Here is a 50,911-nt window from a genome sequence, read left to right as displayed (position 1 = left end):
AGATGTGTATAAGAGACAGCATCCCCTCCATCTCCCCACTCCACCTCTGCCAAATCACTGATCTGCACATCCCGCAGAATTTGGGGCAAAATTTGTCGTGCTGTCTGACCGGGAAAGAGGGTGAACCAGTCTCGATCGTTGTGCTGCACTTGCCAGGTGACGTGGGGATGACAGAGGGCGAGGTGATGGATCGTGTTCTGGATAGCACGTAACTGTTGGGGGATGGGAGGTAAACCCTGCCGTCGAGCTTCCCAGGTCGCAAATAATTGATCCGCCGTGACGATTGTGCCGGGAGAAATTGCCGTGGGTTCAAGCTGTACTGCCTGTCCCAGGGCATCGTAGGTACAGTGCCAACCCATCTCCTCGGTACTCGATCGACTGGCAATTTCCAACTGAGCTAATTGAGCCAAGCTATGTAAGGCTTCGCCCCGGAATCCCAGGCTAGTAATGCGCCAGAGGTCATCACAGGTACGAATTTTACTGGTACTATGCGGGGTAGCGGCTAGCTGCAAATTTTCCAGGTTCATCCCGATACCGTTATCGACCACACGAATGCGCCAGCGATCGCTCCAGATTGCAATCACAAGCCGAGTAGCGGCGGCATCCAGGGCATTCTCGATTAATTCCCGTACCGCCGCTGCCAGGGAATCAATCACTTCCCCCGCCGCAATCAAATGAATGACTTCTGTCGGTAAGGCTTGAATGCCAGTCATAGAATGCACACCTGCCCAGGGGAGCAGAACAGTGGATAGAGCCGAACTCCTTTATTCTGGCGTGTGTCTGCCCCATCCAGACGAACGATCGTCAATGATCTCAAAAAATATTGGTGATGCTCTTTCAACTTGGCACTAAGACAGCATATACTGGAAAATCTGGCTAGAATTTTTTGAGAAATTCCGAGGAAGTTCAATGTCGCGATATAGAGGTCCGCGCCTCCGAGTTGTACGTCGTTTGGGCGATCTGCCCGGTCTGACCCGTAAAAGTGCCCGTCGGGCATACCCCCCTGGTCAACACGGTCAGGCACGCAAGAAACGCTCTGAGTACGCGGTGCGTCTGGAAGAAAAACAAAAGCTCCGGTTTAATTATGGTCTGAGTGAGCGGCAACTGCTGCGTTATGTGCGGAAAGCTCGTCGTGCCGCTGGTTCCACTGGACAGGTGTTGTTGCAACTGCTGGAAATGCGGTTAGATAACACGGTGTTCCGGATGGGGATGGCTCCAACGATTCCAGCCGCCCGTCAGTTGGTCAATCATGGTCATGTGACGGTCAATGGTCGTGTGGTTGATATCCCGAGCTACCAGTGTCGTCCCGGTGAAACGATCGCCGTTCGAGATACTGAGCGCTCCCGAAAGTTAGTAGAAACCAATTTGCAATATCCCGGTTTGGCAAACCTACCCAGCCATTTAGAGTTCGATAAATCCAAAATGGTGGGTAAGGTGAATGGAGTGGTTGAGCGTGAATGGGTCGCCCTCCAAATTAATGAACTTCTAGTGGTTGAATACTATTCTCGGCAGGCGTAATTCTCTGCAATTACGTGCCTTTACCGCGGCATTTTATCAATCTAAAAGCCCTTCTGATCCTGTCAATCAGAAGGGTCTTTATTGTCGGTATTTATTTTCCTCCCCTGGTCTTTACCCCCTCTCCCCCCTGCCCTACTGTGTACACACAAATCGAGCCTGACTTCGTTTACATTTTTTTAGCCCCCTAAATCCCCCAATTCTGGGGGACTTTGAATCGTTCGGCCCCCCAGAATTGGGGGTTGGGGTGCGGTTCGTCAGTGCTTTAGCTAGATTGGATCACTTGTGTGTACACAGTAGCCCCCCTGCCTCAATGGACGATCGGCTCCGGATTCACCGCAAACGTTAACACGGTTTCATCCACTCCCTTGAGCTTTAAGGGACTGCATTTCGTAATCTCCTCTTCTTCCAGGTAATCGGCAACTGCCGCCGACACCAGAATCTTATTGGGGTCAGCGAGTTGTTGAATCCGTGAGGCGATATTGACGCTGGGACCGATCGCGGTGTAGTCCGATCGCTCCGAGGAACCGAACATGCCTACGACTGCCGTTCCCTGGTGAATGCCACAGCGGAATTGCACTTGACCGATCCCCTGTTCTTGCCAGCGCTGGTTCAGGCGATCAAGCGATCGCCGCATTTGTCGAGCGGCTGCCACTGCCCGTCGCACCTGTTCATTCGGAGTCAGTTCTTCAGGGGCACCAAACAGTGCCAGAATGGCATCGCCCATAAACTTATCGACGGTGCCCCCATTATCAAAGACAGCGCGGGTCATTTCAGCGAGATATTCATTCAAGACTTCTGCCACCTTGCGCGATCGCAGAGTATTTGAAAGCTGGGTAAACCCGACAATATCGCTAAACAAAACAGTCATCAGTCGGGGTTCTGGACGTAAATCCAACAACAATTCCCCTTTCGCCGCCCGTTGCACCATCGAAGGCGGCAGGAATCGTTTCAGCACCGATTCGGTCAGATAGGTGTTCAATTCCGCCACCCGTTGTTCATTTGCCTTGAGGGCGAGCAAATTGCGGACTTCGGCTAATAGTTCTCGATCGTTAAACGGTTTCGATAAATAGGCATCGGCTCCCCGTTCTGCACCCTCGATCCGGGTATCTTCATCGACTTTAGCGGTTAAGAGGACGATCGGAGTGCCCGTCAGGTCTTCGTCTTCCCGAATCATCCGAATCAGATCCAGCCCAGAGACTAAAGGCATCATTAGATCGGTGACAATCAAATACGGTCGCAGATTTTGCGCCATTTGATAGCCCTCTGCGCCATTGCGAGCCGTCCAGGTGTGATAGCCCTGTTCTCGCAGAATTCCCGAAACGTAGCTGCGGAGATCGGGATTGTCATCCACAATCAGGATGCGAGGAACCGACGTATCCGTAGGTGGCAATAGGGAATTGGCGGCATAAGTATCTCCGGGTTGCAGTTTCTCCTGGTCTTCGGTGGCTTGAGATTCCATATCGACATCTGCCAGTTCGATCGCGGCTCGACTAGGTTGAATCTCTGTCTGCACATCAATTACCTGTTGGGGCGGCAGATGGGCAAATCCCGCTTGCAGCCAGATCGTGAAGGTGGATCCCTGACCATAGGCGGAATCCACTGCCACTTGTCCACCGTGGAGTTCAACTAATTCTTTCACCAAGGCTAAACCTAACCCACTGCCCTCATAGCTACGGTTGGCTGAGCCTTCGGCTTGCCGGAAGCGCTCAAATAAATGGGGAATCTGGTCAGGACGAATGCCAATCCCCGTGTCGATGACTTTCAAGACACAATGATTACCGGCGGGCTGGAGACTAACGGTAATGCTGCCCCCCGCTGGCGTAAACTTCATGGCATTTGACAGCAGGTTATACAGTACCTTGTCAAATTTTTCCAGATCTAAATACACCCCAGGACAAGGTTCCAGGTGCGTCATCAGCGTAATGCCTTTCCGTTCACAGTAGAGTCGGAAGGAATCGACGGTTTGGGTGACAAAATCGACCAGATCGCAGGGACGGAAACTCGGTTGCATCCGTCCTGCATCTAACCGTTGCAGATCCAACAGTTGATTGACTAACCGCAGCAAGCGGCGGGAACTCCGTAAGGCAATCACCGATTGTTCATAGCTCAGACCTTGATGTTGATTCACGGCTGATTCGAGGGGCCCGATCGTCAGCGTCAGTGGAGTCCGAAACTCATGGGAAATGTTTTGGAAAAATTCCGTCTTTTGCCGATCGAGTTCCAGTAATTGTTCTGCCTGTTGCCGAGTTTTTTGGTACAGTCGGGCTTGCTGAACCGCGATCGCCGCTTGAGCCGCAACGGCTTGAGCCAGTCCAATTTCGGATAACTGCCAGCGACGGGGTTGCAAATTTTGCCGTAACGAAATGCTGCCAATGATCCGACCATCCGACAGCAACGGCACGACGAGCAGCGATCGGGTCGAATACTGAAACGGATGCTCGGTAATGTTCATCTCTGGATAATGTTCCAGATCGTTCAGCACCACTGGCTGTTTCGTCAGCATTAATTGCTTCAGCACTGGATTACCCGCGATCGGCAAAATCGATTGCGGTAAGCCGCGTGACAATTCGGCGGGTGGGATCGGCTGAGCGTATTTCGCCTCAGACTTGCCAGGAATGGGGTATGGCGATTGCGTGGCATCATGCAACCCTACACACTGAACAAACTCATCTTCCTCCGTCCACAACGACAACACACAGCCATCGGCATGGAGGGCTTGCCCCAGTTGTTGGGTGATCGCCGCAAAAATTTCCTGTGGATCGAGGCTAGAGCGAATCGCGGCTGTAATCGCATTAATCAGAGACTCTCGCTTTGCCAGCGCTTGCAGTTGTTCATAGGCGCGGGCCTGCGATAGGGCTAAAGCCGCTTGACTGGCGACCATGCTCAACAGTTGCACTTCATCATCCTGCCAGGGGCGCGGTTGTCCACATTGATGCAACGCCAGTACGGCTAGAACTTCCTGTTGGTATTGCAGTGGTACCAAGATGCTGGCATGAATACCAAGCTGCTGATACGCCTGTCGGCGTTGCTGAATTTTGGTATCCTTTCCTTGCCAGCGATCGTCGGTATCAATCTCTTGCAAAACCTGAATCTCTTCCGTTGCCCAGACGGTTTGTGCCAGCATGGTTTTCAACGAAGCGAGATGTCCATTGCCAGGTTCAGATTCCACCATGGGAGGGTGACTGAGTTCAATCCCGGTGGCTGAGGCGGCGATCCCATTGCCCCATCCCTGAGGCTCTTGCCCCCCTATATAGGGATAACAATCCTCAACTCGCCCATCCTGCATGGGACAAACAATGCAATAGCTCACCTCAAAAATATGACCGACGGACTCCCCGATCGTTTCCAAGATTTGTCGATAACTTAAGGCGCGGCGAATGGAGGTTGTGACCGCATTCAAGAGCGACTCTTGCCGGAGGGATTTCCGCAATTCCTGCGTTCTAGCTTTGAGGACGTTATGGGTATCCACCGCCTGCCGCACGACGGCCTTGAGTTCCTCATCATCCCAGGGCTTGGTGACATACTTAAACACCTTGCCAGAGTTGATGGCTTCGACTAAGTCTTCGACATCGGTGTAGCCAGTCAGAATGATCCGAATAATGTCGGGGTACTGAGTTGCCGTTAAACTGAGAAACTCTGTACCACTCATCAGGGGCATCCGTTGATCCGAAATAATCACTGCCACATCCCCTTCTTTCGCCAGGATGTCTAGCGCCGTAGGACCATTTTCGGCTCTTAAAACTTTGAATTCCCGATGAAAAGTGCGGTACAGCAAGTCAAGATTATCTGGTTCATCATCCACTACCAGAAGTTTTGGCTTGCTACTTAGTTGGACTTTCATGAACCGCGCTCCTGCTACAAGGGCAGTCGGATAAACAATCTTTTAGTGGTGCGGGACAGCATCAGCCTGAATCCGTTAAATCCCTGACACCTCAAATTTTGGAGCCATAGCTGGCAGGGCGCTTTCCCCTTGCTCACCTTCCCCATACCACTATCGCACTTCGAGAGAAGTGCAGCCATGCTCAGTAGTACACCCCAATGCGATCGGTTTTGATCCCAACACCAAGTGGTTGCAACCCAACGTTCCCCTGCTTGATTGTAGGCAAACTTTCTACAGGCTAAGATCGATCGGCTCCAGAGCCAGTTTTTAGTAGCAATGATAAAAGAGAAAATAGAAGCTGGAATATTCAAACGACAAAACCACAGTCCTGACTGATCAATGTTCTTGATCAGATTGCCCAAAATAAGGCATTTGTTAACCTCATTGACAGGAACGATCGAGAGAAAAAATTAGTGAAGCAGATCGGTCATAATCGTAGATACTTAATTCTAATCACTGTGGGGATCAAAAACGCGCGATCGATGTAGTTCATCACGCTTGGAGTATTTCTAGCCATGCGCTGTCCTTTCTGCCAGCATACAGACAATCGGGTGCTTGAATCGCGTTCAGCAGAAGCGGGGCAAAGTGTCCGTCGTCGCCGGGAATGTCTCAAGTGTGGGCGGCGGTTTACTACCTATGAGCGGATTGAGTTTGTTCCCATTACAGTGATTAAGCGGGATGGCGAACGGGAATCCTTTGATCGCTATAAATTGCTCCGGGGAGTGGTGCGGGCTTGCGAGAAGACGAATGTGCCCTCGGCTCATGTGGAGACTTTAGTAGATGAGATTGAAGCCGAACTCCAACAACGGGCGGTGCGAGAAGTCGCCAGTAGTGAGATTGGTGAGTTGGTTTTGCAACGGTTACGGGAGTTGAGCGAAGTCGCGTATATTCGCTTTGCGTCTGTATATCGGCAATTTCAAGGCATCCGAGATTTTGTTGACACCCTGAATCATTTACAAAATGCCAATGCGTTAAACCAAGAGGTGGAACCGAGGCATCATGGACATGCAACGATCGCGGACGCTGGCATTGGGTCTGATCCGGTTGTATCTGCTTCCTCGCAATAACCGATTTCTGCCAATCCAGTGACTTTAACACCGTAATTGCCTGGAAGATGGGCTATCCCTGTCTTAGGGGATTGGCTTTTCAATCAGGTATTCGCTGAGATCAGGATTTTTGGTGCAAACACTTATATCTGTGTCCCAGACTTGAGGTAATATAGATCTTCCGAGCTATCGATTGCTTTAGGTCTGATCTCCTACAATAAAAATTGGAGGAGTGTGGGTGTAGCGGCACAGTATTTAGTGTGCGTGTACATCGACAGGAGGAATATTAACGGAGCTAATTACCAGGAAACGATTCGCATGGTCAATCAGGACACTTTAACGACAGACGTTGGTTTTACACACGAAGATTTTGCCGCCCTACTGGATAAGTACGACTATCACTTTAGCCCTGGTGATGTCGTCGCTGGAACCGTGTTCAGTCTGGAACCAAGGGGTGCTCTGATTGACATCGGCGCGAAAACGGCTGCTTATATCCCTATCCAGGAAATGTCAATCAACCGGATTGATGCCCCTGAGGAAGTGTTGCAGTCGAACGAAACCCGCGAGTTTTTCATCCTTGCTGATGAGAACGAAGATGGGCAATTAACTTTGTCGATCCGCCGCATTGAATATATGCGGGCATGGGAACGGGTGCGCCAACTCCAAGCAGAAGATGCCACTGTGCGTTCGATCGTGTTCGCAACGAATCGGGGTGGGGCGCTAGTCCGGATTGAAGGACTGCGTGGGTTTATTCCCGGTTCTCATATCAGCACTCGCAAACCTAAGGAAGAACTTGTTGGCGAAGAACTGCCCCTGAAGTTCCTGGAAGTGGACGAGGAGCGGAACCGTCTGGTGCTTAGCCACCGTCGCGCCTTAGTCGAACGGAAGATGAACCGTTTGGAAGTGGGCGAAGTTGTGATCGGCACAGTGCGTGGGATCAAGCCTTACGGTGCCTTTATCGACATCGGGGGTGTGAGCGGCTTGCTGCACATTTCTGAGATTTCCCATGATCACATCGATACCCCTCATAGCGTCTTTAATGTCAATGACGAAGTGAAGGTGATGATTATCGATCTGGATGCGGAACGGGGTCGGATCTCCCTTTCTACCAAGCAACTGGAACCAGAACCCGGCGACATGGTGAAAAATCCTCAAGCGGTGTACGACAAAGCAGAGGAAATGGCTGCCAAATATCGCGAACAAATGTTGGCAAAACAACGGGGTGAAACTGTAGCCGTGGGTGTTGCGCCTGAGGTGGAGGTGGTTGCGGAAGAACTAGAAGAACTGCCACCTGCGATCGAAGAGGAAGAGGTTGGCTAGCTAGCCGCAATACTTTGACTTAATTAAGAGAGAGGGTTCGCCCTCTTTTTTTATGGCTATGTGGTTGATCGAGTCACCAATTGGTAGAGGAGGAACAACTGTGGCAACAATTCAGTGTGGAACGGTCACGTTTGCCAATATTCAAGCCGTAATTTTTGATAAAGATGGGACGCTGGCAGATGTTCAGGATTACCTGAGACATTTAGGGCAAAAGCGGGCTCGGTTGATTGATGCCCAAATTCCCGGAGTGCAAGACCCATTATTAATGGCATTTGGGTTTGAGGGCGATCGCTTAAATCCCTATGGCTTACTGGCGGTTGGGACTCGGCAAGAAAATGAAATTGCGGCGGCGGCGTATGTGGCAGAAACAGGACGAGACTGGATCGCGGCATTATCCCTGGTGCGATCGGCATTTGATGAAGCGGACAAAGTTTTCAAGCGTAAAGCGGATAGCACCCCTTTATTGGAAGGTGTAGTGCCGACGTTACATCAACTGACTCAGGCAGGGGTCGCGATCGCAATTTTGTCGTCGGATACCACTACCAATGTCCAAGACTTTGTAGAGCGCTATGAACTGGGTGGGTTGATCCAGGTAGCTCAAGGAGCTATGGATGGCTGTAGTAAGCCCGACCCCGCCGTACTCCTGCACACCAGCCAACAGTTAGGAGTCGTACCCGCATCGATTCTGGTGGTTGGGGATTCTAGTGCTGATATTGCCATGGCAAAGGCGGCTAATGCGGCGGGTAGTGTTGGTATAACCTGGGGTAGGCGTGATGTAGGAACATTGGCGATCGCAGATACTTTAATTGCTCGACTAGCTGATATTCAGGTTAGAGCTTAGATCTAAGCCATTCCATCCTGGGATAGTAATATCAGGAATTTTCCGAACTGTAACATTCAAACTTCCTATGGCATCAAGCTTTTACGAGGCATCTCCCTGAGTGTCACCAGCAATGCTATGATGCTGTTCACGCAATGTGATGTTTCTTAGTCGTACTTAAGAGAGGAGCCGCCCTTGTCTCGCCGTTACCTGTTTTCCTCAGAATCTGTTACTGAAGGTCATCCTGATAAAATTTGTGATCAACTCTCAGATACCATTCTGGATGCCCTGCTGGCTCAAGATCCGATGAGCCGAGTTGCTGCCGAAGTGGTTGTGAATACGGGGCTAGTGTTGATCACTGGCGAAATTACCTCTAAGGCACAAATCAACTATATTGATGTTGCCAGACAGAAGATTGCTGAAATTGGTTACATTGGGACGGATAGCGGTTTCTCTGCCAACAGTTGCTCGGTTCTCATTGCTCTAGATGCTCAGTCGCCGGACATTGCCCAGGGGGTAAATGCGGCTAAGGAAACTCGGGAACTCGCCAGCGATGAAGAACTCGATCGCATTGGGGCAGGGGATCAGGGCATTATGTTTGGGTTTGCGTGTAATGAAACCCCAGAATACATGCCATTGCCAATTTCTCTAGCTCACCGGATCTCTCGGAGATTAGCGGTCGTGCGGAAAACGGGTCAGTTGCCTTACCTGCGACCGGATGGCAAAACCCAAGTGACGGTGCTGTACGAAGATAATCAACCGATCGGGATTGATACGATTCTGGTGTCTACTCAACATGCACCGACCATTGGTGACATCACGGATGAAGCGGCAGTCCAAGCCAAAATCAAGGAAGATCTATGGACGAATGTTGTTTTACCTGTCTTCTCTGATTTAACGATCAAACCCGATCAAAACACCCATTATCTGGTTAACCCCACGGGTAAATTTGTGATCGGTGGTCCTCAAGGGGATGCGGGCTTAACGGGACGTAAGATTATTGTGGATACCTATGGTGGGTATTCCCGTCATGGTGGTGGTGCCTTCTCGGGTAAGGATCCCACGAAGGTCGATCGCAGTGCTGCCTATGCCTGCCGCTACGTCGCGAAAAATATTGTGGCGGCTGGGTTGGCAGACAAGTGTGAAGTACAACTGAGCTACGCGATCGGGGTAGCTCGTCCAGTCAGTATCATGGTGGACACGTTTGGCACAGGTAAAATCCCCGATGAGCGGATTCTGGAATTAGTGAATCAACACTTTGAACTGCGTCCGGCGGGAATTATCCAAACCTTTAACCTGCGTCATCTGCCTGCCGATCGCGGTGGTCGCTTCTATCAAGATGTGGCGGCTTACGGTCACATGGGGCGGACGGATCTCGATTTGCCCTGGGAACAAACGGATAAAGTCCCTGTGTTACAAGAAGCGGCACAGCGATCGCTCTCTGCGTCTATCAACTAGTTCTCTGAAATGGCATGAAATAGACAGGATTCAGGCTGGCGGTTGAAGATCCGTTGGGGCGGCTCTCCGGTGGATAAAAGAGGTCTTCCCGTCCAGTCTGCCCCTTGAGACTAAAGCAAGATGTTGATCGCTGAGGTGTTTACCTGACGATCGGCATTCTGGTTTTACTTATTGCCCACATCCGATTCGGCTTCTAATTCCAGTTGCTCTGCTGCATCTAAACAACTGACCACCCGGTTGCGTCCCGAGGATTTAGCTCGGAGCAGATTTTTATCGGCTCGCTTGAGCAGGCTATTCCCTTTCATGTCATCATTGCGTTCCAGGGAAGCGGTGCCAGCGCTAATGGTGATGTTTAGATCTAACGTTTCATCGATCGAGAAGGGCTGATCACTAATTAATCGACATAATCGGCGAGCGACTAGCAGGGCTTCCTGTTGGTCAGTGCTACTAAGAATAATCACAAATTCTTCGCCACCGTAGCGAAAGAGCGTGTCACGAAATCTCAGGTTGTGGCGTAAGCGACTGGAAATTAACTGTAAGGTGCGATCGCCGACGGGATGACCGTAGGTATCATTAATACTTTTAAAGAAATCCACATCCAACATGATCAGGCTGAGGGCTTCGTTACGAGTCCGGGCATTTTGCACTTGTCGAGGCAGTTCCCAGTCTAAGGCTCGGCGGTTATTCAGTTCCGTTAAGGGATCGGATAGGGCGATCGCGGACAGAATATCATTGGTGCGCATAAGTTCACGATGATTCCGCACCATGCGGAGTCCGGCGACAATCTGCGATCGTAATAAGCGATTTTGATGCGCGAGTACGGTACTACTTAAGGGTTTACCCTCAGGATCGTTTTGGGGTAGCCATAGATAAGCATCGGCTCCACTTTCTAGGGCTTCCACTCTAGATTCCATTTCCCAATTGCGATCCAACCAGGCTGCTTCCAACATTTGGGCGGGAATATCTAGCAAAAGGCAGTAAATCCACGCTAACTTAGTTTGCTCTTTAATCTGATGGCATAGCTCTAAGCTCCCTGGCTGACTGCCCTGAAGAATAATTAAATCTGGCTGTTGTGCTTGCACTAGCGGTACAGCCTCACTCGGCTCGGAAGCGACCTCTACAGTGCAACTCACCACATTACGAAGCCGAGCCAGAAGTGTGGATAGAAAGTCGTCACCTCCAACTAGGAGAATCGAAGCATCCATTGACGTTTCAGTGGCTCCGTCTGAGCATTTCAGTCGTAACTTCAATAGGGTATAAGGTTTCTACCGATAGCAACAGATTGACTGGCACGGTGTTCCTCCTCAGGATCTGAGTAACTTCAGGGTGAGATGAGAGTAAGTGTAACTAAACATACCCAAAACCTCAGTATCTACGCGCAAATCTCATCTTTATTTGCCTCAAAATATTCCTAGATCAGTGAAATTAGTTAAATAACTGAATTAATTAGAAACATAATCGGAACCTTTCATCCTAGAAATGGATAGTTTAGATTGACTAATATTATTTGCTTTATTAGCAGAGAAATCGTGTGACAGAATTTCAAGTGGCTCATTCAAATCGGGTGATAAACCTGAGTAATTTCTACTGTAAGATACGACATCGCTCTAACTGAGAACGTTCTTCTCTCAGACCCTACTGATTCCTGCGTCAGGATGAGTGGGGGGATGAGGGTGAACTATTCTCTAGTGTAAAAATTGCTGGTATGAATGAAATCACTCAATTGTGTAATTATGCTGAAGCTGACTTGATAGAATGCCTGTTTTAACGAGGTGATAGAAAAAAATCGGTTATTTTCGCTACCGGCTATTCCGTATTGGTGAACGGTGGCTGCTCGGAATGAATCGATGTTCCTGGCTATAATTGGCAGATTGTTAATGATTGCATAGATCAAATGTGTTGAGTGATTTTTGAGGTAATCGTGCAAAAGTGAGGAGATTAGGGCACTCTATAAGTGGAAGATCGAGAACCCTCGCTTCCGAAATTGACCTGAGGCGAACTAGCGACTTGGGTTGAGCGAATGGTTCATTTGAGCAAGTCAACTTAATTTGAACGATCGCTAGGCTAGTTCACATAACGTCTCAATTGATACAGGTGCATCGCTTGGCTACTTATGGCTTGCGCTCTACTCTACTACTGATACACTCGTGACCTGAACTCTGTTTGCCGGTGATGATCCTCATGGAAAACGAGATCCTGACATCCGATCTAAGGGGCCACCGAACACTCGCTACCGTTGTCTTTACGGATTGCGTAGGGTTCAGTGCCAGAATGTCAGTGGATGAAGACCATACACTTGACCTGATCCGTCGTGACCTAAAGTTAATGAAGCGGATCTGTGAACAGCTTGAGGGGCGTGTCCTCAAGTTCACAGGTGATGGGCTATTAATGTGCTTTTCTAGTGCTGTAAAAGCGGTCGAATGTGCGATCGAAATTCAGAAAGAGATTGCCGAACATGCGGCGACGCGATCGGCAAACGATACGCTGAAACACCGAATCGGCATTCATCTAGCCGATATTTTCATCACGGAAACCGATGTAATGGGCAATGGTGTGAATATTGCGGCTCGCTTACAGACGGAAGCTGACCCTGGGGGAATTTGTGTTTCCCAGACGGTCTATGACGTGGTCAAAGCCAATCTGCATCTAGAGACACGCTATTTGGGGCCCCGAGAACTGAAAAATATTCGGGAAGTGGTGCCGATCTACAAAATTTTGTTGGAACCGGAACCGCAGTTGGCTGATCCCTACAGTCAGGTAGTGCGTAACCTGGAACGCAATCCTCATCTAGCCCGAATTAAAAAGCTTTTATTTTATGTTTGTAAAAACCGTTGGGAGAATGATCACCAACAATTAGATGCCCTGACGATTCGAGATCTAGTGCAAGAACTGCATCAGTTAGCGCCCAGCCCAGAACAATTGCGCGGATTTTTGGATGCGGCGGTCAACACGCTGAGTAAACAAACGGAGTATTCTTTAATCGCCAATATTATTTTAAGTGAGGTTGCCCAACTGAATGCGGATGAGGCTCAATCCCGGCGAGTACGGTTGGCTCACGCGGCGGGTGATGTGACTCAAGCGATTAGTATTCCCGATTTACCAGCAGAAGATTTACCGACGATCTACGATCGCGTGGCGCAAGAATTACAACAGCATAGTGATGTTCTACCCCGGGCCAAAAAACTGCTGTTTTATGTGTGCCGACGGCGATGGGAGAATGATCAGGTGCAATTAGACAGTGTGAGTTTGCCCAGGTTAGTACAGGAACTCCATCAACTGGCACCAACCTTTGATCGCTTAAACAGTGTGATCTCCAGCTTTGTCCAAACCCTGAATAAACAAGCTGAATATTCCCTCATTGCCAATTTATTGCTGAGTAAATTGCAACGGCTGTATGAGGGAGCCTCGACTCCGTCTGTCCCTGCTGGCGGACAGCCGACTGTCGTTACCACAGGTCCAGCTTCGCCAGAATCGCCCCCCCTACCATCGTCCACGTACCAACTCGACCTCTCAGAACAAACCGATCGCTATAAATTTGTCGCGGCGGCACTTGATCGTCATCCCGATCACCTGCGAATCAAGAAATTGATGCTCTATGCCTGCCGGATGCAGTGGGAGAGTGATCCGGCGCGGTTAGCGAGTTTAGGTACAGCCGCCTTAGTGCAGGAACTCCATAGTCATGCGTTGACGCTGGAGCAATTACAGGCAACCTTGGGCGCGATCGTCAAAACCGTCAGTAAACAAGCTGAATATGCCGCGATCGCCCGAGCTACCCTCAGTCACATGAGTCTCTTATATACGGCTCAACCCATGCCTGTTGCAGTTGCCGCTTCGCCCCCAGAGCCGATCCAGGAGGCTGAAGTCAGTGCACCGCCGGTCAGTCCATCGGCTCCATTCACGCCGCCACCGGCTCAACCGCCACCGCCAGCCCAACCGCAGCCGCTCAGTTTATTTGATATTCGGTTGGGGATTATGAAGTATGCCAATCCGCTGCGGACAAAAATCCTGATTTTTTCTGCCCTGCATACTGACTTTACCTACAATCATCAGGATTGGCTCACCTTAAAGATGTACGAGTTAGATGGCTTACTCCGATCGCTGCTTTATACCTGTAAAACCTATACCGATCTAGAGCTTTTACTGTATGAAGCCGCACGACGGCTACAGGAGCCTGAGCAAAATGTGCAGACGGCAGATGCCTTGATTAAAGCGCTGCGATCGCTCTACTTACATGGCAGTCCGGCAGCACTGCTGGGTGAACCGGATGAAGAGACGCGGTTAGGTTTAGATGAGTTTGAGCAAACCACCTTAGAATTTGCCAAAGCTCATGATGATGAGGACTATACCTGTCAGTTAGCGGCTCCCCCGGCGGGGTTAGGGGGTGAACCAGCCGAGGCAACGGTGTTGGAAGCTTCCCCTTCCCACCCCAATGAGCGAACTCATTTAGTTGTTAACCCCGAACTGATGACCGATCCAGCCACTGAACTCAATGATCGCACCCATCCTCTGACCACTTCGCCGCCTCGTGCCGCTGCTCCTGCTGATACCGGCGATCGAACTCATCTCCTGCCGACAACCAACCCTCATCCAGTAGCAGACGAAGTCAAAACTCCACCTGGCTAGCTGGAAACTCCGCCCGAATCTGTCACAGACTGACTAACTGCAACCCAGGGGTGCTATGGATGTCAATGAGTTGTTAACCCGATATAGCGCTGGCGAAGTTGATTTCCAGGGGGAAAGCCTGAGTGGCATCAACTTAAGTGGAGCCGATTTAATTGGGGCTGATCTGACTGAGAGTGATCTGCATCATGCGAGCTTGATCTTTGCCTACTTGAACCGGGCAAACCTGAGCCGAACTAATTTAATGGGCGCTAAATTGAGTGGCGCGAATCTCAGCCAAGCAGAATTAATCAATGCCAATCTTCAGGATGCCGATTTACATGGCGCTATCCTGTATGGAGCCGACCTGCGGGGGGCAAATATTACCCTGGCAAACCTCCTGGATGCCAATTTAATTAGTGCTGACCTGCGTAATGTGAATCTGGCGGGTGCTAATCTGCGCGGAGCCTGCCTGCGCGGAGCCAATTTACGGTACGAGAAACGGTGCTATGACGGGGCAAATTTGCGGGGAGCCGATTTACAGAATGCCGATTTACGGGGCGCGAATTTGAATGGAGCCGATCTGAGTCGAGCCAACCTGCGTAAGGCAAACTTGAGTGAAGCCAGTTTGCGGGAGGCGAACCTGACGGGGGCAAATCTGAACGGGGCAGATTTACGCGGAACTTTCCTCACTGATGCGATTTTGGTGGAAGCGAATCTCAGTCAGGCGAACATTACCAACGGCAAGCTAGAGCGGGCGAATTTGACCGAAGCTAACTTGATGGGTGCTCAAATGAATTGGGCGTTATTAGCCGCTGCCGTGTTAGCAAAAGCCAAGTTGAATAAAGTCACGTTGAGATCTGCCCGACTGAACCGAGCCGATTTGAGTCGGGCAGATCTACGGGAGGCTGACCTGACTGAGGCAAGTTTAATTGATGCCTACCTGGGGCGAGCGGAACTCCGAGGCGCGAATTTAACCGATGCTAATTTAGCAAAGGCGGAACTCAGTAGTGCCAATTTAGCCGGAGCCGAACTGCGGGGCGCGACGATGCCGGATGGTTCGATTCATGAGTGAACTACGCCAGTCATCTACTCGCCAGTGATGGAGAGCCCTTCCACCCAGATGCGCGGACAAATTCCGGCGGGGGTCAGTTCGGCATGATCCTCAATATAAAGAATGGATTGCAGCACTTGTAGAAAGTCACCGGCGACGGTAGCCGATTCAATACTGGTGCGTTGACCATTCTGGATCAGCCAACCATCAAACGGGAGTGAGAAAGACCCCTGAAGTGCCTGCACTCCGGCATGGAGGGCATGGAGGTCATCGATCAACACCACATTATCAGCCGTCTCTAGACTGTAGGTTTGGGCTGGAGCCGCTTCAGAAACCACATGGTAAAAATGGGGGCTGACCGTCACCTTCGCGCCAATGTTGGCATGTCCAGTTGGTTGTGTGTTAAAGCGTTTGGCAGTCCCAGCACTATGTAAAAATCCGCTTAATACGCCATTGGTCACTAACGGAGTGCGGCGAGTGGGCGTGCCTTCACCATCAAAGGTGGTAATTGCGACATTATCGGGATGCAGCGCATCATCATAGACCGATAACAGGGGCGAGGCGATCGTTGTACCGAGAGACTCCGGCGTAGAGAGGCTTTGTTTATCGAGAATGTTTTGGGCGTTAAACAGGTTAGAAAACGCATCCAACAAACTCAGGAAGGCTTCGGGGGAAAAGACGACGGTGTATTTACCACTGGCAATCTTTTCATAATTGAGATGGCTAATGGTTTTGTCCAGAGTTTCGTTCAAACACCCCTCAATGTCGAGTGTGGGAACTCCCCGACTGAGGCGGAAGGCTCCCGCACTGCGCGGCTTTTTCCCCTCTTGCTCGGTTTTGCTATAGAGGTAGATCGAGGCGGTCGAGTAGGCTTCTGTCCGCAGGGAACCGGCACTATTGAGATAAAACCGATCGACTTCCCGTTGTGCCAGCCCGTTATAGGGAACCGAGACGATCGCCAGATGCCCGTTGACTAATCGCTGCTCGACATCAATTAAATGATCAAGTAATTCAGGAACCCCCACAGGGGCAACTTTATCATTTAATTCTTTGGCTAATGGCTCGGTGGCCAACGGACTGAAATCCGGCACATTCTCCTTCACCCCAAAGAAACTGGCTTCGTAGGCCGTTTTCAACGCCAACTCCAGTCCAGTTGGATCAACATCCGTAGTGGAAGTAATGCCCATGGTGCCAGCTTCATTCCAGACTCTAACCGTGACACTGGAACGATTTGAGGCTTTCACCTGATCGGGTTTACCTTGATCGACTTTGGCACTGGTTTCGTCGATCGTGGAACCAAAAATGTCGAACTTAGCAATTCCCAGTTTCTTGGCTTCTTCCTGGGCGTGGCTGGCAATCTCTTGAATCTTGGTCGTCATAGTGGCTAATACTTTGTAGCTAAAAGTCCAGAAGGTCTAGTCTCTAAAAGTCCTCACATTTGGGAACTTTGAAGCCTATCAATTTTCCCTGAAGGCTACCGTGTATACAAAAGTCAAGTCGGACTCCGTTTAAGTTCTCTGCGCCCCCTTTTCTGGTATGCCCGCAGGGCTTTAAGCCCCCAATACTGGGGGACTTTGAACGACTGATTCCCCCCAGCATTGGGGGGCTAGGGGGCAAAATGCAGAGTCCTGACAAAATCCAAGAAATGCGTGTACACAGTAATCCGAAAGGGAAAGGGAACGAGATTCTATATAGAATCTATGGTTTGAAGTTAGCGTCCGCCCACGGTAATCGAGTCCACCTTAATGTGGGGTTGTCCCACGGTGACGTAGACACTGCCACTGACGGAACCGCAGAAGCCTGCTGCCAGATCCAGATCATTGGAACACATGGAGATTTTATTCATGATCTCCTTTGCTTCCCCGATTAAGGTGGCACCTTTGAGGGGTTTGGTCAGCTTACCGTTCTCAATCAAATAGGCTTCATCCACAGAGAAGTTAAACTGTCCGGTGGCTCCGACACTACCGCCGCCCATCTTTTTGCAGTAGATCCCTTTGTCGATCGAGGCAAACAGATCATCAACCGCGTAATCTCCGGGGGCAATATAGGTGTTACGCATCCGGGAGGCGGCGGCAAAGGTGTAATTTTGGCGACGACCACTACCGGTACGGGGATGTCCGGTTCGCAAATATCCAGCGCGATCGGAAATGAAGTTTTTCAAGATCCCTTTTTCAATCAACAACGTGCGTTGAGCAGGCATCCCTTCATCGTCCATGTCGATCGTGCCAAAAGCATCATCAGTCAGTCCTTCATCCCAGGCGGTTAAACTTTCGTGGGCAATCTTCTCACCTTTCTTGTCATGGAACGGAGTCGTGCGTTTTTCCACCTGGGTCGTTTCCAGCAAGTGCCCACAGGCTTCATGGAAGATCACGCCACCGAATTTATTCGCCATGACGATCGGGTAAGTGCCCGACTCAACGTAATCGGCATACAGCATTCTACCCGCCGACTCTGCCACACTTGCCGCGACTGTTTCATAGTTCCAATGGTGTAAGAACTTAGGATCGCCAGTGTTGCCTGCCCGTTCACTGATCGACGTGCGATGGGCACCATCCGCACACAGCAAACTGTAGCCCACCGATTGGGTCAGGCGAATATCTCTGGCGAACGTGCCATCACTGGAGGCAACTAACACTTCCTGCCAATCTCGAAAATACACGGCGCGGCGGGACTGGACATGGGTGGCTTTTTTCGACAGGCAATCGTTAGCGGCTAAGAGAATATCGCCTGTTTCCCGCATGGAACTGCATTGGGTTAGCCAACTATCCTTACCCCGGAGGTTGCCATAATCCCGTAGGGGTTCCAAGTTGATCTCTGGAACAAATGATCCTGGTGCTGGCAGTTGCAAGCCCAGAATAGATAAACCTTTTTCTAAAGCCGTTTTGAGTCCAGTAAACGACAGGTCATTGGTGCTGACGTAGCAATCGGCAGTGCCTCGGAATACCCGAACTCCTGCCCCTGTAGACAACCGTGGCGAAATGCTGGTGATGGCATCATCCTCTGCCAGACTACTGATGTAATTCACCCGCTCTAAGAAAAATTCAACAAAATCGGCTCCGGCTGCCCGCCCTAATCCCAGCAAAGTCGCTAGGGGAGATGCCCAGGTCGCATCGAAGCGATCGGGCGTAAATGTATAGTCCAGATGGGGCAGTTCTTTGGAGCGAAGGAGAGGAGTCGCAATCATAAATCAGCCTCGTTGTCTGCGATCGGCAATCACGCGGGTACTCTTTTCCCACTATAAAGGGCATTTGGGGAACATGGCAGAGACAATTGCCAAGCCGAGCTTTATCAGACTTTTAGATTTCAAAATTAAGCTGGAGATAAAGAATATTCTTGTAGTTGAAAGAGTGTAACTACCAATGAAATTGCCCCAGATCCGACTGAAAAAGTGGATACGGTATGGTTTACTGAGTACCCTAATCGCCGTGGTGATTGCTTGCCAACTCCAACCAACCAAGCCGCTAGCGTCCAACTCAGTTGCCGATTCGGGGTCAGAGGCAATTTCCGCACCCAAGGAGAGTGTCTCCCCAACGGAGACAACGTTACCGACTCAGCCTGTTAGTACGGCGGTCGATCGCCTGGTGGATATTCACTCGATTAATCCTAAAATTCGGCTTGATATTCGTTACGCGACACCCAATAACTTTACTCGCCGTCCCCTGTATTCGCAGGCGCGGTGCTTATTGCGAGCGGCGATCGCCGCAGATTTAGCTCAAGTCCAGGTGGATCTGGAGTCCCAGGGATTGGGGTTAAAGGTCTATGACTGCTATCGTCCTCTGGCGGTGCAACGCAAGATGTGGCAGATTATGCCAGATAGTCGCTATGTCGCTAATCCTGCTGTTGGTTCTCGCCATAATCGGGGGTCTGCCGTGGATGTCACCCTGGTCGATCGCGAAGGGCAAGAGCTAGAGATGCCAACCGATTTTGATGATTTTAGCGATCGGGCGCATTTGGACTATGCGGGGGGCAGCGCCCAATCCCGCCGCAACCGTCAAATTCTCCACCAGACGATGACTCAACATGGGTTTATTGCCCTCCCTACGGAATGGTGGCACTTTGATGGGCAGAATTGGCAACAATACCAGGTGATGGATGTCCCGTTAGAAAACGTGAAAGTCTAATCAATTTATCCCGGTGACGGGGCGAGAGTTATGAACTTTGGTCGGTAACTCGGAGCATTTGGGGAAATTAGGGCTACAGTAGTGCAGACATTCACCTCATCGATCGTCCGAGCATGGCAAACCGCTCCCGTCATGTCGCTACTAAAGTTGTCCCGCGATCGGCTAAACAATCTCCTCCCGCCACCATCCGACCCTCTGCCCCTCGAACGCCTGCCAAGCCTAAACCTGCGAAAAGGTGGCAGTGGGGCTGGTTTTGGTCATTGCTATTGTTACTAGCGGCTGGAGGGTGCATTTTCGGAAGTGTCCGGCTCAGTATTCAGTTAATTGTGAATCCCCAGCAACTACTCTGGATCAATCAGTGGATACCGGGTTGGATTCCGGCGGAAGTGAGTGGAGCAAAACCACCTAAGACCTTAGCGGAACTGAGGGCTGAGGTGAAGCGGCAGGAACAAATCCTGGGTGAACCCTTACCATTAGGGAAAAATCAGAGTGCTTGGGATGGTAGCCCCGTTACGGATGTGTTGATTCCCGTGTTAGCCAAACGCCCGAATTGTTCTAACCATTGTGAGCAAATTGTTGAACTCCGACTGTATCAGGCAAGCTCGATCGCCCCATCTCTTCAAGGACAACCGGAACAACGCTATCAATTGATCAACCAACTCCCGATCGCTGGTTTAGAAGAATCCTTTGTGATTGCGCCGTTAGTCAATGCTAGATCGGTGGATCAGGGTTCCAGTACGGTGCTACCTCTAACAAAATGGCAACGGTTTGAGGGGAAGGTGCCCCAACCTGGAGTCTGGTTGTTATTGAGTGGGCAGTGGGATCAGGGAGATGCCACGATCGCCTACGGACAGGTAATTTACTACAATCCCGAGCAGTTACATCTTAGTGCCAAGTTACCGTGGACCAGTCCCGCCGGACATTTACCGGAGTGGCGAGAAATTACTGGCGAGGGTACGGCTGAGTTGGTTGTGGATCAAACGATCGGGATGGAGCCACAGTTTGAGATTTATCAGGTCAAACCGCTCAACTTCCGACCCAGTCCCCTGCAACTGGAGCCGATTTCCCTGGCGGAATTTTTCCTCAGTGATGCCACATACCAAACGGCATTGACTTTAGCACGTGGGGGGTTATGGTCGGAAAGCTGGCAGTGGTTCCAGACGTTGACGCAGGCAGGTAAACCTAAGCAATGGTCTGCCCAGGCTCAAGCCCAAATGGATTTGGTGCGTTGGCACAGTCAAGCGACCGAAACCCAGGCAAACCAATCCTGGGCAAGTCCCAGTCAGCAAGTATTAGCGGATTTAATCGATGGACGTTGGGCGAATGCCTTGCAGGTGTTTGAATCCTCGCCAGAAACCAGCCTGGAAACCCGAACGTTGCTGAAAGCGGATGTGGGGCGGCTAGAAAAACGCGTGAAAGCCGCATTACGGGTGAATCCCAGTCAGCTAGAAGCGAAAACCTGGGGGGCTCTCTGGGTCGCTGCTCGGATCGATCGCACTCGGGCGATCGCCTGGTTAAAGCAACAACCCAAGACAAAACCCGGTGACATCACCAAAATTACCAAGCTGCTGCAACGGCTGGAGTCATCTCCGCTTGATCTGCCCTAAGCCTAAAATCAAGGAGTTGGAAAACGCCGCTCTTCCCTGTACCCTATTCCCTGTACCCTAGCCCTGGCTGCTGATGGCATTACAAGACTTTCAAATTTGTGATGAGGATTTAACGGATGCCCAACTGACAGAGTATTTACAAACGGATGCTCTGGCGGTTGATACCGAAACTATGGGCTTACTGCCGCAGCGCGATCGCCTCTGTCTAGTGCAACTTTGCGACCGAGGGGGGCATGTCACAGTGATACGAATCGCCCGGGGGCAGCGATCGGCTCCTAACTTAAGGCACTTATTAGAATCGTCTACCGTCCTGAAACTGTTCCACTATGCCCGCTTTGATATTGGGGCATTACGCTATCACCTGGGAATTCAGGTATCGCCTGTGTTCTGTACCAAGATTGCCAGTAAGCTAGCTCGCACCTATTCGCCTAAGCATGGGTTGAAAGATGTGGTGCTCGAACTAACTGGGATTGAGTTAGACAAAAGTGCCCAAAGTTCCGATTGGGGCAATGCGGGGAATCTGTCTGACGAGCAACTGCGTTATGCCTCAAATGATGTTCGCTACTTAATTGCAGTGTCCGAGAAATTGACAGAGATGTTACGGCGCGAAGACCGCTGGGAATTAGCGCAGCAGTGTTTTCAATGCCTCCCAACGATCGTCTCGCTGGATCTTCTACAGTATTCAGGTATATTTGAGCATTAATTTATCCGGTTAATGTCACTCGGCTCTGCTCGAAGCCAATCAGCCAAACCGTTGATTCTCCTGCCCAATAATAACGAGTGTTTGCGATCGCCCATCCATGAAAGTCAGTCCCATTGCCTCCCTGGTGCCAGTGCCCACTGGAGCCCTGCAAGTCCCGAATTTAGCCGCGATCGCGCCTCCCACCCAGCCGCCTTCGGTTGAGCCAACTCGAACCATTTATTTCTCGTTAATTATCCCCACCTATAACGAGAGTCGGAATTTAGCGGCATTAATCCAACAGGTGAGCTATTTGCTGGATGAAGTCCTTCCGAACGATTACGAATTGATCGTGGTGGATGATAATAGTCCCGATCACACCTGGGAACTGGCACAGGAGTTACAACACTGTTATCCACAACTACAAGTGATGCGGCGGCAGACGGAACAGGGCTTATCGACGGCGGTAATTCGGGGCTGGCAGGTGGCGCAGGGGCAAGTGTTGGGCGTAATTGATGGTGACTTACAACATCCCCCCGAAACCCTGCTGCATTTGTTGACGGCGATGCGGCAAGGGGCGGATTTGGCGGTCGCCAGTCGGCATGTCGAGGGCGGTGGTGTGAGCAATTGGGGCTTGCTCCGGCGATTTTTATCCCGAGGAGCACAATTGCTAGGACTGCTGATTCTCCCGCAGGTGGTGGGTCGGGTGTCTGATCCCATGAGTGGTTACTTTATGGTACGTCGTCGGGCGATCGCGGGACACCTGCTGAATCCGATGGGGTACAAAATCCTGATTGAAGTCTTGGGACGGGGCGAGATCCAACAGGTTGCGGAAGTGGGCTATGTGTTTCAGGAACGCCAGGAAGGGCAAAGCAAAGTCACCTGGCGACAGTATGTCGAGTACATTCTGCATTTACTCAAGTTGCGATCGCGGGGACGAATCACCCGACTGCGCCAACGCTTCCAGTTTCCGCTGGGACGCTTTCTGCGGTTTGGGGTGGTGGGGCTGAGTGGGGTATTGGTCGATATGGTGATGTTGTATTTGCTCAGTGATCCGAGTACGCTGGCATGGGGCTTAACTCGCAGTAAGCTGATTGCCGCCGAGGTTGCCATTATCAACAACTTTATCTGGAACGATCGCTGGACGTTTGGGGATATTTCCCGGCAACAACAAAACTGGCGCTGTCGGCTGAAGCGGTTGCTCAAATTCAACCTGATTTGTTTAGCCGGATTGGGCTTAAATGTCCTGCTGTTAAATTTGTTCTTTAACGGATTTGGCATCAATCGTTACATGGCAAATTTGCTGGCGATCGCGATCGTCACCCTTTGGAACTTTTGGGTTAATTTAAAGTTGAGTTGGCGTGTAACCCAGGTCAAATAAATCGCCTAACCTTCCAGAGTTCTGTGCTGCCTGGAATTTAAACCCCATGTTATGCTGGGTGAGCAGGAATTATTTTCGGGTGGTAATTCGTTTCTCTCGTGAGCGGTGCTCCGAATTTAAGCCTCACATTTTTTGAGTTTGGAGACGCTCTATGTCAATTTATGTTGGTAACTTGTCCTATCAAGTCACTCAGGATGACTTGGTAGAAGTTTTTAGTGAATACGGTACAGTAAACCGAGTACAGCTACCAACGGATCGAGAAACAGGGCGGATGCGTGGCTTTGCCTTTGTGGAAATGAAATCAGATGAAGAAGAAGCCGCTGCGATCGAAGCCCTGGATGGAGCGGAATGGTTAGGACGGGATCTGAAAGTCAGTAAGGCGAAACCCCGGGAGGACAGAAGTTCTGCGGGAGGTGGTTGGAGTGGTGGTGGGAACCGTCGCAACGATCGTCGGTTCTAACGGATAATTTAATCTCGGCATTGGTATCAACACTTCAACTCGAAAATTCTTCATCCATAGTTCAGCCATCGCTCAATTTTGGTTGAAGGTCGAATTTTATTTGGAATCACAACTGTCACACTACGCGAGGAGTATATGAGATGACGCAGGTCGTTCTAGGCGAAAACGAAGGGATCGAATCGGCATTACGGCGGTTTAGACGGCAGGTTTCTAGAGCCGGTATTCTGCAAGATTTGCGTAAAAACCGTCATTTTGAAACCCCGTTGGAGAAAGAGAAGCGTAAAGCGATCGCCCGGAGTCGCTACCGTAGACGCAGCTACAACCACTAATCCAGGTTGGATGATTCCGTCTCCTTCCGCGCGATCGAGGTATTGCGCTCCCAGAATACGCCTTCGGCATACCCTTGGATCGTCGTGTCTTGTTCTACAAGTTCCAGGCGCTTTTCGGCAAGTAGGCAATAGTCTTCCTGCTGTTCAATGCCCAGATAGCGCCGACCCAGCTTTTTAGCCACGACCGAGGTTGTGCCACTACCTAAAAACGGATCAAAGACGAGATCCTCTGGATTACTACTGGCAAGGATGATCCGAGCCAGTAGTTTTTCACTTTTTTGGGTGGGATGATCGGTGTTCTCGGGCATTGACCAGAACGGAACCGTGATATCCGTCCACAAATTGGACGGATGGGTATCCCGGAAATTGCCTCCTGCCGTCGATCGCCAGTCTTTCGGACTGCCATCGGCTTGACGATAGGGAGCCAGTACCTTGCGGCGCAATTTCACCGCCTCCACATTAAAGGTGTAGCGATCGGACAGGGTACAAAACCAAATATCTTCACTGGCATTCTTCCAGTTAGACTTAGCCCCTCGCCCCTTTTCTCGCTCCCAGGTAATCCGATTGCGTACCGTGAAATGGGTAGCCGCGACGGCAAAGATGGAGATTGACGAAAACCAGTCTCCGCACAAGTAAATCGATGCAGTGGGTTTCAGTAAGGGGCGGAGTTTAGTGATCACATCATCCAGCCACACTGTATAGGCTTCGATCGTTTGACGCGAAAACCGTTGACCATGAAAGGTTTTGGTCAGGTTATAGGGCGGATCGAGAAACAATAAATCAATCCCTTGCGGCGGCAAGTAATCCGCCCATTGCAAACAGTCGCCACAAATCGTGCCCTGCGGCATAGTCGTGGATCTTGAATGGGGAAATTCTCGGATTAGACGCGATCTCAGCCGCTCCCGATCGCTGCAACTTAAGGTGAGGGTGCGGTTGAGCGGAGCCCGTTGAGGGGATGGGGCAGATGGGGAGATGGGACAGGTGAGGCGGTTGTCCGACTGCTCGGGTACTCCGTTCTCAACATCCTCGGTCACAATAGCACACTCCTAAAATTATCTCGGAATTGGTTGGTGTAGCCCTTGGAGAGCTTGGGTAATTGCAGTATCTTCAACCACATAGGCGGCAAATTCACCATTGGGTTTGCTGGTGACGAAGGGAAACGGATTTTGAGGGTTCGTGCCCAGAAACACATCAATATGATTGCCGACGATCGCGCTACCCGTATCCGCCGCATAAAAATAGCCATCATGGATCACCTGCTGACCGGATGGTAAGGTGATCACCTGTCCGTTTGCCTGAGGGATATAGACGACCGAACCGAATGGAATCAGGGTTGGATCGACCGCGATCGTGCGGTATGGCACTAACTCAACCCCCTTGGCTCCGCGACCATACTTGCTGGCGATCGGGGTAAAGCGCACCCGGCTGACTTTATCGGCTACCGTTGCCGACAGACTGGAGAAAAAGGGCGAACAATCGGTCTGGGGGATATCCCCACGTCCGGCAAAATTATAGGTGGTTGTGCGTTCCTGAACATCGGTGACTTGTACGGTTCCCTGAAGGGCGGCATAACACCAATCGCGAACGGATAAAGGTGGACTTAACGGAGTGCCTGCGGGATCTAGTAAGGGTAAGCCATTTGCCGTTGGTCGAGCCTGATAAACATAGTAATACGTTGCCCAGAGCGTTAGGGGGCGGGCATGTAATTGCTGGATGGGAGAACGAATCGGTAGCCAGCGATCGGCGGGGGGCAAGAAGGGTCTACTGGGTTGGTAACTGGGGGTTCTGGAGATGGGTGTTGTATAGAAAATTGCTTGACTGAAGAGAATGCGGTGGGGCTGAGGGGACAACTGGGGTAGGGCGTGAGCTGGCAGAATGTGGATTGTACTACCGATTAATGACGGGATTAGTGCCAGTCTGGAGTGAACAGAAAAGGACATGAAGACATTCCAGCGTGATCCCCATCCAGTCTACAGGGGGTCAATTAAAGTGGCACAGTTAATCCGCTCTCCGCAATTTTTGCCTCGGTTCTTGTCTCTTAACAGAAGGGCTGTATAATTGGCACGGCTTTTTCAAAGAACTTAATTTGATCTCAGGTCAATTCATCCGCTGTTCGCCAAGTTCTCCAGCTATTCAGTCACCCATAGTCAGTCCATGATGGTTCCCAAACAAGATGCTTCGGTTGTCGCTCTAGCGCTGATAGTTGTCCTGGCTACCCCAACTAAGTTACCGGCTGCTGCCCTGGGGAAATCTCCAGTAGTGGCACAGGTTCCCACTTCTACTGTTTCACCAACCGGGACAGCCGCACCAGACGCAACGGCTCCTACAACGGCTGCACCTCAGACAACCCCTGCACCTGTGCAATCGGCGACCTCTGGTAATCCGCCCTGGTGGGTGTGGTTAGTTCCGATTCTGATGATTGCTGGCTTGACCTGGTGGGAACGTCGGCGTTCTCGTCGGGTGGCTACTCCGCCAGTGAGCGATCGTGCTGCAACTGCCCCTACACCAGAGCCGATCGCACCATCTCCCCTTGTACCTCCCACGCCAGCGCCCGAAGTACCACCTGTGGCAACGGAAGTATTGCCTGCCACCCCGGTTCCGCCAGTGGGTACGGCTGATGTTCCTCCGATCGCTCCTACTGCCGAGTCGGCTGCAATTAGCGAACCAGTTCCGCCCAGCAGTTCCGAGGACATCATTTCGCCTGACACTATTGTTCCGGCAGATCAGCCAGGGGTGGAGCCCCCGATCGTCATTATTGACAATCGGCAGACTGTTGATACGCCGCCAGAAGAGGCACTACCTGAGCCACCGAATGCTGCGATCGCGGAAATGCCTGAACCGCCAGCAATGGCTGAGCCACCTGTGGTAGAGCCTGCCATCGAAGTGGTTGAACCGGAGCCGGAGCCTCCCAGTGTAGAGTTTTCTGTGGCATTGGCAGGAGCGGAATTGTTGGCGAGTCCCTCGGCGGAAGATCCGGTCGTTGTGACCGAACTGGATGCTCTAGCAGACTCGGATACTGTAGCCGCAGAAATTTCTCCAGAGACGATCGTGCCTGCTGATCAGCTACCGTTGGAGTCTGGTTTACCGGGAACGGCATGGGCGGCTGGTGTGGAGGCGCTTGCCTGGACGGAGCAATCTGATGGAGATGTTACTCCGGAGCCGACTGATCCGGATTTAGCGCAGTCCACTGTAGAAGCCACTAAGTTTGATGTGGGACAACCGGATCTGAGCCAAGAAGCCTTAGCGGCAGTGGATGAAGGTCTGTCGGAGTTACCGGGTGGCTATGATCAAAGCCAAATTATTCTGATGCCGCGTGATCCGCAGTGGGCTTACGCCTATTGGGACACCCCAGACAGCCATAAGCAAGCGCTGCGGCAACAAGGTGGGCAACGATTAGCGCTGCGGTTATACGATGTGACGGGCATTGATTTAAGTGAGCAGAATCCCCATAATCTCCAACAATATGAGTGTGACGAACTAACCCGCGATTGGCATTTACCGATTCCTGTCAGCGATCGCGATTATATTGCTGAGATTGGCTATCTGACGGAGGATGGTCGCTGGTTACTGCTGGCGCGATCGGCTCCTGCCCACATGCCACCGCTGTACCCAACGAACTGGTCAGATGAGCAATTGCTCACGCTCTCCTGGGATGATGATTTGCGGGGTCGGGTGTTTTTGGATCTGGTGCCGCCCGATGCCCCGACCCGGAATCCTGACCTGTATGAAAAACTGTTTAATTTATCGCAGGTGGCAGCGGCTCAACGGCTGGCAGGTTCCCTGTATGGCTCTATGCAACAGGGGGTCAGTTCGTTCAGTATGTACCCTTCCGGTGCTGGCATGATGTCTGGGGTCGGGATGATGTCGGGTGTGGGAATGGTGTCTGGAGTCGGTTCATCCGGACTGACGACCTCTGGGATGGGAATGTCAGGGGTGGGGATGTATAGTACGTCCGGTTTGGGTCTATCTGGACTGACGACCTCTGGGATGGGGATGTCAGGGATCGGTATGTCGATGTCGGGCATTGGCATGTCCGGGTTTGGCTTAGGCTTTTCGGCTTCTGCTCCCCCTATCCGATCGCGCAAGTTCTGGTTAATTGCTGATGCAGAATTGATTGTCTATGGGGCAACTGAACCGGATGCGACATTAATGATTGGTGGTCGTCCGATCTCTCTCAATCCTGATGGCACATTCCGGCTACAAATGTCCTTCCAGGATGGCAAGTTAGATTTCCCAATTTTGGCGATCGCGGCAGATGGCGAACAAACGCGATCGATCCACATGGAATTTAACCGGAACACTCCCCATCGACATACCAACACCAAAGATGATGCCTTTGAGGAATGGTTTTAGTTATAACGAGCATGGAGGGATTCGAACCCCCGACCCTCAGGACCGGAACCTGATGCTCTATCCACTGAGCTACATGCCCTCGTACCGTGTCAGTATAACATCTTCACGGTGACAACGGATAATTTCGGTAAATTGTTCTACGAATTATTCCTCGTCATCTTCGCGAGTTCCCCGTTTGAAGAACTTACAAATGCCGCGTTTCGAGGATTTGATAAAGTCGCACAGTTCGCGCACCGCTTCAGAATCAAAGTCGCGTTCTAAGCGATCGACCGCTTGCGACACATTCAAGCCCGATTGATACAGCACTCGGAAGGCTTGCTTCAGTTGACGGCGATCGTCCGCACTAAATCCGGCTCGTCGCAGCCCGACAATATTCAAGCCCATGATCGTATTCGGACTGACACTGCGAGTCATACAAAACGGGGGCACATCTTTTTGGATTGCCGATCCGCCTGTCATCATCACTAACCGACCGACCCGAGTAAATTGGTGGATTAAGCAATTGCCACTAATAAACGCACGATCGCCGACTTCCGCATATCCCGCCACCAATGCCCCATTCGAGAGAATTACCTGATTACCTAAGCGGGCATTATGGGCAACGTGACTAAATGCCATCAGCAAACAGCCATCGCCAACAATCGTCATACTGTCTGCCTTCGTGCCCCGATGGACGGTCACGCCTTCCCGGATCACACATTGATGCCCAATCTGGACATAACTGGTTGCTTCCTGAAAAGCGAGATCCTGCGGCAAATCACCCAAGATTGCGCCAGAGTGAATGTGACAGTCATTCCCAACTGTGGTGTAGGGCAGGATCGTGACATGGTGATCGATCGTTGTATTGTCGCCAATCTTGACATCGCGATCGATGTAGGAAAACGCCCCAATTGTTACTCCGGTTCCCAATTCGGCTCTGGGATCAACCACGGCGGTGGGATGAATGTCCACGAAACTTCTGTCCTTCGTCATACCTATAGGGTATAGGGTACAGGTTGGTGGCAATTATTGAGTAGGTGGATCGAAGTCCAGGGCGATATTGTCGGGCGATGAGGCTGTGACATCCGGGGATTGAGCGATTGTCTCGGCAGGGGAAGGAGGGCTATTGATAGGTGCGATCGGGGCGTTGGCACTCGCAGGTGGTTCTGATGACAGTGAACTGGATGGGCTTGGATTCGGCGCAGTTGCTACGGGCGGCGGAGATTTCGACTCGGAGGGCTTGATGGTTACATAGGCTTCCACCGCTTGAATTTGACTACCGGGATTGACGGCGACCCAATCATTGGCGGTTTTGCGTAACAGTTCAAAATGCAAATGCGGCCCTGTGACACCGCCCGTACTGCCAACTAAGCCGATCACCTGACGGGCTTTCACCGGATCATTTTCCTTCACCAGCACTTCTGATAAGTGAGCATAGAGCGTCTGATACTTGCCATCGGCATATTCCAAAATCACCGTATTGCCGTAGCCACTCAGCCATCCCGCTTGCTTCACCCAACCAGAGTGCGCGGCTAGGGCTGGCATACCTTCCGGTGCCCCTAAATCAATTCCCGAATGCAGCCGTCGATCGCCATAAATTGGATGGGTGCGCCAGCCAAAGTTACTGGTGACAGGCACGACCTCTGGCAAGGGGTAATAGAAATCAATGTCCTTGGGATCGGGGACATAGCGGGAATCGGCTGGCGCTAAGCTCCATGCCCACTGTTCAAGTGTGCTTCTGGCTCCCCAGGCGGCTCCAGCGCAAACCAAACAGATCAGGCTGATACCTACAACCAATAGCCATTGATTCATGGGGATACCAATTGCCAAGCACTACAATCCCCCTGACATAAGAGCACCCCCCTAAAGGTAGGGGGGCGAGGGGGGGGAGATCTCGAGGGGAAAACCTGAGATTACTTTTATGATAGTACAAAGGTTCTAGTTTGACTAGATCCCTCAGGGATAAAATGCCATTTTCGGGAGTCCCAGGGTTTCATCCCAACCCATCATCAGGTTGAGGCACTGGATTGCCTGACCCGCTTGACCTTTCATCAGGTTATCGATCGCGGACATGACAATGACTCGCGCGGTTCGTGGATCAACTTCCAAGCCGATGTAGCAGAGGTTTGTGCCTGTTGCCCATTTGGTTTGGGGATAAGTCCCACTGGGTAACACTCTCACCCAGGGTGAACTGCGATAAAAGGCACTGTAGATAGTCAGCAAATCTTCCCGTACCAGTCCGGGATCCCGCAGGGTAGCGTAGACGGTCGCCAAAATGCCCCGAGGCATGGGAATTAAATGGGGGGTAAATTGGACTAATACCTCATGTCCTGCCAAATCACTACAAATTTGTTCAATCTCTGGAGTGTGACGATGGCGAGCGACGTTATATGCGCCCAACGAGCTATCGGCTTCTGCCAGCAACATGTTAGTTTTGGCTTGCCGTCCTCCCCCCGATGTGCCCGATTTGGCATCAATGATCGCGGTTTCGGGGACAATCAACCCTTGTTTGAGTAAAGGAGACAGTGCCAATAGGCTGGCGGTCGGGTAGCAGCCGGGACAACCGATCAACTGTGCCCCGGCAATGCGATCGCGGTATAGTTCTGGCAACCCATAAATGGCGGTTTCGGCGACGGCTTGATCCGTGCGATCAACCCCATACCAGGAGCTATAAATGCTTAATTCAGAAAATCGATAGTCTGCCGACAGATCCAACACCTTACAGCCTTTTTCCAGCAGGGTTGGTGCCATTTTGCAGGCTAACCCATTCGGTAAGGACAGAAAAACCACCTGGCAGCGATTGGCAATCTGTTCCAGATCGATTGGCTCGATCGGCTGCTGAATCTGATGCCCAAAATGGGGATACAAATCAGAAAAGGACTGCCCCGCACTGCTTTCGCCACCCAAATATGCTAACTCCAGATAGGGGTGATCCATCAGAAGCCGTACCAACTGCACACCGCCGTACCCCGAAGCGCCAACTATACCAACGGGTACGCGTCCCAAATCCCCCATGATGCCTTACCTTCTTCCAGGTTGATTCACACAACTTTGCTGCATTGTAGTACCGGGGCACAAATTTGGGTAGGAGCAATAGGGGTTCTCTCAGGAATCCTTCATCTTTTTCATTCCTGAACTTTTTGTTTCCTCATCTTCCTCGCCTGCCTGATCCCCTGCGTCTCCCCCATCTCTCCCAAAGGGACTAGAATTTAAACGTATGAGTAAGTTTAAAGAAACTTTACGGTGCCACAGCGTTGAACGTTTCTAGTGTCGATACATCTCAATCAGTTCCGTTTCAATTTGATGACATTGAAGCGGCATTAGCCGACTTAAAAGCCGGTCGAGCGATCGTGGTCGTGGATGATGAGAACCGCGAAAATGAAGGCGATTTGATTTGCGCTGCGCAGTTCGCTACTCCGGATCTGATTAACTTCATGGCTGTGTATGCCAGAGGCTTGATTTGTCTAGCCATGACGGGAACTCGGTTAGACGAACTCGATCTACCGTTAATGGTAAGCAAGAACACCGATAGTAACCAGACGGCGTTTACAGTCAGTATTGATGCCTCACCTAGCGCTGGAGTGACGACGGGAATTTCGGCAGACGATCGTGCCAGAACCATCCAAATTGCGATTAATCCCTCCACCCGACCGGATGATTTGCGGCGACCGGGGCATGTGTTTCCGATTCGGGCGCGGGAAGGAGGCGTGTTAAAACGGGCGGGGCACACCGAAGCGGCGGTTGACCTGGCGCGATTAGCGGGGCTGTATCCGGCAGGGGTGATTTGCGAAATTCAGAATGCGGATGGCTCAATGGCACGATTGCCAGAACTGATCGAGTACGCTCGCACCCATCAACTCAGAATTATTAGTATTGCCGATCTGATCAGTTATCGCCTGCAACATGAGCGGTTTGTTTGTCGAGAGACGGTGGCAGATTTACCGTCGCAATTTGGGCAATTCCAGATTTATGGCTACCGCAACTTACTGGATAACTCGGAGCATGTGGCGATCGTTAAAGGCGATCCCGCCACGTTCAAAGACCAGGCGGTGATGGTACGAGTCCACTCGGAATGTTTGACGGGGGATGCGTTGGGTTCCCTGCGGTGTGATTGCCGGATGCAACTGCAAGCTGCCCTGAAAATGATTGAAAATGCGGGGATGGGCGTGGTCGTCTACCTGAAACAGGAAGGGCGCGGCATTGGCTTAGTCAATAAGCTAAAAGCCTACTCCCTGCAAGATATGGGATTGGATACGGTCGAAGCGAATGAACGCTTAGGCTTTCCGGCAGACCTGCGGGACTACGGGGTGGGAGCGCAAATTCTGAATGATTTGGGCGTGAAGCAACTCCGGTTGGTAACAAACAATCCGCGTAAGATCGCCGGACTGAAAGGCTATGGTCTGGAAATGGTCGATCGCGTCCCGTTACTGATTGAAGCGACTTCGTATAATTCTGGCTATTTAGCGGCTAAAGCCGAAAAGTTAGGTCACTGGTTTCTACGCAGCTATTTAGTGACGATCGCCCTGCAATGGGCAGATGAACCGTTATCTGTCTCGGAACGCTACAACCGTCTGGAAACCTTACGGAGTCTGGCAAAAAATCAGGAACTGCTGTTGCAGGAAGAAGTCCGACCAGTTGCCGTAGCTTTGTTTGGTAGTTCTGCCTTAATTGCCCATTTAGGGTTTGAGCAATCGGTGATCAATGATCCGGAGTGGTATCGATTGCCAGAGCATCCCTATGTGCAAGCGATCGCTGATATTCTGGATCAATTAGTCACCTTGCCCCAGATCAGCCAATTGACCTTCATTATTTCGTCTGGCTCTGACCCGTTGACCGGATTGCAGGTACAACTCGATCGACAGCAGTTTTCGCTACACCAGAAACCCTCATCAATCTTTGGCAATTTGGAGACTCAAATTGTCTATAGCTTTACCCACGAGTCCAGTTAAGGCTGAAGTGGCGATCTAGCAGGGATGGTTAGCCAAGCATCGCGATGAACCGGTTCATCGGAGCGAGTCATAGCCTGATGACTGAAGTTTAGACTAATTCAAAAAATACCCCATATTTAGGAGGGGCAAACGGCCGTTCGCCCTTACATATAGCGGAAAATTGCATTTAGTCTAAAGTCGAGTGATGAAGTTTTGCAAATTAATATATGAACGTCTGTTCAGATGTTATAGTGAACATAAGTTGAATTGAGGCTAAAAGCAATGACCGACGTAACTCAAATGAAGTGTGCTTGTGAACCCTGTTTATGCGTTGTGTCGCTCAGCGATGCCGTAATGAAGGATGAGAAGGCGTATTGCAGCGAAGCCTGTGCGAATGGGCATCCCGATGGCAAGGGGTGTGGGCATACGGGCTGTGGTTGCCAGTAATGTAGTTATTGAAGTTTGAGTAGGGGCAAAGTAGGGGGATAAAAGTCTATGCCATTCTTGCAGAGTCTGTGATCTCAAGGCTTTGTCCCTACTCTCGATTGCACCCATCTTCCTCCGATCGCCTCCAAGCCATTTCAGAGAACGCTGTAAATTCGTAATATTTCCTAATAGAAACTATGCCTGTAGGGTTGGGGGGAAATCCGGTGACGATCGCGGATTAGCAGGGAAAATGGTTGGCTCAGTCCTAATTAGACAGATCTGCCCAGGAAAATTGGATCAGGCGGAACTATAAGCTGGATTCTGCTGCCGTTAGCGATCGCCAATCAATATAAATAACAATATAAAATGCTACATTTTTTAAGAAAACCTAGTAATAATTCTTGTAAAGAGATTGAGTAGCCGCGTTTTCTAGAAATTACTATCAAAATAGCAGGATGATATCCGTTTGTTCCCTAACATTACCGTCAAAACCGTCAAACCATTTCTCCCTACAAAGTATCGCGATGATCGCGCTTTCTGACGTAACTGATCGGGTCTGCCTATAGTCGGTTATCGCAGTAATCTGATTCTGGTTTTCGTGACCATCTCCGATGAAAAACTGAGACTGTGAGGTGGGTTTTAGGAACAAGTTATACCTTACCCCCAGGTTTAAGTTGTCCAACCGTTATTGCAATGAGGAGCCTCTTTCGGTGGTTAGAGGGTTGTGAATTCTCGGCATCGGGTTTCTTCGCTACAGGACTAAACTTGTTCCAACTGAATGTGCAAATCAATGAAGTTGAGGTTGATTTGGATTAGCTGATTGGGTGCAGAAATTGGGCTGGATGTTCTGTCGGAAACGTTTAAAACGCTAGTAAAAGTTTCATCATCAATTCTGACTCGGCAAGCTGGGGGGTAATAAAATGTCTAGAACAATTACTAATTTGGCATTACCACTGATCGTTGAGGCGATCGAAACGGCTTTAGAACATCAACACTATCACCCTTACCGTAAGGCATACGCTATTCCGGAAATGCGGCAAAAGTTAATTACTTATGTGCTGAATTCCGCCCCAGTATGTTACGGATTGGTAGAAGAAGATGAGGAGGAGTTTGTTGTGATTGATCGGGCTCTGGTGCCAAAACCAGTGCGGAATCAATTACGAGAAAAGGTAGCGGAAGGCATTCCTAAAGTGATTGAAGATAATGCGGATTGGGTCGGTCATCACATTCCATCGGAAGTTGATTCCGGTCTGTCTCCTTCGGATTGGTTCGGCTAATTTAGTCTAAGTAGGTGGGCGTAATTAAACTGACCATACTGAAACTGCCCTCATCCCTCAACCCCCTTCTCCCAAATTTGGGAGAAGGGGGCTAAGATTGGCTCCCCTCGCCCAGTGTTGGGAGAGAGGTTGGGGGTGAGGGCAAAAGGCTGGCATCTCACAATTAATTTCACCTGGCTACTGAGAAGTGATCTAATTGGGCGATCGTCCATTCCTGGTTGCTAATGGATTATTGATTAAGGTGGTGTCATCGACGATCGCCCCAGTGAAATCAGTGTGATGGATCTGTATGCCTCGCAGATCAGTACCGCGTAGATCTGTATGTAGCATCCTGGCTCCTCGCAGAGTCGCCCCCTGTAATGAGGCTTGGCGGCAATCAGCCAGACTTAAATTTGCCTGTCGTAATATTGCCCAGCGTAGATCGGCGGTAGTCAACACGGCTTCGCTAAGGTCGGCTCCATACAGGTAAGCCCCGTTTAAATGGGCGGCACTCAGGTTCGCTTTGTGAAAAATTGCTCGATATAAATGGGTTTCACTCAGTTCGGCTTGATGCAGATTGGCTCCACTCAAATTGGCGTGTCCCAGATCTGCCTTGAGCAAAATTGCCTCACTCAAATCGGTGCGACACAGATCGGCGTTGGTTAAGTCAGCCGATCGCAAATTGGCGCGACGGAGTTCGGTGCCAATCAGGTTTGCCCCGGTTAAGCTGGCGGCTTGTAGGGTTGCCGATCGCAGGTCTGCCCCAATCAAATTGGTATTGTCTAAATGGGCTTGGGTCAAGTTGGCGGCAACCAGTACCGCATCTACCATGTCTGCCTCGGTCAGAATGGTGTCCGTCAAGATTGCCTGACTGAGATTGGCAATATTTAACGTGGCTGCCCGGAGATTGGCACCTGCCAAATTTGCCCCACTGAGATTAGCGCCTTTAAGGTTGATCCCCTGTAGGTTCACTCCCCGCAGATCTGCTCCGCTTAAGTTTAATTCTGCCTGGGGATGCTGCGATCGCCAAGTTTCCCAGGCTTCAATCCCTTGCTGCAACAGGGCAATCTGTGTAAAGTTCACCATCGCTTATTCTGTGCGTTGCTCGCTCGGATGTTCTCGCCCAGTCAAGTTTTCCATTACCGCTAGAACCGCCGAAGAGGCAGCAATAATGTCGCGTTCTTCACCGCCTAAATACAACCGTCCAAAGGAGCCGACAGCAGAGATATGCAGGATATTAATCAGTGCCGCTTTTTCAGCTTCATTGGCGGCTAATGCCGCATAGGCAGCGGGTTCCACTTCAAATACATACAATGTTTGTCCTGCCATGATCATTTGCCCCCGGCGGGTGCGATTAATTAACTGAGCATGGTGCGGATCGATATTGCGAATAATTTGGCTGGATAAGATCCGTGGTTTGAGACAGTCTTGCCGCCGTACACCCAGTGCTTCTAAAATTGCCCGACCGGATGCCTGCACTTCGCCCTGCCGATTGGAATGAATTTCCAACAGACCATAGAGCCGTTCTACCACCAGCACTCCCGGACGGACAACTGCCGCTTTCAATGCCACATCCGTGATCCGATTGATCTCGATACCGGGAGAAATCTCAATCCACAGGGAGGCATCCCCCGGCAGAGGCAGAAAGCCGATCGACACGGTGCCCATATATGCCGCATGTTGAGATTGCAAGCGATCGATGTAAACGTAGCTGCGAAGATCAATACCCAAGAGTCAGTCCACTAAATTGCTACAAATATCGCAGGTCGCCAACTGGCTAGATTAGTATACGGTTAAGCCAGGAGCGATCGCGACGAATGATTAAGCTCCAGTCTTCACTATACGTTGGGTCGGGACTCCTCGTAGAATGAGGTTGCCTGAGATTGTGCATGGGGATACAGGTATGTTTTCTTCTCCGTCTGGGATTTATCGCAGCAAAGTTTTAAGTTCTATCTTGCGGCAGACCCGCCGTTGGAGCGATCGTGGTAAAGCTGCCCTGCGGCGTGCCCAAATGGCGGCAAGCTGGAGTGCCCAAATTGTGCTGTATCCCATCTATGCGCTATTCCAAACCAGTCGGGTGCTGGGTGCCCAGGTGTATCAAACAGTGCAGTTAGGAATTCCATGTCTGCGATCGACGACTGCCTCTACAGTTACCGATGCCCCCTCAGACTCGTCATCGCCCCCGCTCACTGTTGATACCCCGATCGCTACTATTCTCCAAACCATCCAAGCGTTTACCCTGCCAATGGGGGTGCCGGTACTGCTAGAAACATCAGAGGCGATCGTGCCGCTGGGGACAACCGCAACGGCTCTGCCTGGGGCAATGCCGACGTTGGCATCGGGTGCTATGGGAATTGCGATTCCGGGTGCGCCAGTGTTCATCCAGGGGATTGCGACCCTACTGGACACTAGAACCGTCGTGCTGGTCACGAATCAAAATCATGTTCTGAATATTCTGACTCCAGAGCAGCAAGCCCAATTGCAATCTCGCATTACCTGGGAAGTCGCGACCTATGGACGGTCTGTTAACCTGCGCAAAACTCTGGCAAATCTATCGTTACCGCTAATGGGCTGGGGACGATCGCAACTAAATCCGGCTGATCCGGCTCAGGTCGTTAACCCAAGGACTCACATCGTTGCCTCGGTTGGTCATCGTGTCTTGCAGAGGGCTCAACGGCTCGGGAGTGAAGTTTATCAGATTGTGCGATCGGGGCTATTTGGGCGATCGCTGCTGGGGCGTGAATCCCCGGCTTTGCCCGGTACATCCTGGTTCACGGCCACCGTGGATACACCGTTAGAGCAAGCGTTGCAAACTGTTCAACGGTTTCCCCTGCCCATGCATCTGCTTGCCGCTGTGCTAGAGCCAACCTCCACGTCTCTTGTACCTGTAAGGATGCAGCCTGACCAGCTAAATTCCCCTGAGTTGGTTTCCTCTCAGATTGCCGCAATCCCGCCCATTTTGACGATCCCGCCGGATCTGGCAGCGTTACCTGCCCTGTATGTGCGGGGCGTTGCCTCATTGCTGGATACCCAGGCGATCGTGCTGGTGACCAACCAAAATCAACTCTTAAATCTCTTATCTCCAGAGCAACAGACACAGGTTCGGCAGCAGATTAGTTGGGCGGTTGCCCACTTTTATCGCTATCAGCAGATTCGCCAAGCGGTTCGCCGCTCGTTTTCCCAACTTCGTCCCCCAGAACAACAGGTGTTGTTACCAATTCGGGGCTTCTATCAACTGATGGCATGGGTACAGTCTGGCTCGGTGGCGATCGCTACTAACCTATTTCAGGAGGCGACGTTAGCGGCTCGTCGAGCCTGGTTTGCTGAACGCTCTTTGTTAGATCTGCCGATTCCCGATTGGTCCTATCCTCACCCGATCGCTCCAGCGCGTCCAGCGTTACCATCAACTGCTCCAACAGCCCCCCGGCGACTGGCTCCAGGTTGGCTGGAATCGGCTTACCAACAGTATGGTGCCTGGTTAAATTCTAGAGCGGTGCAAACCGCGATCGGGCAAATTCAAGCTCAGGTCACGGCACTACTGCCTCCGGCTCAACCTGGTGTAGAGGCTTTAGCGACAGGCAATTTACCCAATGCAGAACAACGATCGTTGCGAGAACCTGTCCTGGAGGAGAGTGGTCTGGAATTTGGCAGTACGGCAAGACAGGTACTCCTGTCATGGCAGGAGGCTACATTGGCGCTGGAAAATAGTGCGGATATCTGGGATAGCTATGCTCCATCGCCGCATTTTGCCCATCCGGCAGATGTGATGATGCCAGTGGCAATGGCCAACTCTGCAACGGCAGGTGTCACCCCAACCCCATCGGACTACATCGATACCCAGGCATCTTTACTGGGTTATTTACATAGTCCGTTAGAACGGCTGCTGCAATGGCTCGATCGCCTGCTGTTATGGATTGAAGATACAGTCATCCGGGTGTGGCGATGGTGGCAACAAGTGCGTGACGATCGCCGGTTCAAATAGAAACGGCGGCTTGGACATAGAGAAGGCAAGTCCATAAGATTGCCTCCCGACCACCGAGTTTGAGTTATTGGGCTGGAGCGACGATCGGTTTAAACGGAGTTTCTTCGTAAGAAATCGGGCGAGGGGTGAGGAACGGACTGAGGAAATTGCCGATCCGGCTCTCCCAGAGACAGGCAGTGACCAGATCCGTATCAAACCGATGCCGACTGGTGAGATATAGTAGGGCAATCCGGCTGCCACTGAGTAGGCAAAAGAACGGAACAAGTAAGGGCATGAAAGGACGTTGCCACGGTTTTAATTTCGCAATTCTCCAGGCATGAGCCGCTAACCCACTATTACGTGCCATCTTCAGTAAATAGCTGCGCTCCATCCGGCGGGGAGGAATTTGGTGCCAAACTTCGATCTCAGGCGTGTGCCAAATTTCCCAATCACTGCTCAGGATGTAGTATAAGGCTTCGACATCCTCTGCGCCACTGACCCGAACTTTGCGGGGATCATCGACTCCTTGTAAACGCCGATGGGTGGGGACAGCCGCTTGCCATGCCTGTTTGCGGAAGACACAACCGGGACCGATCGGAACCTGTCCCGCCGCTGGGGTGTAGATAAAGGGAGTTGATCCCCGATCGCTGACCGCCAGCAAATACTTAACCTGATCGAAATTGGCTGGAGGTTCGCCCTCTAGTAAGGGATGAATATTGCCACCATAGGCTCCGGCTCGGGGATGGGCTTGCCCAAATCGACAGGCGGCTGCAATCCAGGTTTCAGACGGAAGATTGTCATCATCTAAAAACCCGACTAAATCACTAGCCGCTTCTCGAATTGCCCGTTCTCTGGCAAACGATCGTCCTTGGCGCGGTTCAATTACATAGCGGAAGGGAATGTCGGGTTGCCAACGTCTGGCATACTCAGCGGCTACTTGAGCCGTATTATCTTGACTATTGTTATCAATAATCAAGACTTCCCAGGAGATTCCGGTAGTGTCAGTTTGCTGTAAGAGGCGATCCAGGACACCCGGTAGACGTTGAGCGCTGTTGTAGACGCGGATGGCAACGGTGAAGTCGATTCCCATGATCCTGATTTAGATGGAGGACTAACTACCTTTCTATAGTTCCCTATAGTTGAGAGGTTATATCACTACTATGCAGCCTATCACGTTGTTCTTCGGTGCTGATCAACCGCTTGTTTCATTGCATTAAGAATACACGGGACGTTAATGGCGGCATTGAAGTCGCGTTCTACAATGGCTCGACCTTTCGCCCCCATCTCCCGGCGCAAGCGAGGATTTTTAAGTAATGTTTGGATATGGGCGGTTAAGGCGGCGGCATCATCCTTGGCAATGATAAATCCGGTTTCTCCATGCCGAATAATATCTGGAATGCCAGCAATGTTTGTGCTAATCACCGGACAACCGGATGCCATCGCTTCCATGGGGGCAAAGGGACATAAATCGGCTCGGGTGGGAAACACGAATAAATCTGCCTGAGTATACAACTCGAACAGGCGCTGATCGTTGGGCGTTAGATCCGTGTAAACGTAGACGTTAGGAGGTAAGCGATCGGGGGGATGGCGGGTAACGAGATGTAACTCTGCTTGATCGGCAAACCGTTGGCGATAAACGTTGAGGAGTAAATCGCCCCCTTTACGAATAAAGTCTCCACCAACAAACAGAATTTTCGGTTTAGCAGTGGTGGCAAGTTCGGCTTTGGGTTTATACCGCCAGATGTCTAGATCAATCCCCACATGAATGGGTTGAACCTTATCCGGTGAGACATGACATTCATTCACCCAAATATTTCTTGCCCAACTGGAAAATGGTAAGAATAAACTAGTGCGATTGGCGCACCAGAGGTCTAGCCCTAACCGCAACCGTCGCCGCCACCGCGATCGTTGCAACCGATTTTCATAGAGCGGATAGGTTTCGGGATTGACGACGGGTGGATCGTCATGGGCATTCACAATCAGGGGGCGCGATGAAAATACATTTCTCAGGCAAGCCAGGACATAAGCTTCAAAAACATGGATCATCACCGCATCTAATTTGTCCATTTGCCGCAGTACCGGACCAGCCTGGTAGAGGACGACCGATCGCGAGTAAAGCGGTTCTGGTAAATACCGCAGGGGATTAGGTTCGTTTGCGGCGATGAAGTGCTTGACAGGTGCCCAAACACACTCTACTTCAGGATCTCGTTCAGCGTACTTACGCAGATTTTGATACCGAGTTGCATTGCCTAGCCCCGTACTCAACAGAAAACCGAAGCGGTACGGTGGGTTAGTTTTCGTGGAGGTGATTGTCGAAGCAGAAAGTTCGCGGATCATTTAGTACAGCGATAATTGGGTGAATAAAGAATTCATCTGACAATAACAACGTGCGTCCTGTACCTCATCAACACTTTAGAGGAATATGCTCTGAATTCGCGGATACAATCAACAAAATGCGATCGCCACAGGTCGTGCATGGCTGGTTCTAATATAACGACACTGGCTTGACTCACTGTTGCCTGGATGAAACGGCTCAAAAATGGAACCGCATTTCTGTATGATTAGGAGAGCTACCAAGCCTTCCAGTCAATAGACTAATTTTTGATGCTTCTGGAGATGTCTCTATGGCTACCCTCAAAATTGCGGTGTACATTGTTGTCACCTTTTTCGTGCTCTTGTTTGTATTTGGCTTCCTGTCCAACGACCCTGCCCGCAACCCCAAGCGGCGCGACATGGAATAGGGTGTAGCCACCTTGGTTTAATAAACCAACAGGGGTAGTGGAAGCTCTGCTGCCCCTCTTTCACATTTATAGAAGTATTCTCTGGTTAAAAGGTTAACTACAGGCGCAAAAACCATACGGATCGCCCCAACGAGTGATAGAAGACTAGTTTTATGAGTTAATTGATTCGTTGCCTAAACTGGATTAGGTATTTTTTCCTTCAGGTCTTCTAATTTCTTATGCCTGTATATGCCTTATTCGGCTTTGCCTCCTGATTCTCCCCCCATCGTAATTGCCAGTCCTGCGGCTGAAGCTAGCCGTCCCGCTTCATTGGTTACGGCGGTTGAGGGAATTGCTGCTCCGGTTTCAGAGATCAGCACTGCCCAACCCAGTCCTCCAGAAACCTTTCCCCCAGAATCGTCTGCGACCAGCCACACGATCGCCGATCTGCCTGAGGCGACCCCTGGTGCCAATGCGGCAGCGTTAGGCAGCCCACTGGCGATCGGGTATGTGCAGGCTACCCCACCGCCGGTTTCTCAGCCCTCGGATGCCCCACCATTGAATCCGAGGGCTGTAACAAGGTCTACAGTCTCGCGCTCAGAGGCAACCTCTGTGCCAACTACAACAACGGCGACCCCTGCCGCCAGGGTGAGTCAGCCAGGACCTATCGAGCCTTCGCCGCCATCAACCACCGTCCGATCTCGGCAACTAACGGCTGGAACGCCGCCACCGCCACGATCGACTGCCCCTGAAACGACTGCCTCTGAGCGGCAGGTGGCTACACAACTGGCTACGGCTGGCACTTCCCCGTCGGTCTACTCCTTATCAGGGAGCAACCGCCAGCTATCCGGTCAGGAAGAAGCCGCGCTGGTACGCAAGCTGGATGAGGCAATGGATCTGGATGAACTATTGAATGAGTTTGCTGATCAGGATTGGGAAGCCACATTAGCGGCCATGCAGCAGGTGAAAGCAAATTCAGCCGGGACAGTTGCCCAGATTAATCGCCCATTGCTCCCGAATCGGAATCAGCCCAGCCTAACCCAACCTGGTGCGGCTCCCGTTTTAATCCCGAATACCGGTAGACCGACGACTCCGTTGCCTCCTTCTGCTCCGTCAGCCACAGACGAGTTACCCCCCGCCACAACGACTCCAACGTCTGTGGAGCAACCGACTAATGGCACTGGTCTGCCAGCGGTACCGGCAGGGCAATCACCCACCCCACCAGGGCAACCAATCCCACCCGCTAATCCTGGAGTTAGCCCCCTGGAATTGAAAGCCGATCGCCAGGATTATGACGAGCGGCGACAAATTTTTACGGCGGAAGGCAATGTGGAAATGCGGTTCCGGGGGGCGGTGTTAACGGCCGATCGGCTTCAGGTCAACCTCAATAATCGGCTAGCCGTAGCCGAGGGCAATGTTGGATTGATCCGGGGGGAGCAAATCCTGCGGGGGCGACGGTTTGAGTACAATATTGTGCAGAATATTGGCTCGGTACAGGGAGCGAGGGGAGATATTTACCTGCCGACGGTGTCTACGGATACCTCTGCTGCCCTGGCGAATGATGCGACGGCTGGCGCAACTTTGTCACGTCCACCCAGTGAACGGGCCCTGGCTCAACAGCCCCTGACGGGGATTGCACCGACCGGTGGGTTTGCGACGGGGATTGGGGTAGGTCCCAATGCCAGCCTGCTGCCTGGGTTAGTTCCCCAAGGTGGCACAGTCCGCCGGTTGCGATTTGAAGCCGAAACGCTGGACTTTAATCCAGATGGTTGGGTAGCGCAAAATATTGATATTACCAATGACCCATTCTCGCCGCCTGAACTGGTGCTCAGAGCCGATCGGGCAACGTTAACTCGCCTCTCGCCGCTACGGGATGAAGTGCGGGCGACACGTCCACGGCTGGTATTTGACCAACGGTTTACCTTGCCATTATTGGTGTCTCGGGTGGTTCTCGATCGCCGGGAACGGCAACCAGGGTTGCTTCAGTTTGGCTTTGATGAACGGGATCGGGGTGGCTTTTTCATTGAACGGAACTTTGATGTGTTCACTTCCCCGACTTTTTCGTTGAACGTCACTCCACAGTTTTTTGTGCAACGAGCCTTTTTCAACGGTTCTAAAACGGGTGTGAGTGTGGACGACCGCAGTAGTGGCGTATTTGATCCCAACAATTTTGGGCTAAAGGCAAACTTAGATCTACTCCTGAGTCCCCGTACCCAGGTTGTGGGTAAAGCGAATTTGACTACGCTAGATCCCTCTGAGTTTGAAGACCAGGCAAGAGCCAGTTTACGGTTGCAGCAACTGATTGGCACCCATACGTTAGCTTTGGAAGCCAGTTATCGCGATCGGTTATACAACGGTACCCTGGGTTTCCAAACCGTTCAGAGTAGCTTTGGGGCAGTATTCACTTCACCCAGAAACCTGGTAATCGGTAACACAGGGATTAATCTCAGCTATCAAGTTGGGTTTCAAAATATTACGGCAGATACCGATCGCAGTAGCTTGCTTGCGGCGGTGCGCGATAATAATCGTACTAATTTGAGTCGCTTTCAGGCGGCTACCGCCCTCAGTAAGGCGTTTGTGTTGTGGCGGGGCGCTTATTTGCCAGCAACTCCCACGGAAGGTTTGCGGTATAGCCCAGTTCAGGTCGTTCCCTATATCGCCATATCAACGGGCTTAACCGGGGTATTTAGCGCGTATTCCAATGGCGAAACGCAGTCTGACTTGGGGGGAAATGTCACGTTGTTTGGGCAGTTTGGTAACTTTTCCCGCAATTTCTTGGATTACACCGCGTTTAATATTGGCTACACGCAGCGCTTTACGGATGGGCAGTCGCCGTTCTTTTTCGATCGTGTCGTAGACCGGCGAGTGGTGACGGCGGGATTAACCCAACAAATCTATGGTCCGTTCCGGGTTGGGGTACAGGCTTCATTCTCGCTGACTGAAGATGAATCGTTCAGTACGGACTATTTCATTGAATATGCTCGGCGGACGTATAGTATCATGGCGCGTTATAACCCAATTCTGCAAGTAGGTTCCCTCAGCTTCCGCATCAATGACTTTAACTGGACGGGGGGGACAGAACCGTTTGCAGGTACTGACATTACGCCAGTCAGCGGAGGGGTGATCCGTCGCTAGAACCGAAGTGACGAGGGGCAGGCTGAGAACGAGGTAGGGTAAACTTGACTCAGTTTCAACGATGACATCTGTAGTGTTGAGGCTCTGAGCGGTCACATAGTCCTGAGTCTGGAGCTCTTAATTCTCAGAAAACAGTGGAGAGGCAACTATGGCGGGTCAGATATTGGGCAATCGCTACCAGGTTGAGCGGCAGATTGGCAAGCAAACTGGGCGATGGACGCTACTTGCCCGTGATTTAACTACGCAAGAGCAGGTAGTGTTAAAACTCCTGTTTTTGGATGAACAGTTAGAGTGGGATGATCTGAAGTTATTTGAGCGCGAAGTTGAAATTCTCAAATCTTTGTCCCATCCCTGTATTCCCCGCTATCTGGGCTACTTTGAGCATGACCTGCCGAACGATAAAGCCTTAGTGCTGATTCAGACCTATGTCGAGGGCAAATCGTTAGAGCAATGTTTGCAAGAAGGTCGCCGGTTTAATGAAGCGGAAGCGAAACAACTGGCAAAGGCATTGTTAGGTATTTTGAGTTATCTGCATGGGCGGCAACCCCCGATCGTGCATCGCGATATTAAACCCAGCAATATTCTCTTAGCAAATCGGCAACTCTATTTAGTCGATTTTGGTTCCGTGAAAACGCTCACGGGCAGTGATAGTACCGCCTTTACGATCGTCGGTACTTACGGCTATATGCCGCCGGAGCAATTTAGTGGACGGGCGTTGCCAGCCTCCGACCTATACAGCCTGGGGGCAACCTTAATTGCCTTGATTGCTGGAACTCATCCATCTAGCCTGCCCCATCAGGGAGTCAAAATTGACCTATCCTCGTTCCAACTGAGTGCGGAGTTTGCGGATTGGTTGGGTTGGTTGACCGAATCGAGTTTAGAGCGGCGGGCGAAGACGGTGCAGGAAGCGTTAGATGCCTTAGAACAGGGGCGGCAACAACGGCGGCAAACCGCGTCCGGGCAGACTCCGGTGGCAAAACCGGCAGATAGCAAGATTACCTTAACCAAGGAAGCGGATAGTTTAGAAATTATCTTGCCGTCTCGGTTAGGACAGACTTGCTTACAAATTGATCCGCAACAAATTGCTTTAAGTCACAAACGCCTGGGATTTCAAACGGGTCGTCCTCAAGTTTCTCCCCGCCAAAGTGTTAGTCGTCTGGAAATTTACCGATCGGCTAACTCGCCTTCGGTCGATCCTGCCGAGACGCAAATTTTTCTATGGGCGGGTGGGCAAAAGTATGAACTGACAAGCCATACAACGCTCACTGAGGCAGAAGTGAATTGGTTAGCGTATGAATTATCGACCTGGCTGAAGCTGCCAATCAGTACCCGGTAGGAGGAATAGCAACAGGATGCCGGGATACTACACGATCGGGAATTATTAAGGTGTTATTTATCACAAAGGGCTGACAACCTAAAGGGGCAAACAGTACACTAAAGCTACGATTGGGTGGTCAGTTGGTTAACTGTCTCTTCAAAAACGGTTTTTAGACTACCCAAATCTTATAATCTTACCGATAAGTTATTGGCTCTCTCAAAATCACGGTTTAGAGTTTAGCCAATCCCTGAGTTTACTAATATTTAGCGTGTTCCCATCTGACCTCATTTTAATCATTAGTTTGATCGATCGTTCGGAGCTTTAGGAAGGTTAAAGATTCTGGTGGAACATCATTCGATCAGGATCGTCAACGCTTTCTTCTTGCTTTGGTGTAAGGGATAAATTTTGTTGTGACTGTCTTATGTTGGGAAGTTGAGTAGGTTTGTGTCACGGGGGGAAGAAGTGCCTACCATGTCTAGCTATTACCGCCGCCAAGCCAGTTTTGAGGAGCAGCAATTATATGATCATTGGATTGCTTGCCGAAAATTGGAAACCCCAGATCAGTTATTAGAACGCTTCCTATGTTTATTTATTGATGGCGATCGTTATCCCGATGCGGACATTGTGACAGCCCTAAATGCAGTTACTTTTTCCCGGTGGGCAGAGCAGGAATTTAAATATGTACTGAATCGCTGTTGCCGAATTCTGGTCAATTATTGGTGGTTTCAGCCCCATTTACGCTGGGCGATCGTAGAGTTGGTTCGCTTATTTGATATCCCACCACAGCGCCCTCCCCTGACTCCCTTTGAACGGCGTTTACGGCAATTCATTCGCCAGTTTACGAAAACAGAAGAATATTTGGCTCTGAAACGGTTAGCGCAGGTTGTGGAAGAAACGGTGGTGTTGGGCAGTGAACCCCATCATTTGACTCAACCTCAAACATCAGCGCGGAGAAGTATTGTTCGCCATGAAACCGATCGCAAACCGTTAGGGAGTTTGATTCACCGCTATCCCTATTTATATCCCTATTGTTTAGGGGAGGATAGCAGCGATATTGGGCAGCAAGCAGTACAACAATTGCAGGCTGAGCGCCAAGATAAATATGAACGAGATTTATCTCGGTATGTCACTTATTTAATTCAACAATCTCAGAATTTGATCAAGCCGGGAGTGGGACATCATTATCAGAATCCCACTTTATTAACGGATGAGCAGTTAAAGACCGCAGTCCGATATTTTGCTGGCAGGGTAGAGGGCGATAATACAATTCGTGATTCGGCACGCCAACTATTAATCTATAACTCGCAACCGGGACAATCCTATCAAGGGTTTAAGGAACAACTTTATTGTTATTTAACGGCGGCGATCGATCACGAAAATCCCAAATATGGCAAGCACCATTTCAACAATTGGTTGCATACCCAGTTGGCTACGACCCTACCGCAGAACGATCGTCAACCCCTGAATGGATTTTTAGTTGGTAAAACCTGCCATCATTTGCTGGATTGTTTAGTTTCTAGTCCCCAATACTCCAGTAATCACCTGATCTTTCTGGACTTAATCAATAACATTGGTGCGACTCCGACGATCGGGTTAGTGATGAAAATTCTGCTGCTATATAACAATTTGAAAACCAATTTAGAGCGGCGGTTTGCTCTTCTATTCCGGCACTACGAACATGTGCGAGATGGCGTGGAATGGCTGATTAATTCGCTAGAGAACTTTCAAATTGCCCTATCAATACACTACGGTTCAGTCAATTTCCCTTGTTTGAAGCAACTTTAGTCAGGTTTCAAAATCGGTTTTGTCGTCGCCACCATGCCTGGACGAAATGAATTTCATCGTAGCCGTAGATTTCACCTAAATGATCACGGATTAAGCGACGAGATTCGGAACCAACAATCTGGATGGCTTCGACAATCTTTTGTTGGCGATCGGGTGTCACTAACGTATCTAACGGAATTTCATAGCCCAGTTCAATTAATTCGGCTAAATGACTGGCGATCGTACTTAATCGCAAACGACGTTGTTCGGCAATTTCCACGGGCTTTAACCCCTGTTGATATAGCTTCCAGGTATAGAGATATGTGTCTGACAGCGTGATAGTCGCTGATTTAGGAGCGGCTGTTGGTAAAGAGGTCAGGTTCGTTGGGGTAACGTCCTCATCCATCACAGGTAAGCCTTTTTCTGCCCGAAACGCACAGATTTCTGAGGTGAAGGTATCCCCATATTGCGATAGCTTACGGCTGCCGACTCCAGCAATGTGTGAGAACTGCGCCAGGGTTTGCGGCTGACGTTGTGCCATTTCGCGCAAACTGGCATTGGCAAACACGATGTAGGGGGGAACTCCCTGTTGATCCGCCAGTTGTTTCCGTAGGGTTTGCAGGCGTTGATAAAGTTCTTCCACTTCGGCCGAAGTCTGATCGTTGACCGCAATTACCTCGGCGGGACTGGATTCTACCGCGATCGATACGGCACGTTGTTTACGCAGAATTTCCCAACTGAGGGCATTGAGCTTTAGTACCGAGTAGCCATCCACCGTTTCATCCACTAAGCCTTGATGTAACAGCGATCGTCCTAACAATCGCCATTCATCGACACTATGATCTTTGCCAATGCCATAGGTGGAGAGTTTGTCGTGCCCATGCTGCAAAATCCGTTGACTTTTAGACCCCCGCAACACCTCAATCACGTAATTCATGCCGAAGCGCTCTCGCACCCGGGCAACACAGGAGAGAAACTTTTGGGCTTCGATCGTCCAATCTTCGATCGGCTTGGGATGGCAGCAATTATCGCAATTCTCGCAGTTACCGGGGAAATATTCGCCAAAATAACCGAGTTGAATGGTGCGGCGACAGTCGGTAGCTTCGGCATAATCAATCACCCGCCGCAGTTGTTGGCTGGCAATTCGTTGTTCGGCTTCTAGCGGATCTCCGGTCGTCGGATCTACCTTCTGACTAATCAAAAAATCGACGGTGCGAATATCCCCTGCGCCAAAGAATAAGATACAGTGAGCCGGTTCACCATCCCGTCCGGCGCGACCCGATTCCTGATAGTAGCCTTCGATATTGCGCGGCAAATCATAATGCACCACGAAGCGGACATCCGGTTTATTAATCCCCATGCCAAAGGCGATCGTCGCTACCATCACCTGCACATCATCCCGAATAAATCGAGTTTGGTTACGAGTACGGGTTTCTCCGTCCAAGCCCGCATGATAGGGTAAGGCGGCAATCCCTTCCAGTTGCAGTTTTGCCGTCAGTTCATCCACCCGCCGCCGACTCAGGCAATAGACAATTCCGGCTCCTGGCGTTTGGCGAATTAACTGTACCAGTTCTTGATAGGCCGATCGTGTCTTTGGGCGTACCTCGTAGTAGAGATTCGGACGATTAAAACTGGCTAAGTGAATACTGGGATCATTTAAATCCAGTTGGTTGATAATATCCTGCCGGACTCGCTCGGTTGCCGTGGCTGTCAATGCCATGATCGGCACTTGAGGATAGGTCTGGCGCAATTGCCGCAACTGCCGATATTCTGGACGGAAATCATGTCCCCATTCCGAGACACAGTGGGCTTCATCGATCGCAAAGGTAGAAACGTAGACCTGCGACAATAACGATGAGAGTAAGCCTTCGCCTAACAACCGTTCAGGGGCGACATAGAGCAGGCGAATTTCGCCATCAATCAGTGCCCGCTCGCGCTCACGAATTTCCGTCCCCGTTAAACTACTGTTCAAAAACGTCGCTGGAATGCCATTATCCTGAAGCGCCTGGACTTGATCCTGCATTAAGGCAATCAACGGCGATACCACAACGGTTAGCCCCGGTTTTAACAGGGCAGGCAATTGGTAACATAGGGACTTGCCGCCTCCAGTGGGCATGATCACCAGGACATCCCGCTTTTGCAACGCATCAACCACAATTTGGCGTTGTCCAGGGCGGAAACTATCGTACCCGAAGTAATGTTTAAGCGATTGTTCTAATGAGGAGAACGGCGTTTCAACGGAAGGACTGACTGACATGCGACTGACGAACGATGCCCAATTTTAAACTAGGTCGGGAGACTGGGAACGCCACCCGATCGCTTGCCCGTCTATCCTACCTTAGGAATCTGCCGAAGTTAATTCGATCAGGCAGTCAACCTGATGGTGTTAATTCGGGTTAAATGTTGAAGGGCTGCAACCCATCAACCGGATTTCGATAGAACATCCGTTTCTAGCCATTTATTCCTCGTTAACGTATGCGACTGCTCTGCCTCAGTAATGGTCATGGTGAAGATGCGATCGCGGTACGCATCCTGACTGCCCTCCGCCACTCTCATCCGGCGATCGACCTTACCGCTCTCCCGATCGTCGGAGAAGGACATGCTTATGGACAAGCAGGGATTCCATTAATTGGCTCGGTCAAAACCATGCCCTCCGGCGGCTTCATTTATATGGATGGACGACAACTTGCCCGCGATCTTCGGGGGGGATTGTTGTCGCTCACTTGGACGCAGATTCAGGCGGTGCGGAGTTGGGCGAGGGAAGGTGGGGGAGATAGGGGCTGTCTCTTATACACATCT

At 50.9% G+C, this 50,911-nt stretch carries 37 protein-coding genes, 1 tRNA gene and 1 pseudogene; 23 read left to right on the top strand and 16 right to left on the bottom strand.

The window, feature by feature from the left end; genetic code table 11:
* Positions 1-713 (bottom strand): DNA mismatch repair endonuclease MutL (gene mutL, locus ACN4EK_RS23540; RefSeq protein WP_431660752.1); only part of this gene is annotated, 713 nt, incomplete at its 3' end.
* Between the two features lie 196 nt (positions 714-909).
* Here mutL and rpsD point away from each other — a divergent pair.
* Positions 910-1,518: a 30S ribosomal protein S4 gene (gene rpsD, locus ACN4EK_RS23535; RefSeq protein WP_431660751.1), complete on the top strand. Its 609-nt coding sequence runs from the start codon at positions 910-912 to the stop codon at positions 1,516-1,518.
* 307 nt (positions 1,519-1,825) lie between these two features.
* Here the strand turns inward: rpsD and ACN4EK_RS23530 are convergent, their stop codons facing one another.
* Positions 1,826-5,359 (bottom strand): response regulator, encoded by a 3,534-nt coding sequence (locus tag ACN4EK_RS23530; RefSeq protein ID WP_431660750.1) that lies wholly within the window; start codon positions 5,357-5,359, stop codon positions 1,826-1,828.
* Positions 5,360-5,949: 590 nt separating this feature from the next.
* Here ACN4EK_RS23530 and nrdR point away from each other — a divergent pair.
* The 4 genes from nrdR to metK all read left to right on the top strand — a co-directional run bounded on the left by nrdR (position 5,950) and on the right by metK (position 10,042).
* Positions 5,950-6,465 (top strand): transcriptional regulator NrdR, encoded by a 516-nt coding sequence (gene nrdR / locus ACN4EK_RS23525; RefSeq protein WP_431660749.1) that lies wholly within the window; start codon positions 5,950-5,952, stop codon positions 6,463-6,465.
* A 297-nt stretch (positions 6,466-6,762) separates the two neighbouring features.
* Positions 6,763-7,764: a 30S ribosomal protein S1 gene (locus tag ACN4EK_RS23520; protein ID WP_431660748.1), complete on the top strand. Its 1,002-nt coding sequence runs from the start codon at positions 6,763-6,765 to the stop codon at positions 7,762-7,764.
* 100 nt (positions 7,765-7,864) lie between these two features.
* Positions 7,865-8,605: an HAD family hydrolase gene (locus ACN4EK_RS23515; protein WP_431660747.1), complete on the top strand. Its 741-nt coding sequence runs from the start codon at positions 7,865-7,867 to the stop codon at positions 8,603-8,605.
* Between the two features lie 174 nt (positions 8,606-8,779).
* The gene (gene metK / locus ACN4EK_RS23510; RefSeq protein ID WP_431660746.1) at positions 8,780-10,042 is read left to right on the top strand and encodes a methionine adenosyltransferase; all 1,263 of its coding nucleotides are present in this window, start codon (positions 8,780-8,782) and stop codon (positions 10,040-10,042) included.
* Positions 10,043-10,206: 164 nt separating this feature from the next.
* Here metK and ACN4EK_RS23505 read toward each other — a convergent pair whose 3' ends face one another.
* A complete protein-coding gene (locus tag ACN4EK_RS23505) occupies positions 10,207-11,247 on the bottom strand; it encodes a GGDEF domain-containing response regulator (protein ID WP_431660745.1) in 1,041 nt (346 codons plus the stop codon).
* A 967-nt stretch (positions 11,248-12,214) separates the two neighbouring features.
* Here ACN4EK_RS23505 and ACN4EK_RS23500 point away from each other — a divergent pair.
* A complete protein-coding gene (locus ACN4EK_RS23500) occupies positions 12,215-14,665 on the top strand; it encodes an adenylate/guanylate cyclase domain-containing protein (protein WP_431660753.1) in 2,451 nt (816 codons plus the stop codon).
* 55 nt (positions 14,666-14,720) lie between these two features.
* Positions 14,721-15,716: a pentapeptide repeat-containing protein gene (locus ACN4EK_RS23495; RefSeq protein WP_431660744.1), complete on the top strand. Its 996-nt coding sequence runs from the start codon at positions 14,721-14,723 to the stop codon at positions 15,714-15,716.
* 14 nt (positions 15,717-15,730) lie between these two features.
* On the opposite strand, the gene ACN4EK_RS23490 is transcribed toward ACN4EK_RS23495, so the two are convergent.
* Together ACN4EK_RS23490 and ACN4EK_RS23485 are read right to left on the bottom strand one after the other, a co-directional pair.
* Complete coding sequence (locus ACN4EK_RS23490) at positions 15,731-17,074, bottom strand: TldD/PmbA family protein (protein ID WP_431660743.1); 1,344 nt, start codon at positions 17,072-17,074, stop codon at positions 15,731-15,733.
* A 332-nt stretch (positions 17,075-17,406) separates the two neighbouring features.
* The gene (locus tag ACN4EK_RS23485; protein ID WP_431660742.1) at positions 17,407-18,879 is read right to left on the bottom strand and encodes a TldD/PmbA family protein; all 1,473 of its coding nucleotides are present in this window, start codon (positions 18,877-18,879) and stop codon (positions 17,407-17,409) included.
* A gap of 175 nt (positions 18,880-19,054) precedes the next feature.
* Between ACN4EK_RS23485 and ddpX the strand changes: the two genes are divergently transcribed.
* The 6 genes from ddpX (at position 19,055) to rpsU (ending at position 24,272) form a co-directional block, all read left to right on the top strand.
* Positions 19,055-19,816, top strand: a complete 762-nt coding sequence (gene ddpX, locus ACN4EK_RS23480; RefSeq protein ID WP_431660741.1) for a D-alanyl-D-alanine dipeptidase — start codon at positions 19,055-19,057, stop codon at positions 19,814-19,816.
* 113 nt (positions 19,817-19,929) lie between these two features.
* A complete protein-coding gene (locus tag ACN4EK_RS23475; protein ID WP_431660740.1) occupies positions 19,930-21,423 on the top strand; it encodes a hypothetical protein in 1,494 nt (497 codons plus the stop codon).
* Positions 21,424-21,496: 73 nt separating this feature from the next.
* Positions 21,497-22,126, top strand: a complete 630-nt coding sequence (locus tag ACN4EK_RS23470; RefSeq protein ID WP_431660739.1) for a ribonuclease H-like domain-containing protein — start codon at positions 21,497-21,499, stop codon at positions 22,124-22,126.
* A gap of 97 nt (positions 22,127-22,223) precedes the next feature.
* Positions 22,224-23,483, top strand: a complete 1,260-nt coding sequence (locus ACN4EK_RS23465) for a glycosyltransferase (RefSeq protein WP_431660738.1) — start codon at positions 22,224-22,226, stop codon at positions 23,481-23,483.
* 151 nt (positions 23,484-23,634) lie between these two features.
* Positions 23,635-23,943 carry an RNA recognition motif domain-containing protein gene (locus tag ACN4EK_RS23460; protein ID WP_431660737.1) on the top strand — a complete coding sequence of 103 codons (309 nt, stop codon included), beginning with the start codon at positions 23,635-23,637 and terminating at the stop codon, positions 23,941-23,943.
* Between the two features lie 140 nt (positions 23,944-24,083).
* The gene (rpsU, locus tag ACN4EK_RS23455) at positions 24,084-24,272 is read left to right on the top strand and encodes a 30S ribosomal protein S21 (protein ID WP_431660736.1); all 189 of its coding nucleotides are present in this window, start codon (positions 24,084-24,086) and stop codon (positions 24,270-24,272) included.
* On the opposite strand, the gene ACN4EK_RS23450 is transcribed toward rpsU, so the two are convergent.
* Positions 24,269-25,306, bottom strand: a complete 1,038-nt coding sequence (locus tag ACN4EK_RS23450; RefSeq protein WP_431660735.1) for a DNA-methyltransferase — start codon at positions 25,304-25,306, stop codon at positions 24,269-24,271. The two genes, rpsU and ACN4EK_RS23450, sit on opposite strands and share 4 nt — an antisense overlap.
* Before the next feature lie 18 nt (positions 25,307-25,324).
* Entirely contained in the window at positions 25,325-26,212 is an 888-nt protein-coding gene (locus ACN4EK_RS23445; RefSeq protein ID WP_431660734.1) for a 3D domain-containing protein, read from the bottom strand.
* Positions 26,213-26,426: 214 nt separating this feature from the next.
* Between ACN4EK_RS23445 and ACN4EK_RS23440 the strand changes: the two genes are divergently transcribed.
* The gene (locus ACN4EK_RS23440; protein ID WP_431660733.1) at positions 26,427-28,625 is read left to right on the top strand and encodes a DUF4912 domain-containing protein; all 2,199 of its coding nucleotides are present in this window, start codon (positions 26,427-26,429) and stop codon (positions 28,623-28,625) included.
* Between the two features lie 6 nt (positions 28,626-28,631).
* Here the strand turns inward: ACN4EK_RS23440 and ACN4EK_RS23435 are convergent.
* The 4 genes from ACN4EK_RS23435 to argC all read right to left on the bottom strand — a co-directional run bounded on the left by ACN4EK_RS23435 (position 28,632) and on the right by argC (position 31,619).
* Positions 28,632-28,704: transfer RNA gene (locus ACN4EK_RS23435), tRNA-Arg, on the bottom strand.
* Positions 28,705-28,769: 65 nt separating this feature from the next.
* A complete protein-coding gene (gene lpxA, locus ACN4EK_RS23430) occupies positions 28,770-29,576 on the bottom strand; it encodes an acyl-ACP--UDP-N-acetylglucosamine O-acyltransferase (RefSeq protein ID WP_431660732.1) in 807 nt (268 codons plus the stop codon).
* A 54-nt stretch (positions 29,577-29,630) separates the two neighbouring features.
* Complete coding sequence (locus tag ACN4EK_RS23425) at positions 29,631-30,434, bottom strand: M23 family metallopeptidase (RefSeq protein ID WP_431660731.1); 804 nt, start codon at positions 30,432-30,434, stop codon at positions 29,631-29,633.
* 126 nt (positions 30,435-30,560) lie between these two features.
* On the bottom strand, positions 30,561-31,619 hold the full coding sequence (gene argC / locus ACN4EK_RS23420) for an N-acetyl-gamma-glutamyl-phosphate reductase (protein WP_431660730.1): 1,059 nt from the start codon (positions 31,617-31,619) through the stop codon (positions 30,561-30,563).
* A gap of 239 nt (positions 31,620-31,858) precedes the next feature.
* Here argC and ribBA point away from each other — a divergent pair, with 239 nt between their 5' ends.
* The 3 genes from ribBA to ACN4EK_RS23405 all read left to right on the top strand — a co-directional run bounded on the left by ribBA (position 31,859) and on the right by ACN4EK_RS23405 (position 35,235).
* Positions 31,859-33,553: a bifunctional 3,4-dihydroxy-2-butanone-4-phosphate synthase/GTP cyclohydrolase II gene (gene ribBA / locus ACN4EK_RS23415; protein ID WP_431660729.1), complete on the top strand. Its 1,695-nt coding sequence runs from the start codon at positions 31,859-31,861 to the stop codon at positions 33,551-33,553.
* A gap of 261 nt (positions 33,554-33,814) precedes the next feature.
* Positions 33,815-33,979: a metallothionein gene (locus tag ACN4EK_RS23410; protein WP_431660728.1), complete on the top strand. Its 165-nt coding sequence runs from the start codon at positions 33,815-33,817 to the stop codon at positions 33,977-33,979.
* 899 nt (positions 33,980-34,878) lie between these two features.
* On the top strand, positions 34,879-35,235 hold the full coding sequence (locus tag ACN4EK_RS23405) for a hypothetical protein (RefSeq protein ID WP_431660727.1): 357 nt from the start codon (positions 34,879-34,881) through the stop codon (positions 35,233-35,235).
* A 192-nt stretch (positions 35,236-35,427) separates the two neighbouring features.
* On the opposite strand, the gene ACN4EK_RS23400 is transcribed toward ACN4EK_RS23405, so the two are convergent.
* Together ACN4EK_RS23400 and ACN4EK_RS23395 are read right to left on the bottom strand one after the other, a co-directional pair.
* On the bottom strand, positions 35,428-36,300 hold the full coding sequence (locus ACN4EK_RS23400; RefSeq protein WP_431660726.1) for a pentapeptide repeat-containing protein: 873 nt from the start codon (positions 36,298-36,300) through the stop codon (positions 35,428-35,430).
* A gap of 3 nt (positions 36,301-36,303) precedes the next feature.
* The gene (locus tag ACN4EK_RS23395; RefSeq protein WP_431660725.1) at positions 36,304-36,945 is read right to left on the bottom strand and encodes a hypothetical protein; all 642 of its coding nucleotides are present in this window, start codon (positions 36,943-36,945) and stop codon (positions 36,304-36,306) included.
* 172 nt (positions 36,946-37,117) lie between these two features.
* On the opposite strand from ACN4EK_RS23395, the gene ACN4EK_RS23390 reads away from it, so the two are divergent.
* Complete coding sequence (locus ACN4EK_RS23390; protein ID WP_431660724.1) at positions 37,118-39,196, top strand: hypothetical protein; 2,079 nt, start codon at positions 37,118-37,120, stop codon at positions 39,194-39,196.
* Between the two features lie 64 nt (positions 39,197-39,260).
* Here the strand turns inward: ACN4EK_RS23390 and hpsE are convergent, their stop codons facing one another.
* Both hpsE and ACN4EK_RS23380 read right to left on the bottom strand, forming a co-directional pair.
* Positions 39,261-40,265 (bottom strand): hormogonium polysaccharide biosynthesis glycosyltransferase HpsE, encoded by a 1,005-nt coding sequence (hpsE, locus tag ACN4EK_RS23385; protein ID WP_431660723.1) that lies wholly within the window; start codon positions 40,263-40,265, stop codon positions 39,261-39,263.
* Between the two features lie 80 nt (positions 40,266-40,345).
* Positions 40,346-41,512 (bottom strand): glycosyltransferase family 4 protein, encoded by a 1,167-nt coding sequence (locus ACN4EK_RS23380; RefSeq protein ID WP_431660722.1) that lies wholly within the window; start codon positions 41,510-41,512, stop codon positions 40,346-40,348.
* 287 nt (positions 41,513-41,799) lie between these two features.
* Between ACN4EK_RS23380 and ACN4EK_RS23375 the strand changes: the two genes are divergently transcribed.
* The 4 genes from ACN4EK_RS23375 to ACN4EK_RS23360 all read left to right on the top strand — a co-directional run bounded on the left by ACN4EK_RS23375 (position 41,800) and on the right by ACN4EK_RS23360 (position 48,133).
* A complete protein-coding gene (locus ACN4EK_RS23375; protein ID WP_431660721.1) occupies positions 41,800-41,916 on the top strand; it encodes a photosystem II reaction center protein I in 117 nt (38 codons plus the stop codon).
* 228 nt (positions 41,917-42,144) lie between these two features.
* Complete coding sequence (locus ACN4EK_RS23370) at positions 42,145-45,030, top strand: DUF3769 domain-containing protein (protein ID WP_431660720.1); 2,886 nt, start codon at positions 42,145-42,147, stop codon at positions 45,028-45,030.
* A 148-nt stretch (positions 45,031-45,178) separates the two neighbouring features.
* Entirely contained in the window at positions 45,179-46,366 is a 1,188-nt protein-coding gene (locus ACN4EK_RS23365; protein WP_431660719.1) for a serine/threonine protein kinase, read from the top strand.
* A gap of 453 nt (positions 46,367-46,819) precedes the next feature.
* Positions 46,820-48,133: a hypothetical protein gene (locus ACN4EK_RS23360; RefSeq protein ID WP_431660718.1), complete on the top strand. Its 1,314-nt coding sequence runs from the start codon at positions 46,820-46,822 to the stop codon at positions 48,131-48,133.
* Positions 48,134-48,140: 7 nt separating this feature from the next.
* Here ACN4EK_RS23360 and recQ read toward each other — a convergent pair whose 3' ends face one another.
* Entirely contained in the window at positions 48,141-50,369 is a 2,229-nt protein-coding gene (gene recQ / locus ACN4EK_RS23355; protein ID WP_431660717.1) for a DNA helicase RecQ, read from the bottom strand.
* Positions 50,370-50,587: 218 nt separating this feature from the next.
* Between recQ and ACN4EK_RS23350 the strand changes: the two are divergent.
* Positions 50,588-50,911: pseudogene (locus ACN4EK_RS23350) on the top strand (hypothetical protein); the annotation flags it as partial.

The sequence above is a fragment of the Pantanalinema rosaneae CENA516 genome (assembly GCF_050753385.1).
Classification (GTDB): Bacteria; Cyanobacteriota; Cyanobacteriia; order Leptolyngbyales; family Leptolyngbyaceae; genus Pantanalinema; species Pantanalinema rosaneae.
Note: the sequence above shows the minus strand (reverse complement) of the source record. Positions and strands in the feature narration are given on the sequence as shown.

What these genes read in the sequence shown, in the direction of transcription:
- rpsD (WP_431660751.1), top strand. Translation starts at nt 910, where the DNA reads ATGTCGCGATATAGAGGTCCGCGCCTCCGAGTTGTACGTCGTTTGGGC.
- ACN4EK_RS23530 (WP_431660750.1), bottom strand. Translation starts at nt 5,359, where the DNA reads ATGAAAGTCCAACTAAGTAGCAAGCCAAAACTTCTGGTAGTGGATGAT.
- ACN4EK_RS23520 (WP_431660748.1), top strand. Translation starts at nt 6,763, where the DNA reads ATGGTCAATCAGGACACTTTAACGACAGACGTTGGTTTTACACACGAA.
- ACN4EK_RS23505 (WP_431660745.1), bottom strand. Translation starts at nt 11,247, where the DNA reads ATGGATGCTTCGATTCTCCTAGTTGGAGGTGACGACTTTCTATCCACA.
- ACN4EK_RS23500 (WP_431660753.1), top strand. Translation starts at nt 12,215, where the DNA reads ATGATCCTCATGGAAAACGAGATCCTGACATCCGATCTAAGGGGCCAC.
- ACN4EK_RS23495 (WP_431660744.1), top strand. Translation starts at nt 14,721, where the DNA reads ATGGATGTCAATGAGTTGTTAACCCGATATAGCGCTGGCGAAGTTGAT.
- ACN4EK_RS23490 (WP_431660743.1), bottom strand. Translation starts at nt 17,074, where the DNA reads ATGACGACCAAGATTCAAGAGATTGCCAGCCACGCCCAGGAAGAAGCC.
- ACN4EK_RS23485 (WP_431660742.1), bottom strand. Translation starts at nt 18,879, where the DNA reads ATGATTGCGACTCCTCTCCTTCGCTCCAAAGAACTGCCCCATCTGGAC.
- ddpX (WP_431660741.1), top strand. Translation starts at nt 19,055, where the DNA reads ATGAAATTGCCCCAGATCCGACTGAAAAAGTGGATACGGTATGGTTTA.
- ACN4EK_RS23475 (WP_431660740.1), top strand. Translation starts at nt 19,930, where the DNA reads ATGGCAAACCGCTCCCGTCATGTCGCTACTAAAGTTGTCCCGCGATCG.
- ACN4EK_RS23470 (WP_431660739.1), top strand. Translation starts at nt 21,497, where the DNA reads ATGGCATTACAAGACTTTCAAATTTGTGATGAGGATTTAACGGATGCC.
- ACN4EK_RS23465 (WP_431660738.1), top strand. Translation starts at nt 22,224, where the DNA reads ATGAAAGTCAGTCCCATTGCCTCCCTGGTGCCAGTGCCCACTGGAGCC.
- ACN4EK_RS23460 (WP_431660737.1), top strand. Translation starts at nt 23,635, where the DNA reads ATGTCAATTTATGTTGGTAACTTGTCCTATCAAGTCACTCAGGATGAC.
- rpsU (WP_431660736.1), top strand. Translation starts at nt 24,084, where the DNA reads ATGACGCAGGTCGTTCTAGGCGAAAACGAAGGGATCGAATCGGCATTA.
- ACN4EK_RS23445 (WP_431660734.1), bottom strand. Translation starts at nt 26,212, where the DNA reads ATGTCCTTTTCTGTTCACTCCAGACTGGCACTAATCCCGTCATTAATC.
- ACN4EK_RS23440 (WP_431660733.1), top strand. Translation starts at nt 26,427, where the DNA reads ATGATGGTTCCCAAACAAGATGCTTCGGTTGTCGCTCTAGCGCTGATA.
- argC (WP_431660730.1), bottom strand. Translation starts at nt 31,619, where the DNA reads ATGGGGGATTTGGGACGCGTACCCGTTGGTATAGTTGGCGCTTCGGGG.
- ACN4EK_RS23410 (WP_431660728.1), top strand. Translation starts at nt 33,815, where the DNA reads ATGACCGACGTAACTCAAATGAAGTGTGCTTGTGAACCCTGTTTATGC.
- ACN4EK_RS23405 (WP_431660727.1), top strand. Translation starts at nt 34,879, where the DNA reads ATGTCTAGAACAATTACTAATTTGGCATTACCACTGATCGTTGAGGCG.
- ACN4EK_RS23400 (WP_431660726.1), bottom strand. Translation starts at nt 36,300, where the DNA reads ATGGTGAACTTTACACAGATTGCCCTGTTGCAGCAAGGGATTGAAGCC.
- ACN4EK_RS23390 (WP_431660724.1), top strand. Translation starts at nt 37,118, where the DNA reads ATGTTTTCTTCTCCGTCTGGGATTTATCGCAGCAAAGTTTTAAGTTCT.
- hpsE (WP_431660723.1), bottom strand. Translation starts at nt 40,265, where the DNA reads ATGGGAATCGACTTCACCGTTGCCATCCGCGTCTACAACAGCGCTCAA.
- ACN4EK_RS23380 (WP_431660722.1), bottom strand. Translation starts at nt 41,512, where the DNA reads ATGATCCGCGAACTTTCTGCTTCGACAATCACCTCCACGAAAACTAAC.
- ACN4EK_RS23375 (WP_431660721.1), top strand. Translation starts at nt 41,800, where the DNA reads ATGGCTACCCTCAAAATTGCGGTGTACATTGTTGTCACCTTTTTCGTG.
- ACN4EK_RS23370 (WP_431660720.1), top strand. Translation starts at nt 42,145, where the DNA reads ATGCCTTATTCGGCTTTGCCTCCTGATTCTCCCCCCATCGTAATTGCC.
- ACN4EK_RS23365 (WP_431660719.1), top strand. Translation starts at nt 45,179, where the DNA reads ATGGCGGGTCAGATATTGGGCAATCGCTACCAGGTTGAGCGGCAGATT.
- ACN4EK_RS23360 (WP_431660718.1), top strand. Translation starts at nt 46,820, where the DNA reads ATGTCTAGCTATTACCGCCGCCAAGCCAGTTTTGAGGAGCAGCAATTA.
- recQ (WP_431660717.1), bottom strand. Translation starts at nt 50,369, where the DNA reads ATGTCAGTCAGTCCTTCCGTTGAAACGCCGTTCTCCTCATTAGAACAA.